The sequence below is a fragment of the Bacillus sp. CR71 genome, assembly GCF_003429245.1.
Taxonomy (GTDB): domain Bacteria; phylum Bacillota; class Bacilli; order Bacillales; family Bacillaceae_G; genus Bacillus_A; species Bacillus_A thuringiensis_S.
In genome coordinates this window covers 3871087-3928757 of the sequence record NZ_CP031748.1, presented here as the reverse complement: position 1 = coordinate 3928757, position 57671 = coordinate 3871087, and the positions used below count along the sequence as shown (strand labels likewise).

Sequence of the window (57671 nt, the reverse complement as noted above, 5' to 3'; positions counted from 1 at the left end):
TAATTTCATTCCATGTATATACTATTTTGGTATGAGTAGCAATAATATTAGAATTAAATATTTGACTGTCTTCATTTACTTCTTGTAATAATGGTGTAACAACATTGGTTTTTAATGCAACACCATCTGTAAGGCCTTCAAAATAATATAGTAAAATATTCGTGTTTGTTTTTAATTGCAAAGGATGTTCAATTAAATCTGCACTAATATCAAAGATATTATCTAGTGTATTTTTAAGTTGTTTTAAGTTACTTGTTTGAATCTTTTCAATGGTTTTATCTGTCTTAGTTTCTAAGGTCTCTTCATTTAAGGACAAAATTGACACCTCTTTAATATATAACGATTAGTTGTATTTATTATTTTTATATGATTGAATTTTATTCACTAATTTAAACTAATTGGAGATAAGAATTAATAAATTTGATGTGCTATATTATTAATTCAATAATTGAGAGCAAAAAGCAGATGTAATTTGTGTGGAAATTTAAGTATTAAGATAGAATTGAAATTTGAATGATTATAATAAAAAGAACCCTTGATAGGTTCTTTTTTAGTTGGTAAATATGTTGTCAACAATAGATGGCGATAAAGGTAGTAATTTAGATGTCTTTATGTTAATCAGCTAAATTTTGTAGGAAGAATTCATTTTTCATTTATTTGGGTGTTCTAGTGTATTTGAATTTTGCGCACTAACAAATTTTGTTTAGGGACAAAATGCATTTTCTTAATTATCAGAAAAAATAGCGCAACAAAATTCCTATTAATTATTTTGGTAGGTATCAAATATTTCTTTGGCCTTATTTTCTTGATATTACCGTACGTTTATATGTTTCTAAGGGAAAGAAATACTTTCATGTTACCATCTATTGTTTGATTAAGATGGTAACATGAAAGTGAAACGTTTACAACCAGAAAATAAAGAAAAAATATTAAAATGCGACTTTTTTCGACAATTATTCTATGTTTATATTTAATTTTATTATAGGAAAAGGCGGAGGGAAGCGGACCTTTTCCTATAAACTGTTTTGTTGGAATTAGAAATAACTAAAAAAGTAATAATAGCTTAAAATTAAAATGAAATTCAATGATAAAGTTATTATTGAATTTTTGAACCTCAGGTGTCTTGAAAGTATGGTCAAATTTTAATCCACTTTGCATTTCTTCCTTTTGTAACTAGCTTAATATGGCCAAACAGTTGCAAGGAATTTAAAGCCTTACTGATTGTACTCTCTGCAATGTCTGGATAAGTGTTACGAATACTTTCTTTAGTAAAGGGTTGTTTTTGTTTAAGTATAAAATCCTGAATTCTCTCAACTTTAGTATGTTTACATATAGAATCTAGAACTGTGTTATGAAGATCTTTGTAAGCCTCTAATATAATGGTTAAAAACGTTTTTAACCAAAAGCTATTATTATGTTCCTCGCAGTACCAATTCACCGAAGATTTATAAATCGAATTGTAATAATCAGATTCATGTTTCTTAATATATTTATCCAAACATACATATTTTACAAATGTATGTCCACTCTTAATTAACAGCAATTGCATTAACATAAATGCCAACCTGTTATTACCTTGATTGAAAGGGACTATGCAATAAAAATTTAATATAAAACGAGCTATTAATAAAAGTGAATGAAGCCCCTTACTAGTATTTAATGAGTTGTATTGATCACATAATTGCTCCATAAACTGTGGAATAAGTTCATGTGGAAGAATGCGGTAACTATTCAAGTGCATTCCATGTTCTGGAATTCCTGGAATAATAAAAGGTTTTTCACGCCATTTGGCACTGTCAGAGGTAATGTAATGTATTAGTTGAAAATGTAATTCCTGTATAGTTGCTGGATTGATTAATAAAGTACAGGAGTTTTTATGTACAAAAGAAAGTGTTTGATAATAGCAAAAAATAGCATCTTCCGAAATATTTTGAGGTACGATATCATCTAAAATAAGTTCTTTTAATCTTTTATTAGGAACTTTTATATCCTCGTAAATAGTTGTGAAATTTTTTATGTAATGTAGTGGTATAGTTTTTTCTAAGCTATTAAATATGTCCTTGTTTTGTTCCTGATAAGCAGCTAATTTTCCTTTGAATTCGCTAATTTCACTTATTAAATTTATTAACCTCCTTTTCAATTCAATATTTTTATACTTATCATCAAAAAAGTCTCTCATTTTTGTTCCCCCTGTAACCCCTTAACACGTTGTTGCATATATCTTTCCATTCTAAAGGTATTCCACGACATCATTGTAAAATAACGACATTTTCGTTCTGATTTTAAATATATATCAGAATCTATATTTTTATTTAACAATTAAAACATGGAGATTATAAAGAAGAATCGTTAGGATTCAATTTTAATAGGCATAATCCTAACATCAAATGTACAAATGTACAATAAAAAAATAAAAAATATAAAACTATCGACTCTTTTGAAAGATTATTTAAAAGGGTTTTAAGAAATTGTAGGTATAGAGTGCTTTAGTTTAGCAGTAAATATTGAAGTGGTAATAAAGTTTTCATAGGTAATCATAAAGTAGATAAACTATTAATTTGTGACAATTATGTGTCTAATCTATTATATACTTTTATGAGAATTCTAAAATTAAATCCTAAAGAGCTGGATTTTCTATATTTATCATAAAGATCAGAAGAGGTGTGTTGATGAAATGTATCATTTTATATAAAAATATGTAACGTTTAATACTCGTATTGTAAAATATTTTGACATACGTTAATTTAAATATTAGGTACAGGAACATTTAATAAAAACTCAGTACTAAAATACCCTTTAAACGTTTCACCCTAAAATCGTTCTCAAGCACACTGAAGTTCATCCTTTGTTTCTGTGCCTTATTAGCTAAAAATAACATAATAAATTGTTAAAATGTGATAATTAAAAATGGGATTTTAAATCTTTTCTCTTTTCTTAAACGTTAACAATCTCTTGATAATTTGTTTAAAGTAAGGAAATACAGGATAGAAAATAGCTATTAATAAAGAAAATACAGTTAAGCTAGATACCTTAAGCTATTTTATGAGTAATTAAGCGTTAGTTTGAATTAGTAGGGGTATTATATGTGTTTTAACCTCAAGTGTAAATGTTTAAGGTTAAAGGATTTGTGAGTGGTATAAAAGCAAAAAAGTCTGGAAGAAACGGATATAATCGGTTTCTTCCAGACTTTTTTGCTTTTTGTAATATAAAAAATTTATTTTTCCTATATGAGGAATTTTTTTGTTTTAATATTTGAATTTTTTGTGAAATTAAACGGAGTTTTTATTCTTCTTTTAATACATAATGTTACAAAATTGCGTAATTGTATTTACTTTATTTTTATAGGAGATTAAAAATAATAATAAATGCACCAATTTATGAGAGATATTAATATATTAATTGATGATTTGTTCGTTTATCCTTATATTGCTATTATATTAGCGAAAGCAATATATTGGGGGGACAAAAATGAAATTGAAATTAACATCTAAATTGGAAAGATTAAGAACAAGTAAAAAGGGGATTGGTGCTTGTGTTTTGGCTGCAGGCATGACGGCAATCACAATGGCTCCTCAAAGTGCGTATGCACATGGGTTTGTTGAAAAGCCGAGTAGTCGTGCTGCTTTATGTAGTCAGAATTATGGGGTATTAAATTTAAATTGTGGAAATGTAATGTACGAACCTCAAAGTCTAGAAGCACCTAAAGGATTTCCAGATAGTGGACCGATTGATGGGAAAATCGCTTCGGCAGGAGGGTTGTTTGGAGGTATTCTTGACCAACAAACATCAAATCGTTGGTTCAAAAACACAATTAAAGGTGGAGTAAATACATTTACATGGAAATATACAGCAGCACATTCTACAAGTAAATGGCATTATTACATTACAAAAAAGGGATGGGATCCTAACAAACCATTAACACGTGCTGAATTAGAACCAATCGGAACTGTGAAACATGACGGTTCGGCTGCATCAAATAATTTAACACATACAATTAATGTACCAACTGATCGTAATGGTTATCATGTTATTTTAGCTGTATGGGATGTAGCAGATACGTCAAATGCTTTTTATAATGTAGTTGATGTAAATTTAGTAAATAATGAAACTCCTGATACAGTAGCTCCAAGTCAACCAACTGAATTAAATGCCTCTAAAGTTTCTGCCAATAGTGTTGAAATAACATGGAAGGCTTCCACTGATAATATAGGTGTAAAAGAATATCAAGTGTTACGTAATGGAGAAGTAATTGATACGGTACCAGGTACAACTTTTATTGATAAAAAATTAAAAGCAGATACGGAATATACTTATACAATAAAGGCATTAGACTCTGCTGGAAACATATCAAAAGAAAGTGAAAAACTGAAGGTTAAGACAACACATACAATCCCCGATATGGAGGCTCCAACTCAACCAAAAGGATTACATAGTATGGGTACAACATCGACAACTGTTGATTTAATGTGGAGTCCGTCAGAAGATAATGTAGGTGTTGACCATTATATTGTATATAGAGAAAGCGCTGGGGTTATGAATAAAATTGGAACAGCGGCTAATACATCCTTTATGGATAAAGATTTGAAGGCTAATACATCGTATAATTATGTAGTGACGGCGGTTGATTTAGCTGGAAATGAATCTAGTAGAAGTGATGTTTTGAATGTAACAACAAAGTCAGAGAATTCCGCATATGAAAAATGGGATGCAAGAAAAGCATATACTAAAGGTGATAGAGTAGTACATGAGGGGAAAGTGTACGAAGCGGTTCAAAATCATCAAGGAAATGGCGACTCAAATTGGATTTTTGCTTTATCGCTTTGGAAGCCAGTTTTGAATAAATGATAAGCTGAAAAAGATAGTTTACAATTTTGGATTGCTCTTTAAAAATTAAGGGCTGTTCCAAATATAATTATCTAATGGATTAAATGATATGTTAATAAAGTGAAACTGTAATCAGTGGAGGTTTTGTTCATCCCCCACTGATTATCAGCCCTCACCAATCGGGCTTTTACGGGCGCCCGTTAACGCGGGATAAAATTTAATCGCTATCCTAATGTTTACGAAATGAAATTAAAAAAAGAATCCCAATGGAATTCCATTGGGATTCTTTTTTTCTAATTTGTAATAGCGTAAATTTTCACTGTGAATTTGCTAGTGGCACCAATTGGACTTGCAATATAATATTTAGTATTTGTGTAAGCTTCAGTCTTAGATTCATGTGAAATATTTTTCCAACGAGTGGAATCTATTCCCAGGGAAACATCAATCATTACATTGAAAGAAATAGTAGAAGGATAATCTTTTTCTGAAGGCTCAATAACCCATTTTAATTCTTTTGTACCTACAGGTAAACTATCAATTTTAAAGTTTTGGCTGGATCGATTTTGTTGCCCTGATAAAGGACTAGATTCAGATGCTATTTGCGAAATTAATATTTCTTTTTCATTTGAATGTATACCATTTAATTTAATGATACTATCAATTAAACCTGGACCAGGAAAATCAGCTGCGATGATACCAGAATGTTTAATTGCGCCTTGTTGTAAGAGTTCGGTCCCAAGTATATTCATCCCCCCATAGTATACTTGTCCGTTTCTATCGCGAGGGAAATCACTCCACGCATTAGTGGAATTCGTTTGAATCAATTTAGGACTACTGTCAGTATTTCTGCCTTCTTTTCCGCTTGCAACAAACCAAGGATATACATTATTTAAAAATGCGGCTGCGCCCCCCGTACCACTAAAATGGTTGAGGTAAATTTTTCCATTATTAAAGTTAGTATTTGTATTTTGTAGATGGTTTTTTATCGCAATCCATTTTGTGTATATTTCGTTTGGTCCGCTTCCAATTTCAAATTTATCTTGTATATTCAAACCTTCGTAATCAATTCCGTACAATTGAGTGGATGTAAAGTTTTGTAAGATTACAATTTTCCCGCGGGTATCTCCTAAAGTAGGATTATTTCTATCTGAAGTTTGTACGGAATTAGGATCCCAAAAATATGAAGCATTAACGTTTTTGTATTTTAAAAATATCTCCTCAAATGATAGAGATCCATTTTCAGGAGTAGTTTCTTCTTTTAAGCGCATTAATATTGTTTCTGTTGGATGAGCTTTTAAAAATTGAATGGTCTCTTTCAATACATCTTCAAACACAGCTTTTTGATTTACAACACCATGATACATTGCAAAAGAATCTTTTACACGTTTAACACGCATATCTACATATCGAATTCCGGAATTTAATTGTTGGGATAAACTCATAGTTTGATTTCTTGTCAAATTTTCATCAATAAAACTTGCTCCATGTAAAGCCATTGTACCGTGAGTCCCTGGAATAGATATTTCACTTATTTTTGTTGAATCTTCTATTTTCGCCATCCACGATGGATTTTGATACCCTATATTGGATTCATAGGAGTAACCTGGATGACTATTAGCTAAAATAGTAGATGGTGTACTTAAACTTGCTAGTGTAATACAAGTAAGGATACTAATTTTAAAGAAATTTCTCATTTTTATTTTGTTCATTTTTTCTCTCCTGACCTTTAAACAATTGTTAGATGATTTTTTACTATATTTATTGTTTTTCATTCTTAAGATAATAAATTTTTGTATTTGAAAATAATTAACAATAGGGGGAGTAAGTTATTTGAGACTTTAATAATTTGTTATTATAAATTGTCTCTAATAGCCAAATGGATTATTGAAAAATCGAAGTATAGCCTCCCAAAAAAACAACTGTTTATTGCATTGAATACAAACAAAACAGAAGTCCTAAAAAAGACTTCCATTTTGTGACATATAATGAATAATAAGGTGGTAAAAAAATCAAGATAATGTGATTGAGTGGTAAAAATTTATTAATAGCTGTTTTAGAATCTCTTATAACAAGGCTGATTACAAAAAGCGGATCTCTACACTGCTAATAAAAATTGAAAAATTCTACTCATTAAAACTTAGACTAACTACAGTTGCAATTGATTGGGCTGCATGTTCCCAGCTTCCATCTATAACTTTACCAATTTGCTGACCAAGTGTATTTAAATCATTTGGATTAACTGGAATTCCATTATACGCAGCAAGAATTGATAAAAGTGGAGCGGCAAATGGTGTCCAACCACCTCTATCAATATTAAATACAGGTTTATCTAGTACCTTTCCATCTTGTACTGTAAACTCATAATAAAATTGATCATCTGGACGAAAACTTAAATGATGAGAAATTTGCCCCTTAACATATTTTTTTCCTGCACCTAGGTTTACTACTTCTATTTCTTTTACATTAAATTCATGTTCAAATACTTTAATTTTTTTGACTTCTGGACCATTTAGGGCAGCTTGAACGGCTGTTTCCAAATTATTTTGTGCCAAAGGTTGAATACTCGATTGTGCCTCTTTGTGTTGAATAGGAGCCTCTTTTTCTGCAGCAAACACCGAGGTAGTAGGTAGTGCACCTGTAGCTAACGTAGCGGCAAGTGCTGTTGTCATAATGATTTTTCTTTTCATCTTCATAGTTTTTCTTCCTCTCTTAAAGTTATGATATATAATCTTTTAAAGACTGACACGGTGCAATTTTTTTCATAATGCACGTAAAAAATTAGTTTAAGAATTATGTGAAATCTTGTCAGAAAATTAAAGTTAATTATATATGTATTTAAGATGATATCTATCTACACATATTTTTTCAATTTTTAGATAAATGAAATAGTAATGACTTCTTAAGAATTAATTTAGCACCTTGTTTATCTAGAAAAGTCCTATAAACACATTTAATTCATAGTAAAAGTAATATATTTGATATTAAATGTCTTGCATAATGCGATAAAAGTTCACAATTTTTTTATCATTATATACAGAAAAAGGTAACGAAACTTAAGCGATATGTAATACTTGTCATAGTTGTGAATTATGTAAATCTATTTAGTGTAACAGCTAAGATGTTAGATCTTGTTTTTCTTAAAAACATTACTTATTCGGATTCATGAAAAGGATTTTAATGGATTAGTTTGATTTGATATAAAAAGAGGACGCATTTTTATTTGCGTCCTCTTTTTATGATAATTTATTTTACAAGTTAAGAAGAATCTTTGATCATCTAAATAAATTCTATCACCCTATTAGGAGATGCTAGTAGAACAATATGGACTTTTATTTAGTTCATTTTCTAACAGTTCGTTTAATTCAATACTATAGGCAAGCATAGTACTTAGTTCAGAACCTTCTTCTATTGTTTTATTGATAATACTCTTTCTTGGTACTATTCTAAGTATTTTTCAGCTAGGTAAGAGGGGTATGTTGAAATAGGAGGGCCCATCTTAAAGTAGGATAAATTGGTCTTTGAAATCGGTATACAGTTCTTTAATAAATATAGTTTTTGCAATACATCTTTATCTATGGGATGAAGCATATAATCTGTCATGATGAAATAATTGTGATGGTAGATAAATACTTTTCCTTCTGGTAAAACCGCGTGACGAGATAAATTTGGATAAATAGGTGGTCCATCTGAAAATTGATTTAAACTACGTTGTGAAACTTTAATAATTTCTTGAACTGAAAATTTAAATTTGCGAAATGCAATGGTGTCAATAAATGGACGTTTTTGATTATTTTCTATATAAAATAACTCTCCTTTTTCACTTTGCACAACCCGTAGATTTGGAATTGACTCTGTAAGGGTTATGGGGGGCCCTTCTGTATATTTGTAGATAAATGGATCGGGAATTAAGACAATTTCATTTTGATTATATTTGAAGTAAGAAAGCATATCTTTCGAAATAAGCCTGCGTTTAAAGTTATCAATTAAAAATACTTTACCTTGTGAATTACTAAATAAAATACCATTTAAATCTTTTGAAGGGAGGTTAGCATATAGGTTTTGGAAAGAGAATGGTGTTTTAAAAGTAATATCGAGCACTTTGTTAATGGGATAAAAAGGTTGAAATGTATTTAGGCGTTTCCAAAACATTGCATCTCCAGCAAACCAATATAAAGGATTTGTATCCCAATATCCACAGTACTTTTCATAGACTTTTAATAATATTCTTCTAGTATGCATAATTGAACAATGATCTACAACATTAGCAGCTGTATATAAAATTTCCGAAGCTTCTCTCACAAATTCATTTGTAGGTTGTAGGTTATAATCAACATATTTTACGTATTGGGAAGAGTAGACTACATCAATTTCAGGATGTTTTTCTAAGAAAGACAACATTTCAGCTAATCTGTTTGGAAGGTATATAGTATCATCTGTTAAATAGCAAATATAATCCCCACAAGTTAATGGTAGTGCCTCATTGATAAGTGTTGCATATCTTGTAGTTTTATATCGTTCATCATCTTGTATAAAACTATTCGTATAAGTAATTCGAGGATCCTCTAGATAATTTTTTATGACATTTATAGTTTCTGGACAGGAGTTATCATCCATAATAAAAAGTTCCCATTCTTTATAAGTTTGCATTAGAACACTTTCAATAACTTGATTAATTAATGATGGCTTATTATAACTAGTAAGGATAATTGATATTTGGGGTTGCAAAGTCTTCACCTCTATTGAGAATATTGAATGTGTTTTTCTAGTGAAATCTAATAATTAAAGCTTTATCGACACTTTCTTTTTTATACTTAAATAATTTATGACTTTTTCATAGATATGGTATGGACTATAGTGGAGAAAAAAGAGACATGGGTGAATATAAATACTGCTATTAATTTTTTATAGATAAAGAAACCTTTTTTTAAATTATCGGAACGGTTTGTCCTTTCTATTTATATAATAACGTAACTGTTTTTGTATTTATTGATAAGGAGGAGAGAGAGATTTGCCTAAAATTTCAGTTATAATGACAAGTTACAATAAGCCTGCGTTTGTTGAAAAATCTATATTAAGTGTATTAAACCAAACCTTTCAAGATTTCGAGCTTTTTATAATGGATGATGATTCAGATGAAATGACCCAGAAGGTGATTCAACCATTCATAAATAATGAAAATGTACATTTTTATAAAAGTAATGTAGCTCATATTTCTGAAAGGACAAAAAAAGTAAGATATGCCGCTTTAATTAATGAGGCACTTAAGCATGCTAAAGGAGAATATATAACTTATATTACAGATGATAATCAATATGAAGAAGAACGTCTTAAAAAGATGTCTAGTTATCTTGATGAGAATAAAGATGTTCAAATTATTTATTCTGCATCAAAAACGATTCATATAGATGAAACAGAGATGCCTATTAAAACGGTTGAGAGACCTGCAAAAAAAATTACGAATAATGCTCCATGTACAATTGATCATTGTTCTATTATGCATAGAGCATCTGTTTTACCAATTCTTGAAAAAAGGTGGAATTCTTATTGGGATGAAGATCCTCAGTTTTACCGGATAGGAGATGCACGCTTCTTTTGGAGATTAAATCACTATTGGGATTTTTATCCCTTAGATGAAATTTTAGATATCAATTATATTACTCCCCATTCAATACATGCGCAGTTATTTGCAGAAGAAAAAAATGAATTTGTGCAATTATTACCACCACAAAGAACATGCAAAGAATTAAGGGAAGACTTAAGAAGAAAAAGAGGGTGAAAAATTGAGTGACATTTATTTGAAAAATTACTGGCTATTAAATTTAGAGTATATAAATATTTTTTCAAGGTTAAAGCATTATAATATTCCTTTACCATTACTGAGTAATTTTTATCAATATTTAGATGAAGATATAAAAAATAAAATGAAAGATAATAATTTTTACAAGCAATTGTCAATTGAGCCAATAGCAGAAACACAGTTACAGTTAGAGTTTGAAAAAATAATGTCTGTATTTCAATCAAAAATAAAAAGAAAAAACCAAAATGGAGCAATCCTCCTAAATTCAGATTATCTCCGTTTTTCAGTAAGTAACTTTACTCACTTTAATCCAAATCAAACAAAGATATTAACTAGATCAAAAAAGACCGAACTCTATGGTCTTCCTACAGTTTGTGCACCAGATTATATAAATAAATCTGCTAATACCGCACATGTTTTTATAGAAAAAGCTAAAGAAATCTTTTTAAAGTTTAATAAGCACCCACTATTTTCAAACCTCTTTTTTCAAAAAAAATTACTAAGCGACCTTCCTATCATGATTGAGAAACTTAATATGGCTCATTTTATTTTTAAAGAACAAGATATTTCTGGTGTGATTGTCGGTACTACGGAAGATATAACAAGTAGAGCTCTTACTTTTCTTTCTAGTAGTGAGGGTATACCGAGTTATTGTCTGCAGCATGGTGCAGTAATGGGGGAAGAAGCATACTTTCCGGTTTTCGCAACAAAACAGGTCGTATATGGGAAATATGAAGAAGATTGGTACCTTCAAAAAGGGGTCAGTGAATCTCAAATCGAAATACTAGGGCACCCCAGATATGATGAGATCTTTGATAGAGTATATATGGATAAAAAGAATCTTTTTAATAAATTAAAAATAGACCCCTCTACAAAAGTGGTTTTTATTGCAACCCAGCCATTTAAAACTTCATTTTATACTGAATTGACAGAAAAGTTAGTGGAAGACAAAAATATTACGGTTATTATAAAACCACATCCTTGGGAAAAAGGGCGTAATTTAGTGGGAGAATATATTAAGTTAAGTAACTTATATCCTAATGTTAAATATATAACAAATGAAATAAACATATATGATGTTATTTTACATGCAAATCTTGTGGTTATCTCAAATTCAACAGTGGGATTAGAGGCAATGTTATTAGATATACCTGTAGTTGTTTATAAATCTTTATTAGAGGAAAGGGATTATAAATATTACGATACATTAGATTGGCTTGTAAATCATTCTATGGAGGATATGACTAGCACGATTAAAAAGGTTCTAAATAATCCTTTACAATCAAATTTAGCAAAAGAATTAAGAAGAAAATTTATTAATGAAAACTATCCGCAAGAAGCATGCACAAAAAGATTAATAAATTTAATTCAAATTGAAAAAGATTAAAATCGTCACCATTTATAAATATTTGAAGTAAAAGATTATATCCTCAGTTTTCAATGATTAATATGTATTTTAAACTTGCAATAGAAACGTATGTTTCTATATCCGGCAAACTAGTTTATCTCTCAACAAATGGATTGCCTATGGAATTACAAACAAGTTGAAGAGAGTTTTTTTGCTAAAATTATTTTTTAATATGAGGAGGTATATATTTTCATGTTTTTTAAAGATAAAAATGTTTTAATTATTGGTGGAACAGGAACAATTGGAAAAAGCATTCTTTCTAATGTTCTACAGGAAAAGCCAAAAGTGGTAAGAGTTTTTAGTAGAAGTGAATACAATCAATTTTTATTACAAGAAGAATTTAGGGATAAAAATCGAAATATTCGTTATTTAATTGGGGATATTCGTAATTATGATCGAGTATTTAGTGCGATGGAAAATATTGATTATGTATTTCATGTGGCCGCGATGAAGCATGTTTCGTTTTGTGAATATAATCCGTTTGAAGCAGTTTTGACCAATATTTTTGGAACACAAAATGTAATAAAAGCAGCAATTGCTCAGAAAGTAAAAAAGGTAGTTTTTACAAGTTCTGATAAAGCGATTTCACCAACAAATAATTACGGTGCAACAAAATTGACTGCTGAAAGATTGATTACGTCAGCGGAATATTCAAAAGGTTCAAGTGAAACGACATTTACAAGTGTTCGCTTCGGAAATGTGATGGGATCAAGAGGCTCTGTCATTCCTTTATTTGAAAATCAAATTAAAGAAAACCAAAAAATAACTGTAACGGATCTTAGTATGAGTAGATTTATGATGACACTGAACCAAGCAACTATGTTAACAATTGAAGCAATGAAAATAGCAAAGGGTGGTGAAACTTTTATATTAAAAATGCCAGTTATTTTATTAAAAGATTTAAGTGAAGTGATGATAGAAGAAGTTACAAAGTTATATGGGTTGCCCAAGGAGAATATAAAAATTGAAGAAATTGGGTTAAAACCTGGTGAAAAAATGTATGAAGAACTTATGACGCATGATGAATCTTTACAGGCTTTTGAATTACCAGATATGTTTATCATTCCTAGCCCCTTAAAAAAGGGAACTCAATATGAAAATGCAAAAAGGGCGAAGGTTGGGTTTTACCGTTCTGATCATCAAAATGCGATTTCAAAAGAAGAGCTTAGAAATTTAATATTAAACCAGCAACTATTAACAGGAGGGGAGAAACTATGAAAATATTAGTAACTGGTGGTGCAGGTTTTATTGGTAGGTGGGTTGTAAAGAGATTATTGCAGGATAAGCATGAAGTATGGATATTAGACAACTTAGCAAATTCAACTACTGCAAATATCACCGAGTTTGCACACGATCTAAATTTAAAGCAATGCATTCAAGGAGATATTAAAGATAAAAAATTAGTTGCTGAATTATTTAAAAATAATTCATTTGATCTTTGTTATCATTTAGCAGCGAGTATCAATGTTCAAGATAGTATAGATGATGCTAGATCAACTTTTGAAAATGATACAATAGGTACTTTTAATTTGTTAGAACAATGTCTTAAGTATGACGTCAAAATGGTCTTTATGAGTACTTGTATGGTATATGATAAAGCTACTAATATACAAGGAATATCAGAATTAGACCCGATTAAACCAGCTTCTCCATATGCTGGATCAAAAATTGCTGCTGAAAACATGGTTTTATCTTACTATTATGCTTATAAGCTACCTGTAGTGGTTATTCGTCCATTTAATACGTATGGTCCATTCCAGAAAACAGGTGGGGAAGGTGGGGTTGTTGCCATTTTTATAAATAATAAATTAGATAATGTACCATTGAATATATATGGGGATGGAAAACAAACGAGAGACCTTTTATACGTTGAAGATTGTGCAGATTTTGTTGTGGCAGCAGGATACTCTGTAAAAGCAAATGGTCATATTATCAACGCTGGAACAGGACAAGATATATCCATTAATAAATTAGCAGAATTGATTTCGGGAAATAAAGTAAGTATTCAACATGTAACTCATATCCATCCGCAAAGTGAAATCCAAAAATTATTATGTAACTATGAAAAAGCAAAAACAATATTAAACTGGGAACCGAAAGTTTCTTTAGAAGATGGAGTTATTAAAACAGAAGAGTGGATTAAATCTTTAAAAATTAACCCTAAGGAGAAAGAGTAATGGTAAGGGGGATTCTCGGTATTCATGGAGGAAAGCCTGTTAGAAAAACTTATTTACCATATGGTCAGCAACAAATTGATGAATATGACATTCAGGCTGTTGTAGACGTATTAAAAGGGGATTTTTTAACAACAGGACCTATGGTTCAACAATTTGAGGAGGCTATAGCGAAATATGTGGGAGCAAAATACGCTGTTTCCTTTTCAAATGGTACAGCTGCATTGCATGCTGCCTGCTATGCAGCTGGCATAACTGAGGGAGATGAAGTAATTACAACTCCAATGACATTTGTAGCAAGTGCAAATTGTATCTTATACCAGGGTGCAAAGCCGGTATTCGCCGATATTGACAATGAAACATATAACATTAGTCCTAAATCTATAGAGGAAAAGATTACAAACAAAACAAAAGCCATTATTCCCGTACACTTTACTGGACAGCCTGTAGAGTTAGAAGCAATACAAAAAATAGCAAAAAAAAATAATTTGATTATCATTGAAGATGCAGCCCACGCATTAGGAGCCACTTATAAAAATAAAAAGATTGGTTCAATTGGTGATATGACAATGTTTAGCTTTCATCCGGTGAAACATATTACTACCGGAGAGGGCGGAGTAATTACCACAAATAATCCTCTTTTTTATGAAAAACTTGTTCAATTCCGTACACATGGAATTGAAAGGAACCCCAAAAAACTTCTTGAAAATCATGGACCTTGGTATTATGAAATGCAATTCTTAGGTTACAACTATAGAATTACGGATATACAAGCTGCTCTTGGTTTATCACAGTTAAGTAAATTAGACTCTTTTATTAAGATTCGAAAGAAATATGTAGACATCTATAGTAAAGAATTTAGTTGTTTATCTGAAATCATCATACCAAAGCAATTGCCTCAAACCAGTTCGAGCTGGCACCTTTATATTATTCGTTTAAATACTAAGTTATTAAAATGTAATCGAAAAGAATTTTACGAAGCGTTACAAAGAGAAAATATCGGTGTGAATGTGCACTATATACCCGTACATTTACAACCGTTTTATCAAAAATTAGGTTATGAAAAAGGTATTTGTCCGCAAGCAGAAAACGTATATGAGGAAATTATTACGCTGCCTCTATTTCCTAAAATGACAGAAGCTGATGTGTGGGATGTAATACAAGCTGTGAGAAAAGTTCTTTTGTTTTATAGTGTTGCTAAAAATTAAATGAAAGGGGGGTTAATAAAATTGCAAAATCAGAAATTGTTAAGAGCAGTTACAAAAGTTGACATTAAAAAAGGAGAGATTATTACAGCTAATAAAGTAACAATGGAGTTAAATGTTGTAGAAAATGCGCTGAACAAGCTTGAAGCAGAGGAATTATTACCTCAGGTAGCTGTATATAATTTGTCTGCAGGTACCCCATTAACAAAAGAGGTTATTGAACCTCCTAAGGTAGTAATAATTGTACTTTGCCGCTTAAAATCTACTAGGTTACCTTTAAAAGCCATATTGCCAATACACGGAGTTTCTTCCATTGAACGATGTCTTATAAATACATTAGCTATTCCAGGAAAACATCAGGTCATACTTGCTACTTCAGATATTGCACAAGATGACCCTTTGGAAAAATTTAATTTAGATGGAAAGGTTAAGATTTTTAGAGGTGATCCAGAAAATACCGCTGATCGCATGTTCCAAGCTGCAAAACAAGAAAATGCAAACATTGTCATGCGGATTACAGGAGATTGCCCAGCTGTGTCACCAGAAATTAATAATTTTTTACTAGATGAACATTTGAAAAGTGGTGCAGATTATACACAGGCAGAGTTAAGTACGTTACCTGTCGGAACAGCAGGCGATATTTTTACATTAGAGGCAATTGAACGACTACTACAAACCCCAAAACCTTTAACCTATGCAGAATACCTTCCATTTTATTTTATTAATAATCCACATTTATTTCGTATCAATATAGTGAAACTTCCTCAACCATTTTGTTACCCTACTTGGAGGTTAACATTAGATGAACAACCGGATTTAGATATGTTCAATGAACTTTATAAAGGTCTGAATGTAAAATCTAAACCTTTATTCTTTCATCAAATAAAAGATTACATCCTTCGAAACCCTGAACTTATTGAAATTAATAGTCATGTAAAATTGAAATGGGCAAATCAACAATCATTAGTAGATGAGTTAAATAGAGAAACGATATTATAAATTAATAAATTGTAGTGCTTTTAGTGAGGAGGGAGTATCTTGCTTGAGAAAAAAATTGCCTTTCGCGCCGACGCATCTATTGAAATAGGTACCGGTCATATTATGCGTTGTTTAACACTGGCCCACGAGTTACGGAATAAAGGTGCTCAAGTATATTTCATTTGTCGTAAGCTAGAAGGTGATTTACATCAATATATTTTAAATAAGGGATTTTGTGTGTTTGTATTAGATGGAGATGGTGAAAATACAAATTTCTTAAGTTCAGAACACGGGAGTTATTTAAATTGGCTCAAATATCATTGGTTTGTTGATGCACAGCAGACCAATGATATTTTGTCGCAACTTCCCAAGTGTGATTGGTTAATCGTTGATCATTATGGATTAGATAATAGGTGGGAGTCTGCTTTAAGAAAAACTGTAAGGAAAATCATGGTAATCGATGATCTTGCAAATCGAATGCACGACTGTGATTTGTTACTAGACCAAAATTTATACGATAACCCTAATGATCGCTATAAAGATTTAATACCAGAGCACTCATTAGTAAAATTGGGGCCTAAATATGCTATATTACGGCCAGAGTTTCATGCTGCTAAGAAATTTTCACGAAAAAGAACAGGAGAAATTGAGAGGATTTTTATTTTTTTTGGTGGGCATGATGTAACAAATGAAACATTAAAAACATTAAGAGCCTTACAAAATATAAATCAAGATAACTTAAAAATAGATGTTGTGGTAGGAAGCCAAAATCCGCATAAAGAGGAGATTCAAACTTATTGTAAGAGTGTTTCTAACGCTTCATATTATTGTCAAATAGAAAATATGGAAGAGCTTCTCGTACGAGCGGATTTAGGGATAGGAGCTGGAGGAACAACCACATGGGAACGCTGCTTTCTTGGATTACCTTCTATTACAATTACAACTGCACAAAATCAAATTGAAGTAACCAAGGCTGTAGCAAAGGTTGGAGCTACATGGAATATTGGTACAGCTGAAAGTGTTTCGGATAAAGCAATTATGGAATGTCTAAACAAACTTTTATCAAATTCTAAAATAGTGAAAGAAATGTCTAATAAAGCTCTTTCTATACAGTGTGCCAGTAATTCAAATGAAATAGCAAAAAATATTTTAGGAGGATAGTATGTTAGATATTGAGGATTTTCAATTGGAAAGGTTAGAAAAGAAAGATTTAGAACTTATTTTAAATTGGCGGAATGCAAAAGAAATACGTTCAGTTATGTATGAAGATCATCAAATAACAATAGACGAACATTTAAAGTGGTATGAAAAACTCGTAATGGATGAAACAAAGGTTGCAAGAATATTAATATATAAAGAAAAACCAATTGGATTTGTTAATTTTACAAAAATAGATGAAATGAATCGAACTTGTTATTGGGGATTTTATATAGGTGAAAAACAAAGTGTAAGACGTGCCGGAACTGTATTAGGTTTATTAGCATTAAATTTTATTTTTGAAATTAAAGACATACACAAAGTATATGCAGAAATAATAGAATCAAACTGTATTAGTTTAAATTTTCATCAGAAACTTGGTTTCCAAGAAGATGGAAGATATGAAGATTATATTTATAGGGACAATGATTATATAGATGTCATTACAATGACCTTGTCCCGTGAACAATGGGAGGAAAGAAAAGAAGCTATAAAAATAGAACTTGAAGGTGAAAAAAATGAGTAATGTATATATCGGAGGTAGAGAGATTGGCAATAGTTTGCCACCATTTATTATTGCAGAAATGTCAGGAAATCATAATCAATCATTAGATAGAGCGTTGAAAATTGTAGAGGCAGCTGCGGAGGCCGGGGCACAAGGATTTAAAATTCAAACATATACACCAGATACAATGACTTTAAATATAGAAAATGGTGATTTTTCAATTCACGATACGAAAAGTTTATGGAAAGGCAAATCACTTTATCATTTATACAAAGAAGCATATACACCATGGGAGTGGCATAAACCAATTTTTGATCGCTGTATAGAGTTAGGGATGATACCATTTAGTACGCCTTTTGATGAAACAGCTGTAGACTTTCTAGAGACATTAAATGTTTCATGTTATAAAATTGCATCTTTTGAAAATACTGATATCCCCCTCATACGTAAAGTAGCCGCAACAGGAAAACCAATAATTATTTCGACAGGTATGGCTTCAATTGCCGAACTAGATGAAACAGTAAGGGCTGCGAGAGAAGAAGGGTGTAAAGAACTAATTCTATTAAAATGTACGAGTACGTATCCTGCGTCTCCAAAATCTACAAATATAGTTACCATACCTCATATGAAAGAGTTATTTAAATGTCAGGTGGGTTTATCTGATCATACACTGGGTGTAGGAGTATCTGTAGCGAGTGTTGCCTTTGGGGCCACAGTAATTGAGAAACATTTAACGCTCTCGAGGTTGGATGGAGGAGTTGACGCTAAATTTTCAATGGAACCAGCTGAATTTAAATTATTAGTAAGCGAAACTGAAAAAGCATGGGAATCTTTGGGGAATGTATATTATGGACCGACTGATATAGAAAAAGATTCTTTAAAATTTAGAAGATCATTATATGTAGTAGAAAACATAAAAGCGGGAGAATTCTTTACAAATAAAAATGTTAAAGCTATTAGACCAGGGAATGGCTTATTACCAAAACACATATCCAAAATTATTGGGAAAAAAGCGAATAAGGATATCGAAAAAGGGACGCCTGTTTCATGGGATTTAATTTGATATCGAGGAAATGAGAGTGTTTATAGAAAGATTTATAACAAAAATACTATTTAAGTAGAGAATAAATTTTAAAGGCCCTGTTTAAAAACAGGGCCTTTAAAAAGGGCATAATATTTAACAACTGAAGGTACCTTCATATTACCATTATTGGAATATCGATACCATATGTTAGGTGTTGAGAAATAAAAAGTTCATTCGGTACAACAAAGTGGCCAGCGAAGCTAGCTAAACACTTGTTGCACAAAAGAAAATTAGGCCCTGAAAGTAATAGATATGTAACCTAAAGTTACATTTATAGTGTTAACAAGCTTGCATATATTATACGAAAAGGTATCTAGTAAAAAATTTATTTTGTAGAAATAAAAAAGAAATTGTCACCGGATCACCTTTTGATAAAACAGCGTACTTTCAAACATAATATATTCAAATCCTTATGATATATGTAAATAAAAGAGCAGCTAGTGAAAGCTAGCTGCTTAATAAAGAAAAGAGAAGAACTACAGGGACGTTTAAATGAGTTCTGGCTTTCGCCTATCTTTAGTATTGACGGAATGTTTAGTTTTATGCTGAAAAACTTAAGAAGAGCATCTATAAAAAGACCTCTTTAAGGAAGAAATGAGATATTGAAAAGTGAATTAGGTTTTTAAAATTCAAGAAAATATATGACTATTTCATTATAATGTGACGATGAAACATAAAATAGTAGTTAACAAACTGGCCAGTATGGAAGCACAAACTTTGCATTTCAGCAAGGTAGGAACTATTTAATTGGTTTTGTACTGTTAATATTAGTTGCAAGTATTGAGTGGGATCAATGGCAAAATTTATCTTGTCCAATGTATATTATTGGATTTGCATCAATTGTTATATTAAAAATACTACCAGAATCAACATTTACTCCCGTTAAATTGGGAGCAAAAAGATGGTTTCAATTTCCTGTTATTGTTCAAATTCAACCATCGGAGTTTTTCAAAATTGCACTAATTATATTTGTCGCAAATTTAGTAATGAATCATAACGCTAAATATATGATTCGGACATATAAAACTGATTTCCTGTTGGTTGGAAAAATTATGTTAGTCTCAATTCCTCCTATTGCTCTGGTATATAGCCAGCCAGATACAGGGATGGTGTTCTTATACGCAGCATCTATTGTATTTATTCATATCAGGGATTCAAAAGAAATTAATTGCATTTTGTACATTCATTCCGGTAACTCTACTATCTACATTAATATTTACATACGTAAGATATCCAGATTTTTTCTTTAAAGAATTAGTTACTAGGTTAAAACCTCACCAACAATCACGCATTATAGGTTGGCTGAATCCAGCTGAAAATACAGATCAAGGGTATCAAACGCAACAATCTCTTTTAGCTGTTGGAAGTGGCGAATTACATGGAAAAGGATTTGGTCAAGGAAGTGTATATATTCCTGAAAAGCATACTGATTTTATTTTTGCTACCATCGCTGAAGAAGGTGGATTTATAATAGCGGCTCTCGTTGTATTGGTCTTGTTACTTCTTATATATCGAGTAACTATAATTGCATATTCAGCAGAGAATCTGTTTGGTACATTACTATGTGCGGGGCAATTAGTGTTCTAACACTTCGAATCTTCGAAAATATTGGTATAATGCCAGTAAAAGGAATTGCACTTCCTTTTTTATCATATGGAGGAAGTTCACTGTTTTCAAATATGATAATGATCGGGCTTATCTTATCGGTGCATAAAAATTATAAAAAATACATGTTTCAAGTGAAATAAAAGTTAAGAATATGTTATAGATTAATTTGAAGAAATCCCCTTGTGCATCTATATGCACAAGGGGATTTCTATTTTAATAAAGCTGTGACTGTAAAATAGTTGTTATAAAGTGGATTCTCTTATGAAAAGTATGCTGTGTTATCACTTTTGTATGAATTTTTTCAACCATTAATCTTTTTGAAATCGTGTCATCCAAATAAAGAGATACTTTATTTAAACAGTCTTCAAAGCTGTTATAGGATATAATTTCATCTTTATTGAAGAACGATAAAAGATCAGACTTTTCTTCAATAATTTGAAAGCCTTGGCAAGCGGCAATATCAAACGTACGATTATTAATAGTATTATTTTTTACTTTATTTTTATTTTTATTTTGTGGAAATAGATGACTACGATGAGGATTTAAAATAAGACTAGCGTTGTTATAATAGAGCGCAACTTCTTGAGGTGGAATCCATTCTTCTATAATTTTAATTCTTCGGTGATTTTTCCATTTTTTTAATAACTTATTTCTCCAATGTCGGCCAATAATAGTATAGTGATAGGGGGTATTTTCTAAAAGGAAATGTATTAATTTTACTCGGTTTGGATAAGGATAGCCAATGAATAATACTTCACTTTTATATTTTATATTTTTTAGACTAGGTTTAAATACGTCTATATTAGTTGCTAATGGTAAGTGATATACATTGGTATATCCTAAAGCTGTGTAATATTTAAGTGCTTCGCTATCAATAGTAAATATAAAATCAAAGTTATTTAATAGAAGAAGAGAAGTATCTATATAAAATGGATCCTCAGTTAACCAGACAGCTAATTTAATGTTCCATTTTTTAAAATATTGAATTGCTTTTTGTGGTAGATGATTACCTAATAAGGTGAATACAATATCGGGATGAAAAGTTGTTGTAATGAAATCCAATTGTTGTATTAATTCACTCGGTTGTATCGCTAACCATTCGAAATTTTGATCTATAAGTGTTCCTTGTATGCTTTGATCTAGATATTGATAAATTTTTGAGTAACCAGAAGTAATGTATAAGAGTTTCATATTTCAACCCCTGCTTTAGGTTTAAAATATATTATGAGATAAACGTAACACTTTCTATTTCTTTACAACTAATTTTAGTAATACTTGTAGTAGGAGGAGTAACTGAATTTTCCTCTTCTAATGTGACGATACAAGTATTAGGGTTAAAATTTGTAAAAATAGCAGGTCCAATAATATTCCCAGATTTACCAGTCACAGTAACGACTTCGCCTGGCTGTAAATTTTTAAAAATACTACATACTCCACCTGAACAACCAAATAAATTGCATAAGAACAAATTTATTCCTCCTTTAAACAATATACTATATCATATGAAGTTTTGTAGAACGATGTGTAGACAAGTAACCTTTAGAAGAGAAAAAATTTAAATTAAAGCAATTTATTGAAATAATAGGTCAATAGAATGTTACATCTCAGGGGATACTGATTAGATTTTTCATGAAAAAAGACATTCATTAGAATGTCTTAAATATGGATTAAGCTAGAAAAATATGAATCATTTTAAAGAGTGGTTAAAGTAACACTTTCTATATCTTCACAACTTATGAATGTAGTATTGGTAGATGAAGGGGTTATCACATCTTCTTCTTCCAATACTACTGCACATATATTCGGAAAGAACAGTGAAAAAGTAGCAGGTCCAATAATTTGACCTGATCTAGTAGTAATTGTAACAACTGTTCCCGTTGGCCACGAAGAGAATAGAAAACAAGCTAAACCTGTACAATCTGCCATAATAAATCCTCCTAACTTTAAATTTTAATTGAAGTAATAAAGTCCAAACATTTTATAGTGTATGTGGGAGTAACATGAAGTGCTTGGACTAATAGAAATCACTTTCTGGTTTTATCTCTTTATGATCAATGAGATAACTATTAAATCCTACAATACAAAGGTTTAATAAATACAATATGGTCAGAAGGTTTAATGAAAAAGATATTCTATGATATAGTAATTAGCTATTCCAAGGTCAAAATACTGTGAATAGGAATTATAAAGTGAGGAATTTTTCAGAGTAACAAATGGAAGTTTTAATAATGTAACAAAAATTGAACATAATCTTCATTAAAAAAAAGAACACAAATCAGTGCTCTTAGAAAGTAGACTATAGGGCTTTCGGATTAGTATATACTATCATATGCTCGTTTTTTTTAAGGGTGTAAACAAAATTAAATAAAAATAATACATATGAGGTTTTTAAAAGAGTAATAGCTCAACAGGATGGATTTGCATACATATAAACTAAATAACCATAATTTCATTTGTAAATTTATATAAACAAAAATATTTGAAAACAAACTTTTCGCGTTGCTAAATTGAATATTCCGGTTCTTATAAGTGACAAAGGATACTTTGAGAGAGTATTGAGACAAGGATAAACTGTAAGGAAAAATTATATAAGTGATTAATTAATATAAAACCATCCTATTATTGTATATGTGGACACTGGATGTTTCTATGTAGTTTGTTTCAAGTGACTTATAATCCAATGTCTATTGGCATGTGATGTAATTAAATGTAGCTAGAATACAGTATAATATTGAAAAATATAAAGTTTGTAGTGTTTGAAACAAATTAAAGAAGTAACATAAGGAATTTACGCATAAAGTAATGTTGATGGTAAAATTAACAGAATTTTCATTTTAATAAGATAAAAATGTGATGTTTTTAACGTATAATAATTTTACTACGATGAAAATACGGCCACAAATTAGTTAATTTAAAAATTAAATTTAGATAGGAAGAGGATAATGAAGACCAGAGATAGTTATAAAATTATTGTCGTTGGTGCTGGGACTGCAGGACTATCTTCTACTGCACATTTATTAAGAAATATCCCCCTATTGAAAGAAAGTATAGCGATTATTGATCCGTCAAAAAAACATTATTTTCAGCCACTATGGAGTTTAGTGGGGGGAGGAATTGTTTCAAAGGAAAGTACAATGCGTGATCAAGAATCGCTTATTCCAAAAGGGGCAACGTGGATCCCTAAAAGTGTTGTTAAGTTATTTCCGGATGAAAATAAGATACTGTTAGATGACGGACTGCTGCTTGAGTATGAAATTCTTATTGTAGCAGCTGGTATACAAATAAATTGGGAAGGTATTAAGGGCTTAAAAGAATCTATTGGGACTAATGGGGTATGTAGCAATTATTCTTATACATATGTTGATTCTACTTGGAGAGAAATCGAAAAATTTAAAGGAGGAAATGCGCTTTTTACCCACCCTAATACTCCTATTAAATGCGGTGGTGCTCCACAAAAAATTATGTATTTAGCAGAGGAGTATTTTTGTAATAGTGGTGTAAGAAACAGAAGTGAAGTAATGTTTTATTCTGCAAACACTGACATATTTCAGGTTCCACGATATGCAAATACTTTAGAACAAGTACTAGAAAGAAAGCAAATTATAACGAATTATAATAAAAACTTAGTAGAAATTATCGCCGAAAAGAGAGAAGCAATTTTTGAAGATACGCAAACGCTGAAAAGAGAAACCATACCATATAGTATGATACATGTTGTTCCACCAATGGGGCCACCAAATTTTATTAAAGAGAGTGAAATAAGTGATTATCAGGGATGGGTAGATATAAACCCTTATACTTTGCAGCATGTAAAGTATAAAAATATTTTCGGACTTGGAGATTGTACTAATTTACCTACTTCTAAAACTGGAGCGGCAATTCGAAAACAAATACCTGTCTTAAAACAAAATATTATGGACGTACTTAGTGGAAGAGATTTGCAGGCTAAATATGATGGGTATACATCTTGTCCAATTATTACAGGATATAAAAGTCTTATACTCGCTGAATTTAACTATAAACATGAGCCTCAAGAAACGTTTCCGTTTAATCAAGCGAAAGAAAGGTATAGTATGTTTTTACTTAAAAGATTTATGTTGCCATATATGTATTGGAATTTTATGTTGAAAGGGATCCTATAGGGGAAGATAGAAAGTGGTTATAAAAATTGAAAAGCAATTTGAAATACCTATTTGGAGGGAATAGCTATGCTTTTAAAATATTTTTATGATGAAAAATTAGCACATGCTTCCTATTTAGTCGGTTGTCAGAAGGAAGGCGTAGCAATTGTAATTGATCCAGGTCGCTATATAGAACAATATATAGAATTTGCTAAGAAAGAGGGAATGGAAGTAATTGCTGCGGCTGAGACTCATATTCATGCTGATTTTCTTTCTGGGTCTAGAGAACTTTCCAATCTTTATCATGCAAATTTATATGTATCTGATGAAGGAGATTGTGATTGGAAATATCAATATCTTAATGAAGGTCGATACAAATTGGTTAGAGAGGGCACAGAGTTTAAAGTAGGTCATATAAAATTTAATGTAATTCACACCCCAGGGCATACGCCTGAAAGTATTTCTTTTTTAGTGACTGATACAAGTCAAAATAATTATACGAATGATAAACCGATAGGGATATTCACAGGTGATTTTATATTTGTAGGAGATATAGGAAGACCGGATTTATTAGAAACTGCAGTCGGTATGAAAGATACTGCAAAAATAGGAGCGAAACAATTATTTGATTCTATACAAAAAATAAAAATACTTCCTGATTATTTGCAAATATGGCCATCACATGGTGCGGGAAGCGCATGTGGAAAAGCGTTAGGAGCAATTCCAACTTCTACATTAGGTTATGAAAAGATGTTCAATTGGGCATTTCAGTGTAATGAAGAAAGTGATTTTATATCAACTTTATTGACGGGACAGCCAGAGCCTCCAAAGTATTTTTCATTAATGAAGAATTTAAATAAGTATGGTCCGCCAATTCGTAAGAAGAGAAAAAGTAATGCTATTAATACAGTAGAAGAACTTCAAGAAATTTTGAAGAGCGTTCATCAAATAGTTGATATAAGGGATGTAGAGAGTTTTGCTGCAGGTCATATCGAGAAGTCAATTAACATACCTTATAACAATTCTTTCACAACTTGGTGTGGATGGTTATTAGATTATAAAACAGAAACGTTAATAATTCTAGATGAGGAAAAGATTAAAGTGGAGGCAATTATTAGAGAATTTGAATCTATTGGGTTAGATAATATTATTGCTTTTGCACCCTTAAAAGTAATACAAAGACTTGATAGATTTGAAAGTTACAAAGAAAAAACATCGATTGAATTATATCCGCATATAAAAGGTGGAAGCGTTAAGGTTATCGATGTGCGTAGTAAAAAAGAGTGGGAGGAAGGACACCTTCATGATGCAATACATATCACTTTAGGTAATCTATTTGAACAACTAGATTATATACCGAAAGATTGTCCAATAGTTTTGCAATGTCGAACCGGATTACGTTCCGCTATAGCAGCTAGTATTTTACAAAGAGCTGGTATAAAGGAAGTAGTGAATTTAAAGGGAGGATTTCTTGCATGGAAAAAAGAAAGGCTTCCTTATACAACAAGCAATCTCAATGTGTAGGAAAATATTATTACAATAGTAAAGAAGGTCGCCATTCACGGCGACCTTCTTTACTATGCGTTATACCCAAATAATTTTAAATCTTCTCCAGACCCTGAAATAATCTTCTCAAATCGTAATCCTACTTTTTCTAAAAGCTTTCCTGAGGCGATGTTATCTATAGAAGTAATTGCTACAATTCGATTCATGCCGAGCTTTTGTACACCGTATTCGATTATTGCAGAAGCTGACTCGTAGCCATATCCTTTTGAACGGAATGTTTCTAAAAAGGCAAATCCGATATCAACGTCTTCTAATGAATCTCTTTTAATAAGGCCACACATACCAAGTGGAGTGAGATCTTCTTTTCGTTCTACTAAGTAAAGGCCAAATCCGAGTTTGTTATACATATCGATGGGACCGTTTACAATATAATTTTTTGCATCTTCTAAGTTTCTAACTCCTTTGTCACCGATAAACTGAATCCATGCAGGATCGTTTACTAACTCAAGAATAAAAGGAGCGTCTTTTATATCAAACCAACGAAGGTTAAGACGTTCTGTTTTAAGAACTATCAATGATTACACCACCTTTAAAAAGTTATAACAATTAGTATGGATTGTGTAAAACAAAAGTGCAACATATTTTAATGGGGCTTTGTTTGTTCACATAAAGTTCGTTTGTTTTGTATAGAGAGATATTTTATAATTAGGATTGATTGTAAAGAGTGAGGTGCTTATACAATGACTCCTAGGTGACTAGGAGTTTTTACTATATAACTATCATTATTACTAAATATGACACACTACACATTCTACTCAAGGAGGTACATAATGAAGAAATTATATAATGCATCGTTTACGTATTTGATTATCGGTTTATTATCAGGGATTTTCGCTAGGGAGTATGGTAAGTATAAAGGGATTTTAGGATCTACTTTGTTAAATCTTTTGCATACACATACACTTGTACTTGGCTTTTTCTTCTTTTTAATTGCTTTAGGATTAGCAAAAGTATTCGCGTTTCATGAAGTGCAAGGGTTTAATAAGTGGTTTGTTTTACATAACATTGCATTAACATTAATGTTAGGTTCGCTAGCAGCGAGAGGGCTTCTTCAGTTAAATGGAGCTGACTTTAAAGGGTTAACTTATATTGTAGGATTTTCTCATTCGTTGATGGCAGTTACTTTAATTTGGTTTATGTTGTTAATAAAGAAATCGTTTAAAATGTAGTGAAAAAGAACTTGTAGCGTGTGCTGCAGGTTCTTTTTTGTATGTTCAGGTTTAATAATCTTATTTTTCTAATTATTTTGTATAAAGATGGTATACTTGTTTTAAAATTAAAAAGGAGAGTTGATTATGGAAATAACAATTGAACATGTAGTAAATGAATTAAAAGGCATACTTCCTGAAGATCGAGTAGTAATAAATATGACAGTACGAGAGTTACATAGTAAAGATGAATCTTATCATACTAGTAGTTTACCTGATGTAGTTGTTTTTCCAAAAACGACCGAAGAAGTTAGCGCGATAATGAAAATAGCGATTCAGCACGGAACAGCTGTCGTTCCATTTGGAGTAGGGTCCAGTTTAGAGGGACATGTAATTCCTTACGAAAAAGGAATTACAATGGACTTTTCTCTTATGAACAAAATACTTGAAATAAGAGAAAAGGATTTTCTTGTGAGAGTACAGCCAGGGGTGACGCGCTCTCAGCTTAATAAAGAATTGAAAAAGTATGGATTATTTTTTAGTGTAGACCCAGGAGCTGATGCAACGTTAGGAGGAATGGCTGCTACAAACGCGAGCGGAACGACAGCAGTAAAGTATGGTGTAATGCGTGATCAAGTTCGAGATTTAGAAGTCGTTCTTGCGGATGGAGGGGTAATACATACCGGGAATTTAGCGGCGAAGTCATCATCAGGTTATCATTTAAATGGTATTTTCGTAGGATCAGAAGGAACACTTGGATGTTTCACGGAGTTAACTTTAAAAGTATACGGTATACCAGAACATGTTATGGCTGCGAGGGCATCGTTTCCAACTATAAATGATGCAGTAGAAGCTGTAATTAACATATTACAAGCAGGTATTCCAATCGCGAGAATTGAACTCGTTGATGAATTATCTATGAAACAAGTAAATCATTACAATGAAACAAGTTACAGAGAAGAACCGACACTATTTTTAGAGTTTCACGGCAATGAAGCAGGGTTAAAGCAAGATATTGAATTTACGAAAGAAATCGTTCTTGATCATAAATGTAAAGAAATTGCGTTTGAGACGGAAACAGCAGCAAGAAATAAACTGTGGGATGCAAGGCATAACTTAGCGTACTCTTACGTGCATAGTTATCCTGGTAAAAAGCTAATGAGTACAGACGTATGTGTGCCAATTTCGGAATTAGCTGGCGCGATTCAACATGCGAAAGAGGTATTAGATAAAGTAGGGCTTATTGGCGGTATTCTAGGTCATGTTGGAGATGGGAATTTCCATGTACTCTTAATGATTGACACAAATGATAAAGAGGAAGTAAAGAAGGCAGACGAAATAAACGAAAGTATCGTTCTGTATGCTCTTAAACGAGGAGGAACATGTACAGGAGAACATGGCGTTGGAATCGGAAAACGAAAGTATCAAGAAGAAGAACATGGGGCGGCATTATGTGTAATGGAGAAAATAAAGAAAGCTCTTGATCTGCAAAATATTTTGAATCCGAATAAGGTGTTTCAATTAAAAGATAGGGGCTGATCGGGTGAAAGTACTAGAAGCGATAAGTAATATAGCTGGAAAGTATTTTGCATTTTGGGTTATTTGTATTGCAGCTATTGCATATTTCATTCCCGCGCCATTTCTCGGGTTAACTAGTTACATAACGATTTTACTTGGGGTTGTCATGTTTGGGATGGGATTAACATTGAAGGCTGTTGATTTCAAAATCATAGCTACAAAACCATTAGCAGTTATTATCGGTGTATGTGCTCAGTTTATTATTATGCCACTTGTCGCATACGTACTAGCCTACGTTATGAATCTGCCAGCGGAATTAGCAGCTGGGTTAGTGTTGCTCGGTTCAGTACCGGGTGGCACTGCATCAAATGTTATGGTTTATTTAGCAAAAGGGAACTTAGCGTTGTCTATTGCAATGACTTCAGTATCAACGTTACTAGCACCAATTGCTACACCGCTCATTCTACTATTACTTGCAGGGCAATGGATGCCAGTAAATGCTATGTCCATGTTTCTTTCTATCGTACAAGTCATTATTGTGCCTATTATTTTAGGACTAGTAGTGAAAAAGTTTTTCCCTCATATCGTTAATAAAGGAATGACTGTTATTCCTTTAATATCAGTTGTAGCAATTATCATAATTGTTTCTGCAGTTGTTTCAGCAAATGTAAGTAGCGTTACTTCTTCAGGACTTCTTATCTTTATTGCGGTGATGCTCCATAATGCTTTCGGTTTTTTGCTCGGATATATAACTGCGTTCGTACTTGGACTAGACGAAGGGACAAGAAGGGCTATTTCAATAGAAGTAGGAATGCAAAATTCAGGTTTAGGTGTTGCACTGGCGACAGCGCATTTTGGACCGGCGGCTGCACTCCCAAGTGTATTAGCAGCAGTATGGCATAACATTGCAGGGCCAATATTAGCAACCATCTGGTCAAAAAATGCAAAAAATGAAAAGAATACTTTTAGCGATGAAAATGTATTAATAAATATAGAAAAATAGGAATGATAAATAATGCAAAAACGTATTGTACATTTTGAAGGAATGGTTGTATTTTTAGCCGCGATTTATATGTATTCGATATATGAGTTTAGTTGGATTATATTTTTTGTATTCCTTTTAGCGCCGGATCTATCAATGTTAGCATATGGGATTAATAATCACGTTGGTGCGAAAATATATAATGTATGTCACACATATATCATATCCATATTAATTGTTCTAATAGGTGTCTATTTTAAGATAGATACCGTTATAATGATTGGCTTAATATGGACAGCACATATTGGAATGGATCGAATGTTTGGATATGGATTGAAATATGAGACGGATTTTAAGGATACTCATATTCAGAGGTTATAAGAAAAAGTATTCATATTTACAGCGGGTCTATTAAAATATTGAACAAAATTCAGTGAATGAATTTTGTTCAATTGTTGAGAAATATATATATAGATAGATACAAATAATCGAATTATGTTATTTTTATGATAATTAAAAGAAGGAGAGTGGATTTGATGAATATACAAATCACTGGCAATGAATTAATTAATAAGATGCTGAATGATTGGTATCGAGATATTAGAGCTCAACGTATAAGTGAAGCAAAAAAATTAAAAGAAGAGATCGATAAAAAGCTTTATATTATCGAATCAGATGTAAAGGTTTCATTTCACTATTATCTGTTAGAATTTCGATATAAAGTGCTAATAGATGGTTTAGGTAATTTGAAAAAAGCTTTTGATAAAATAGATGCATTGCCTAAACCGAATGATGAATATTCTAATTATTATTATTATTTATTCAAAGCCATTCATTATACAATTCTTACTAATTATAGTGAAGCTAGCAACTATTTTGAAAAAGCTGAAGGGTTATTAGAGCATATTTCAGATGAAATTGAATATGCAGAGTTTAATTATAGAGTTGCTATATTAAAATACCACTTGCATTACGCATATTCAGCTATTGAATACGCTTCAAAGGCAAGAGATATCTTTGTTAAACAAGCAGGGTATGAAGTGAACATAGCGCTGTGCGAAAATATATTAGGATTATCTTTTTCGGAATTAAAGCAGCATGATAAAGGTGAGGAATATATTGCGTCAGCAATAAACATTTTACAAAAAAATGATGCTGAAATGTTAGTATTAAGAATCAGACATAATTTAGGTTTATTGTATGCGAGTCAAAATCTTTCAGTTTTAGCAATTAGACACTTATCTGAGGTTTCTAAAAAAATGCCTACTCATTATAAGGCAATCTTTTTAGAGGCAAGAGAATATTATAAATTAGGTGAAATAGAAAAAGCGAAGGAATTAATTGAAAGTGGATTGAAGGTTTGTGAGGAATTAAAAAATGATGAATATAGATATCACTTTTTAATTCTAAAGGGATTTTGTCAGCATTTAGAGGTAGAAAAAATAGAAAAAATTATTCTTGAAGGTTTTTCTTACTTTGAAAGAAAAAATTTATCGGAGTATATTCACGAATATACCGAAAGTCTGGCATTAGAGTTTCATAAGGTAGGTAATATAGAAAAAGCAGAAAAGTATTTTTTTATGAGTTATGAAATAAAAAAGAGAATATTTGAAAAAGAAGCATTAAAATAAAGAAAAAACTTGGATTATCTATAATGGGAATAGCAGCTGGAGTTATGGGGTTTTATGGTAGAAGGTCTTTGCAATAAATTAGCTCACAGTGGATATGGTAGAACGTTTATAATTATAAAACCTAATGAAAATCCATATGCTGTCTCTGAAGATACAACGATGCCTGCAAAACAAATCTTCTATTGAACGTGGGTAATTAAACAAGTCACAAATTATAATTTGTGACTTGTTTAAGGTTGGATACTAAATGTGTTGCTTTCAATATTGAAAGCAACTTTTAAGTTTGTGATTAATAGTTAACTTAATAAATTTTGGGTTAAAATAAAAACAAATTTTTAATCAAGTCCCACAAAAAGTACGATAAGGGCGATTCGTCGGTGCAGGCGGAATGCAGTATTCTTCTTGATCTGTAGAATACGCATAAGGGTTTGATAAAGCTTCAAGAAGTTTCTCCATTACGCTATAGTCGTCATTTGTAACAGCTGCTTCTAGTGCTTCTTCTACACGGTGGTTCCTTGGGATGATTGATGGGTTATTATTTTTCATCATTTCGTAGGCGTTTTCTTTCGATTGTTCTTGTCTTTTTAATCGAGATTGCCACAGTTTGTACCAATCTTTATATTCAGGACTTTCAAATAGAGCTGTATTTTCAATAGCATCAAGAGTTAATGAACGGAATGTATTTGTATAATCTGCTTTATATTTCTCCATCATTTTTAAAAGTTGCTCAATAAGTGGTTGATCTTGTTCTTCGGTACTAAATAGTCCTAATTTCTTTTTCATTCCAAGGAACCAATGGTTTTCATACTGTACGCTAAATTTCGAAATTTCGTCTTGGGCGATCTTTAATGCTTCTTCTTCATCTTCGTGCAGAATTGGTATTAAAGATTCTGCTAATCGAGCGAGGTCCCATGCGGCCATATATGGTTGATTTCCATATGCATAACGACCTTGTGTGTCAATAGAGCTAAATACGGTTCCTTGATTGTAATTGTCCATAAATGCACAAGGACCGTAATCAATTGTTTCGCCACTAATCGTTATATTGTCAGTGTTCATTACACCGTGGATAAATCCAACAAGTTGCCATTTTGCGATAAGACTGGCTTGTCTTTTAATGACTTCTTGTAGTAATGCAGTATATCGGTTTTCATGAGCTTCAATTTCTGGGTAATGCCTTTTTATCGTATAGTCAGCTAGTGATTTCAGGTCCTCTATTGAACCACGAGCTGCAGCATATTGAAATGTACCGACGCGTATATGGCTACTAGCTACTCTAGTTAAAATTGCTCCAGGTAACTTTGTTTCACGATATGTTGCTTCACCAGTTGTGACAACTGCTAAACTGCGAGTAGTCGGAATATCAAGTGCATACATTGCCTCACTAATGATATATTCACGTAGCATCGGACCGAGTGCAGCACGGCCATCTCCTCGGCGTGAATAGGGAGTAGGGCCAGAACCTTTCAGTTGAATATCGAAACGCTCACCTGAAGGAGTAATTTGTTCGCCAATTAAAAGAGCACGACCGTCGCCTAACATATTAAAATGTCCGAATTGATGGCCAGCATATGCTTGAGCTAATGGATGAGCTCCTTCTGGGAGTGCATTACCAGCGAAAATAGCAATTTCAGCTTCCTTTTTCAGTTCTTCAGGGGTCAAGCCAAGAGATATCGCTAATGAATGGTTTAGTTTAACTAACTCCGGTGAACTTACGGGAGTAGGGGGGATTTCTGTATAAAATGATTGTGGTAAAGTCGTATAACTATTATCTAAATTCCAACCTGTTTCATTATTTTTAGTCATTGTATCTCCTCCTTTTTGTATTTTAAGTTATGTATTTGTACGTATGTATTCTTTGTAAAGTTAACTAAAAGTATAATATAATATTTCCCCTTGCAATCTATTGTAAGGACTTCATTGCACTATGTCTATTTAACAGCAAATTTAAAACCTCCATTTTAAGAAAATGGAGGTTTTATTATTATTTAATTTTTACAATTATTTTTCCTTTTGCTCTTCCAGACTCTGAATATTCCATTGCTTTTTGCGCATCTTCAAAAGGGAAGACTCGATCGATTACCGGTTTGATTTTTCCGGCTTCAATATAGTTTGCAATAGTACGTAATTGATCCCCGCTTGGCTTCATAAATAAAAATGAATATTGAGCATTATGCTTTTTTTCAAGTGCAGTAAGTTTTTTGCTGGCTAATGAAAATAAGAGAGTTTTAAAGAATCCTGAACCAAATTCTTTACCGAAGCGTGCATTCGGCATACCTGAAACGGAAACAATGTTTCCTCTGCTTTTTATAATATTGAATGATTTTTCAAGCGTTGCACCGCCGATTGTATCAAATACCGCATCATAATTTTTTAGTATATCTTCAAATTTTTCTGTTTTGTAATTAATAATTTCATCTGCGCCAAGAGACGTTACTAAATTTGCACCAGCTTCACTAGCAGTCGTTGTAACAGTAGCACCCATTATTTTTGCTAACTGAATTGCGAAAGTACCAACACCACCGGATCCAGCGTGAATTAAAATCTTTTGTCCTTTTTGTAATTGCATGATGTCATGTAATGCTTGATATGATGTTAAGCCAACAAGTGGAATCGAAGCAGCTTCCTCAAAACTTAAATTTTTCGGCTTTAAAGCTATATCATCTTCATGAATGGCTATATACTCCGCGAAAGTACCAATCTTATTTTTTCTTGGACGAGCATATATTGCATCACCAACTTTAAAACGAGTTACTTTTGATCCAACCTTCGTGATGACACCGGCAAAGTCATTACCAAGGATTAGGGGCATTTCATATTTCAGTAACATTTTTACTTTTCCGTCGCGTATTTTAAAATCAATTGGGTTAATACTAGCTGCATGAATTTCTGCGAGCACCTCATACTCTTTTATTTCAGGAGTAGGTACCTCTGCCATACGCATTGGGACTTTTCCATATCTATCAATTATCATTGCTTTCATTTCTTATACCTCCAAGTTTTAATAAAAGTTTTGCAATAGCTTCTCAATATCTAATACAAGATTTTTTAATAAACCTAATTTTGTACGTATATCAATATAATAAAAATTCTTTGTACCTTCTTTTCTCATTAAAATAATGCCAGCTTCTCGTAAAATCTTAAGGTGATGTGATACTGCTGGACGGGAAAGGTGTGTTTGCTTCGTGATTTCTCCTACACGTAATCCTGTTTGACATTCCGTTTCCATTAGCACTAATAAAATAGCTTGACGTGTTTCATCACCAATTGCCAATAATACTTTTTGAGAATCAATAAAATCTTTTTTTATAATATTTAATTGTTCTTGTTTATTCATTTCAATCACTTTGCCTCCTGCTAATTAGTCGAAAGGTTTAAGATAACGAACCATTACTTCGATACGGTAATGCTACATGATTGTTGTATGAGGTGCAATATTGGGAAAGAAAATCGAGACGAATGAATTTTTTATTTTTGAAAATTATAGGGAGATAGAAAAGGGATTGGAAGGACTACATAACACAATAGATGAAGTTTTAAAAACAAAAAATGATGTAACAATAAAATAAGCGGTCGTAACCTTGTATAATCCATAAGGTTACGACCGTTTATAATGTTTTTATTATTTTTGATTTTTACGATAGAACATAGTTCAACGTAAAGTACGTTCTTTTGTTTTACACTTTCATACAGATATAATTCAGGTGGATTATATCTGTATGAAAAGGTAAAAGGGATTTTGGGGCGTAATCTATCTATATGATAATTCAAAATGAAATATAAGTCTATATTTTAATGTTTTTTTTGATTATATTTATGTCACTGAGCTCAGAACAATGATGTGGAGGGTAAATATATGAAATCGAATTATGTACCAGTTTTAATTGTTGGAGGGGGATTATCTGGGTTAGCGTCTGCGTTATTTCTTGCAAAACATAACATTGAGTACTTACTTATTGAAAGGCATCCGTCTACTGCCATTCATCCGAAAGCAGGCGGTCTTACTTTACGTACAATGGAGTTATTTCGAGAATTAGGCTTGGAACAAAGAATTAAATTGGCAGGTAAAGCATTAGAGAACTGCCGAGGAAGAATAGCGGTTCATACAATAGCTGAGGCGAATAAAGAAGAATTGGAACAAATGAGAGCGACGCAATACAGAAACGATGAAGAGTTACTTCAAAAAATAGAAAAGATTAGTCCATCAAAACAAACTGCATGTTATCAAATTATTTTAGAAGAGATGATGTTACAAGAAGCAAAAACGCTAGGCGGGCAACTATCTTTTTATCATGAATTAGTTTCATTTGAACAAAATGAAAACGGGGCAAAAGCAAAGATTCGAAATCGTGAAACAGAAAAAGAAAGTGTCATACATTGTGACTATGTAATTGCAGCGGATGGAGCGAAAAGTAAAATACGTGAGCAGTTAGGGATTAAAACTGAGGGGCGTGGAACCATTGGTGGCTATTATATGAATATTTATTTTGAAGCTGATTTAAGAGAGTTTATACAAGGAGACGCATTCGGTTTTTCGATGGTACTTCATCCGGAGGTTCTTGGTGCACTTATCCCAGTTGATAACGTAAAAAAATGGATTTATCATGTAGCCTACGATCCATTAAAAGGAGAGGGGCTAGAGGACTTCACTATAGAACGTTGTAAACAAATTATTCAAATAGCAATTGGAAGTACAAATGTTGAATCAAAAATATTAAGTGTTTTACCGTGGGAAGCGGCCGAAAGTACAGCGGTGAAATTTCAAGGAAATCGAACCTTTTTAGTTGGAGATTCAGCACATATTATGCCGCCAACAGGAGGATTTGGTTCAAATACAGGAATACAAGATGCGCATAACTTAGCTTGGAAATTAGCGGCTGTTATAAAAGGGAAGGCAAAACCAAAATTGTTAGAAACATATCATGAAGAGAGACACTCTGTTGCAAAATTAACGACAGCTTATGCAAGTAGTTTACTGTTTCGTGCTGCGAATAGAGAGGAAGGCAGTTTGAATAATATGGATGTTTTAGCTGTTACAGTTGGATATCAGTATTGTTCAGAGGCAATTATAGATAATTCAGTCACTCCACATAGAATGGATAGCATAGAGTTGAACGGGAGACCTGGAACACGAGCACAGCATTTATGGGGAACGTATGAAGGAAAGAAAGTTTCTACATTAGACTTATTCGGTAACAGTTTTGTATTACTTACAGGAGTAGAAAATAGTTCTTGGGCTGAGGCAGCACATGCTGTTTCAGCTAAATTAGGAATAAATATAAAAGGGTATCGTGTTGGCTTAAGTGGAGACTTTGTTGTTCCAGAAGATATTTTTAGCAAATTATATGGTATAGAGAATGGAGGTGCTGTATTAATTAGACCAGATGGCTTTATCGGATGGCGTTCGGAAAAAACGGTAGTAAATCCAGATATAGTATTGGAAGAGGTAATGAGAAATTTATTATGTGATTTTTAAGTAACTACAGAAATATTGTTTTATGTGCTTCACTGTACTGAAAAAAATATTCACAAATTTCAATAGGTTTGGTATGATTAAATTCGACAAGTTAATAGAGGCCGGAGATATTTGAGAAAAGCCATAAATTTATTTAGGGATACAGGAGTGTATTCTAAATAATTTATGGCTTTTTTTATTGAATGAATCGTACAAAATAGAGAGTTACATATGAAAAGGAGGACTATAGGAATTAAATAGGATAATACTAGTTATCTATATTAATAATATAGATAAAGTATATTTGTAAGATTGGAATTTTAATATAGGTCTATAAAAATAATGAAAGTGTGTCTTCTATTTCGTGTAAATCTCATTAGCTTGTTGAAATTTGCAACGTAGGAAGGGTTAGAAGGATGAGAAAGATTATTAGCGTTTTAGTTATTTTCTTTATGACGGGAAGTATCTTTGTTGGGGGAGCTGTTCATGCGAAAGCAGAAGGGAAGCATGAATGGAATACGAATAAGTTTTTAAATATTGCACATCGCGGAGCAAGTGGACATGCACCTGAGCATACTTTTGCTTCTTATGATTTAGTGAAAAAAATGAAAGCGGATTATTTAGAGTTAGATATTCAATTAACAAAGGATGGCCAATTAATTGCAATGCATGATACAGCAGTTGATCGCACTACAAATGGAACAGGCGAAGTACGTGATAAAACGTTAAGCGAAATAAAGAGTTTAGATGCAGGAACGTGGTTTAATAAAGCGTATCCAGAAAAGGCTAAGCAAGAGTATGTTGGGCAAAAAGTTCCGACTCTTGAAGAAATCTTCCAAAAGTATGGAAGAAGCATGAAGTATTACATTGAAACAAAATCACCAGATGTGTATCCAGGAATGGAAGAGAAATTGTTAGCATTGTTAAATAAATATAATTTAGTAGGTCAAAACATGTCATCTAGCCGTGTTATGATTCAATCATTTAGTAAAGATAGTTTGAAAAAGATTCATAGTATGAATGAAAATATTCCGTTAGTTCAATTGCTTTGGTATTATCCAAATGAAAACAATGAAATTGTTGAATGGTCTGGCATTACACATGAACCGAAAAGTGTAACGAATGATGATTTTCAAGAAATTAAAAAGTATGCAGCTGGTATTGGACCAAACTTACGTAATGATAACGGAGAACTAATTATTGATGAATCATATATGAAAATAGCTAGGAAAAATGGACTGTTAATTCATCCTTATACAATTAATGAGAAACCAGAGATGAGACTGTTAATCAAATGGGGTGCTACAGGAATCTTTACAAATTATCCGGATCGATTACATAGTGTATTGAAGGGGAAATAAGTGAAAAAGGGTATACCAGTGTTTTAGGTACACCCTTTTTAATTTAACTCCCCGATAAACAGAATCTCTTTTTCGTAGCATTCATCTTCATCATAAATAATTTCTTGAAAGCGAAGCGTTTCGAAGGAATGACAAACTGGAATTTCTAATTTCTCCCAAAAATCAATTTCATTTGAAAGAAGAATCCATTTTTGAAATTCACTATTTCTATTAAAAAAATTATGAAAGTAGTCCTCATTTTTAAATATAATGATTTGCGAACCCCACAAATTATTTATAGAAATTAAAACAACAACTCGATATGTATGTGTATCGCTCGGTTTCATATTTATTAAATGATTTGCTTGATTTAATAAGGTTTGAATACATAATCGCTTTACTTTTCTAGGTGTTTTACGAGAGTCGATAAAAGTTTGCGAAACTGGCAATAGCATATTCCAATATTCATCGTTATAGAAAATAGAAGGGAACGTTTTTGTATGTTCCTCAATTCGCTTTATTAAAGTGTTTGTTTTTCGTTTCATACCACGTATTTTCTTTTCACGCATTGTGAGTCATCTCCATAAATTTTTGTAATGCAGCAGAGTGATATATATCTTTTCTAGTAATAAAAGTAGTAGGAACTTTTTTGAAGCTATTTGGTAAAGGGTTGAATGATATGTCATGTTTATGATCATTTAAAATAGACTTCATCATAATTGCTATGCCCATACCTGATTTTACACATGCGAGTATCGCCTCAATTGTTCCGAACTCTAATACTCGCTTAGGTGAAATTCCTTCTTCTTGAAGCCAATCTTCTAATAAATTTCTATAATAGCACCCGCGACTAAATGCAAGTAAATTCATGTCTCCGATGTCTTTAAAGGAAGATAAAGGATTTTTGCTAATGAGAACTAATTCTTCTTCACGAAATATATTTGTATGAAGTTCAGTATGCTGAGTAGAGCCAGCTATAAACGCTCCGTCCAGTTTTCGTTCTAATACAAGCCTAATCAATTGTTCCGTCGTATTTGATTCTAAAATCAATTCGACTTTTGGGTATTTCTCATAATAGGCTGTTAATATAGATGGAAGTCTTACAGCGGTTGTAGATTCTGTACATCCAATTTTTAAAGTGCCTCTTGGTTCGATCCCATTACTTTGAACTGCTTTAACAGATTGATCTATTAAGTGGATAATTTGTTTGGCGTATGTTAATAAAATCTCACCGTTAGAAGTTAAAGTTACACCTTTTCCGTTTCGGTAAAATAAAGGCACACCTAATTCGTTTTCTAGTTGTTTCATACGCATTGTTACGCCAGACTGTACATAGTTTAAATTTTTCGCTGCGTGAGATATGTTTTTTTCTTTCGCAACTTCGTAAAATACAGTTAAATCTTTTATATCCAAGTATCATCCCTCCATAAAAGGTATCATTTTTTTTGATGGATTACATAATAAATCTTTATTTTATATGATATCAGAACTTTCATACAATGAAAGGGGGATGGAGGGATTATTGTGTTAATGGAAGAAAGGGTGAATAGTACTTATAAGTGGGTTATGTTAATTTTTGCGACAGTTGCTCAAACAACAGCGACACTTATAACGTATGGTGTTGGAGCGTTTGCATTATTTTGGAAAGAAGAATATGCACTTACGAATACGGAGAGTGGATTGCTAGTAAGTGTTGTAAATATAGGACCGCTATTTTGTATGCTTTTTGTCGGGCGGCTACTTGATCAATACAATGAAAAGTTGTTAATTTCGATAAGCTCATTTTTACTAGGAGGTTCATTTTTACTGACTAATATGGTCAATGAATTTAATGGGTTACTCTTTGTACTTTTATTAGTAGGAACGTTTTATAGTGTTTCGCAGCCAGGAGGAAGTAAGGTGATAATAAAGTGGTTCCCAAAAGAAAATCGCGGGTTAGCAATGGGGATTAGACAAGCTGGTATACCGATTGGTGGCACGTTAGCGGGAGTATTGATCCCGTTTCTTACAATAAAATATAATATGGCTTATGCGGTAAATAGTATTGCATGCATTTGTATAATTGGAGGGTTTTTATTTTTTATATTTTATAAGGAACCATATATTCAAGAGAAAGTTAAACAAGAACGTATTAAACTTTCTTTTTGGATGCAGTTAAAAGAAGTGATGTGTAAAAAAGAGTTGTATGCAATTTATATAACTGGCATTTGTATGATTTCATTGCAAATGGTGTTAGTTGCACACTTTATAAAATTTTTAGTATTGGAACAATCAATCACGCCAATTTTAGCTGGAAAAGTATTTTCCGTTATGTTCTTTTCTGGAATGGTTGGTAGGGTTATATTAGCAGCTACTAGTGATTTGTTTTATAAGGGAAATCGGCGCACCCCTTTATTTATAACTGTTTGTATTTCTATTCTCTTCATTCTAATATTAGTAATGAGCATACATACAATAACGAATGTATTGTATGGTGTAAGTGCATTGTTAGGGTTCTTTTCGATTGGATGGTTTAGTCTTTTTATAACTGAAGTTGCAGAATCAGCAAGTGAAGAATCGGTAGGGATGACAGTGAGTTTTGCACTTACATTAAATCAAATTTCCATTATTGTTGCACCTGCTTTATTTGGTTATATTGTAGATAAGAAGGGATATACGTATGCGTGGTTATGCATAGTTGTATTACTAACTATTTCAGCGGTTAGCTTATATAGGAATTATAGAAAATAAAGGAATGTTAGCAATGTAAATTTTTTGTGAAGAAAGTCTAAAGAAATGTTGAATGAGCGACATTTCTTTTTTTATTTGTTGTATAATCAAAATGTAAATGAGATTCGTTTTCAATTTCGTTCATTACCTCTTTTGAAATTACCTGTAATTTTAGCCATAATTAGCTGTTTTTCTTTATCGTTATTTGCATGATTTATTTTATTTAAAAATTTTTCAGCATCATTTCCTTTTAATATCATAATTTGTTTTCCGTAATATTCAATTAATACCATGTTGTTTTTTGTTATCCGATAATGAAACATCTTATCATCTAAACGGTTGCGTTTATCGGTGTTTTTCATATTACATCTCCATTCTTTTTAGTATGTAACAAATGTTACAAAAGAATTTGAAATTATAGTGTAATGCATCCGATTGTATGTTGGAAATTTTGCTAGAAAGAAATACAATAGAGAGTAGTCAAAATTGAAAATGAGAAAAAGGAATCTAGTTTTAACATAGTGAATATTAAATAATATTATAATATACTTGATAATTAAAAGATATAAAATAGAATGGATGTACGTTAAGTGAAACTAGATAAAAGAGGGTTCCTAGTATGTTAAAGAAATGGTTAATCGTTTTCTTTATTTTTGCTGTTTTTTGTGGAAGTGTTGTTACACTAATACATGCAAATAAAGGAAAAAAATATGATGTAAAGGCATTTTTAAATGTAAATAGTAAGCAAAAAGATGTTAAGCAGGAAGTTGATGCGAATGCGAAAAAGCGTTATGAAATTGCAGCTGGAAAACTAGATCAGTACTTAAAAGATAAAGGATTTAATGGGAGTGTTCTTGTAGCAAGTAAAGATCATGTCATTTTACGAAAAGGGTACGGTTATGCGAATGTGAAAGATCAAGTATTAACAACTCCAAGAACGAAATATCGCATTGGGTCTATTACGAAAACAGTTGTTGCAATATCTATTATGCAACTAAAAGAAAAAGGGAAGTTGAACATTGAAGACAATGTAAATAAATATATCCCATCGTTTCCGGCAGATAAAAACATTACGTTACGAAATTTGTTAACACATACGTCTGGATTACCAGAACAGGGACAAGGTAGTGTTGACGCAGCATCACGGTTAAAATTAGTAACGTGGATTGGGGCACAAACGTTACAATTTCCAGCAGGGACAGGATGGAAATATACAGATTATAATTATATGGTGCTTGCATATATTGTAGAAAAAATATCGAATAAACCACTTGCTGAATATGTGAAAGAAAATATTTTGACTCCTGTTGAAATGCATGAATCTGGAATGGGCGCAACACTTCCAGAGGATATTTTCTTAGCAGAAGGGTATACGAAAAAAGATAATAAGTTAATAGCCACGCCTCGCTTAAAAATGAACTGGCTGTATGGTTGTGGTGAAATGTATACGACTGTTGAAGATATGAAAAAGTTAGATGAAGCTATTATGGATGGTAAACTACTTTCTAAACAAAGTGTATCAGATATGTTTTCTGCATCACCTGCAAGAAAATATGGATTTAGTTTCTATATTTACCCAGATTATTATCATAACCACGGTGTATTAGCTGGCTGGAACACTTTTAATAATTTTAACTGGGATAAACGAACGTTTGTCATATTATTTTCTAACGTCCAAAATGGTATGAATGATGCATTTAATCAAGAATTTAGGAAAATGGCGAATGATTTAATAGAAGGAAAATAATTATAAAAAATCGGTATTGATATGTAATTATCAATACCGATTTTTTTATTTTGTAAAGTTTTACTTACTGCCCACAAATAGCGGGATAAATAGGTAAGAAAGGTGATTGGCATTTGAATAAACCAAAATAGGTAGTTAAATGCTAAGTAATGTAAAGAATAATTGGTAATTTTTACATTGATAAAAAAGCTTGAGCTTCACACTATGTGAAGCTTTACATTATTGGAGACAAGAACAGGAGGTTGAAAAAATGAAAAAAGTAATAAAGTTTTGTTTAATAGCTACATTATCTACAACGATTATTAGTGGATGCTCTTTTGAGGGTAACAATGAAAATGTTAAAGGGGAAGAAGGAGAAAAAGTAGAGGTACAGAAAAATGCTGGGAAATATACGATGCCAGATGAAAAAGATAAACATGAAGGTACATGGCTGCAATGGCCACATGAATACACATATGGTGAAGAGTATAAGCAGGAAGTTGAACCTATTTGGGTTAAGATGGCAAGTGCTTTAACTGAGGGAGAGAAAGTCCACATTGTTGCATATGACCAGGAAGAAAAGAAGAGAATCAATAAGCTTTTAACAGATGAAGGGTTAAATATGGAGAAGATTGATTTCTTTATCGCGCCTACTGATGATGTATGGGCAAGAGATAGTGGACCGATTTTTGTTTATGACAATAATAAAAATTTAAAAATATTAGACCCGGCATTTAATGGATGGGGAAAGAAAACGCCTTACAAAAATGATGCTCGAATACGAGAGAATGTCAGTAAACAATCAGGAATTGAAAGAATTGATTGGGGGAAATTTGTCCTTGAAGGTGGTGCAATTGAGTTAGACAGCAATGGAACTGCTTTATTAACTCGAAGTGCAGTAACGAATAAAAATAGAAATCCTAATTTATCAGAAAAGGAAATTGAAAAATATATAAGTGACCTTGGGGTATCAAACTTTATTTGGTTAGACGGAGTACCTAATTTAGATATTACGGACTTTCATATTGATGGATTTGCTAAATTCCATAATAACTCTACCATTGTAACGATGAAAGAAGATGACCTAGCCGAATGGGGTTTATCTAATAAAGATATGAATACATTGTTAGATGCCAAAAATGCTTCAGGACAGAAATATAAGTATGAATACTTGCCGCTTAGTAAAGAAAAAGTTGCTTTAGAAAATGGAAAAACTCTCGATTATAAGGGATCGTATATCAATTATTATATTGGGAATACAGTTGTATTAGTGCCTAATTATAATGATCCGAATGATAAAATCGCAAACGATACGATTCAGAAGTTATACCCGGATCGTAAAGTAGTTGGCATTGATGTGAGAGAGCTTTATAAAAATGGTGGCATGATTCATTGTGTGACACAACAACAACCAATTGCATTGAAGTAATTAATTGTAATTTCGTTGTGCTGCTATATAGACAAAATAGGTGAAATCTTATCTTTACCTATTTTGTCGTTCCTTATTATTTGTAAAAATAAAAATTAAATATAATGATAATTGAATTGTAGTGTATGTTCGCTTTTCGTTTTATATGGTAAAGGAGAAAAATGTTTGTGTTAAAGAATTTTAAAATAGTGTTTTCGTATTTCCCTATCGTTTTACAGTACATTTTAAATGTAGCTTTAATTTGCTTAGGGGTTGTTCTAAGTGTATTTCTTATGAAAGAAGTCATTCAGTTTATACAAGAACTGAAATTGGATGGTAATGAATCTAGTTATCATTTAATTGATAGTATCGTCGTATTCTTTTTGTACTTTGAATTCATCGTAATGATTATAAAGTATTTTCAAATGAATTTTCATTTTCCATTACGATATTTTATATATATAGGTATAACAGCTATTGTGCGTCTCATCATTATAGATCACGATAGTCCGTTAGATTTATTGTTATATGCCTGTGCAATCTTTGTATTAATTAGTGCGTTGTTCATTGCGAATTCTAAAATGATGCGTCGGGATTTAGAATAGTGAACATTTGTTGTTGAATTAAATAAGATATTTTATCTTTTTGCAAAAAAGGAGTAACGGTATTGAAAGAAATAATCTTAACCAGCCTCATAATGATAGGGTTTATGATTCTATTATTTAATTGTATACTTTCGTGATTTAAAAGAATAAAAGGTTAATAGAGAAAGAGGTTTTTGTAAATATGGTTCATTACAATAATCAAAATAGTTTACATTTATAAGTTTTGCATTCATAGGTATTGAAGCAATAGGGGTTGAAATTGAAGATCCCTTTGGTCAGGATCCAAATGATCTTCCGCTAGAAGGAATTTGTATAGGAGTAGAAGCGCATTTAGTGAATTTATATAATCAAAACGATCTATTAGAAGTAATGGGTTTGAATCGTGATAAAAAAATCATTTAATCATTTATTGTTGTTTTAAAATAGGTTATTTAAAAAACTTGTCAAGAGTCAATTTAAGGCTTAACGTCAGCTTTATATTTTTTATATAAATATATAATATTTCTCCATGCTATAATCCATTCATGAAATATACGCGGTTCATGAGTTGTAATGAAAAGAGAAATGAATTGAGGAATAGTTGGCTTTGTGAAATCAGTTATGTAACTACTATTAAAAAGCGAGGTAAATAATATGGAACAAAAACATAATGGGATTATTTTTACTGCAATACCAGACGAATCGAATGAATATTATCAACCATTTTATGAAGACTTGATTTACTTTAATGAATGTTTAAATGAAAAGAAATCAATGGCAGATCAACTTATATCTTTATCTGTTGAAGAACAAGACTTTCATACGAGCTGTTTTGAGTATGATGATATTTGGCTAAGAGATGTTGCACCGGTTGCCACAAATCATCTAGTTAAATTTAAATATCGACCAAATTATTTGCCAGATGATCAAGGGCGATATTTAGATCAACAATTTAATAAATGGTTGAAAAAGAATGACTTTGAATATGTAAAATCTCCATTAATATTAGATGGTGGTAATCTTATTTGGAATAAAAAAGATACTGTAATATTAACAGAACGCATATTTGATGATAACGATGATTGGACAGAAGAGGAAATTATTGAGCAGTTAGAATGGGATTTAGATGTGAGCCGAGTTATTATTATTCCTGCTGAAGAAGGGGATGTACTAGCACACGCAGACGGAATGGTTAAATTTATTGATGAACATACAATGTTTATTAGTGATTTTTTAGGGGATCATGAATTTAGATATAGTGTTCAAGAGATTATTCAAGAACAAATGCCAGAAGCTGCATTTATAGTTGTTCCTTCATCGTATACAGAGAAAGGACAATATGATCAAGAGATAGCATCGGCAAAAGGATTGTATATAAATATGTTAGAATCATGTGATGCTCTGTATGTTCCTAAGTTTGGACTAGCTAAAGACGAGGAAGTTTTACGATATATTCAACAGTATACGGAGAAACAAGTTATTCAAATTCATGTAGGAGAAATATCAACAATGGGAGGCGCGATGAATTGTTTAACGTGGTATTGTCCAAGTCATTTGTTACCTTCGAAAATAAGAAGATTGAAAAATCAGAATGAAGATTTTTCAATGAAGAAGATTTTTGATTGGTTTTAATAAATAAGTAATGAAAAGAAAATGTATTCAAGGAGTATTGATATGTATACCATCGCTGAGTTTTCTCGGATTTGTAAAATGAGTACGCGGATGTTAAGACATTATGACAAAGAGGAGATATTAAAACCGGCATATGTGAATCCGGTTAATGGGTATAGGTATTATGAACAAGGACAGCTGGAAGTAGCGTTGAAAATCAAAAAGCTAAGGGAGTATAAATTTCCTCTTCCAAAAATTAAAATTGTTTTGCAGTCATCGGATCAAGATTCGTTTGTTCAACATATACAATCACAAATTATCGAGTTGTCTCAGGAAGTGAAGCAAAATTTACAGGTTATTTCAGAAATGAATGAAATGGTAAAGGTGAATAGTAGTCTAAATACTGCTCGTCATAGAAATTACGATATATTAATGGGAATGAGGAATGAAGTAACGATAATTATTCAAAGAGTAAAAATAGATATGGATGATATGGATGATTATTTTTATGACTTATATGAAGAGGTACAAAAAAATAATTTTCAAATAGTCGGTTCACCATCTGCAGTCTTTTATGATGAAGAATATATTCCAAGTAACAGTGATATTGAATTAAGAATCCCGGTTATGCAGGGGAATGATGAAGACGTAGCACAAGAGTATGAAATGAAAAAACTAAGTCCACATCAAATCGTTACTACTATGCATTATGGAAGTTACGACTATATTGGTTACGCTTATATAGCGTTAGAAGAATGGGTTGAAAAAAATGGGTGTGTAATAGTTAATTCGCCATATGAGGTTTATATAAAGGGGCCTGAATGTGATTGTTTAGCAGAAGAGTATGTGACACAAATTTGTTTTTTAGTTACGAAAATAGAATGAGAATAAGGATTGACATTAACATTATGTCAATCCTTATTCTATGTACGAAAGCAATTTATCATAATAAAAAGGCGAAATAAAGAGTCACCTTATAAAGTTGCTACAAGTAAATGAAGATATTCCTGTTGACCTTAACACGATGTCAAAGTATAGACTGTACGTACATTCATATAAGGGGTGAACACGTATGAGAAATATAGAAAATAGTTTGTTTTATATGCCTGCGGAATGGGAGAAACATGAAGGTACATGGCTGCAATGGCCTCATGATAAAGCTAATAGAGGTGAAGGTTACAGAGCTAAGCTAGATGATATTTGGGTAACGATGGCAAAGGAGCTTCATTACGGAGAAATTGTCCATATTGTTGTATATGATGAGGAAGAAAAAGTACATGTCCAATCGAAGTTAATGGAAGCGAAAGTGGATATGGATAAAATTGATTTCTTAGTTCAAGAGACGGATGATGTGTGGATAAGAGATAATGGACCGATCTTTGTAAAAGATAAGGAAGGCAATCTCTGCTTAACACACTGGGTTTTTAATGGTTGGGGAGATAAATATCCGTATGAAAATGATGCTGTTATTCCGGCAAAAATAAGTGAGATGTATAGTATTCCAAAAGTTAAATCTAGTGTCTGTCTAGAAGGTGGAGGAATAGAGATAAACGGAAATGGAACCTTAATGGCGGCAAAAACTTCTATTATAAATGAAAATCGAAACCCTACACTAAGTCAGGAAGAGATTGAAATGGAGTTAACGAAGTATTTGGGGGTAACGAATTTTATATGGATAACTGGTATTCGTGGTGAGGATAATTATGATGAAGATACGGATTACCATATTGATGGCGCAGCACGTTTTGTAAATGAAAATACAATTCTTTATGAATATGATCCTTTCGGGGAGAGTGAATCCTACCTTTTGGAGGCGTACGAAAAGCATTATCAAGAATTGAGACAAGCAAGAAATATAGATGGAAAACCATTTCAGCTTATACCAGTACCGGTGACAAGAAAAGCTGTAAAAGAAGCAGATTGTAAGGGCTCATATTTAAACTTTTATATTGGAAATGAGGTTGTATTGGTTCCTATATATGGCGATGAGCATGACAAGTTGGCGCTTCAAATTATTGAAGGGCAGTTTCCGGGAAGAAGAATTGTCGGCATTTATGTAAATGAGCTGTTTGCGTATGGTGGCATGATTCACTGTGTGACGCAGCAACATTTAGCATAAAGTAACCGAAATGAAAAAAGCATGCAGAGTATATACTCTGCATGCTTTTTATAATGCTGAAAACTCCTCAACAAGTTGAGTGAATTGTTTCAATGCACTTTCAATCGGTTCTGGCGTAGTTAAATCAACACCAGCTTTTTTCAATAAGTTTAGTGGATAGTCAGAACTTCCGCCTTTAAGGAATTCAATATAATGTTTTTGAGCATTTGGATCGCCGCTTAATAGTTTATCAGCGATTTGAATGGCAGATGCGAATCCAGTTGCATATTTGTATACGTAAAACGGGCGATAGAAATGAGGGATTCTAGCCCATCCGTATTTTACTTCTTCATCAAATACAAGTGAATCACCGTTATATTCTTTAAATAGCTTTTCATAAATTTCACTGAAGACTTGGGCATTTAATGGTTTACCTTGCTCAGCCATTTCATGTGTGATTTTTTCAAATTCTGCAAACATGATTTGTGTAAAGAAAGTACCTTTAAATTTCTCAATAAAATGGTTAACTAAATGGTTACGCACGTTCGTTTCTTTTGCTTCTTTTAATAAATAGTGAATTAATAACACTTCATTTACTGTAGAAGCGACTTCTGCCACAAAGATAGAATAATGTGCAGAAATTCTTGGTTGGTATCCATGTGAATAGTGCGTATGCATACCGTGCCCGCATTCATGAGTAAGAGTGAACAGGCTATTTAAATCATCGTGATGATTTAAAAGAATGAAAGGATGAACACCGTATACACCAAAGTTATAAGCACCAGAACGTTTTCCTGGTGTTTCTCTTACGTCTATATATCGTTTATCTTTAAAACTTTTTAATGTCTCAATATATTCTTCTCCTAAAGGAGCTAGTGATGCAATCATAATGTCAAATGCTTCACTATATGGGATGTCTTGTTTTGCACCTTCTACTAAATCGATGCCTAAGTCGTATTGTCTTAGTTCATCTACGTTTAATTTTTCTTTTCGAATTTCATTGTATGTATGTAATGTTTGAATGTTTTTTTTCGTTGTATCAATAAGGTTTTCATATACTTCTTTCGGAACCATATCGCCAAATAATGATTTCTCTAGCGCTGATGGATAGTTTCTTAGCTTCGAAACGGTAACATTATTTTTAATAGCAGCGGATAAAGTAGATGCGATGGAATTCTTTAACTGAACATATGGTTTGTAATATGCTTTATAAGCTTCTTTACGCTTTTCACGATTCGTATCTTCTATTAACTTTGCATACATTCCGCGTGTTAAGTTCACTTTTTCTCCATCGTCAGTCGTCACTTCACCAAATAATATATCTGCATTGTTTAACATACCAAATGTGTGCTGTGGAGAAGAAAGAGCTTCACCCATCTGTGATAAAATTGCTTCTTGGTCCTTATTCAATACGTGTTTTTTATAACGATATAATTCAAATAAGTCTTCTTTATAATATTGTAAGCCTTCTGTTTCTTCTATGTAAGAATGTAATGTGCTTTCGTCTATGCTAAGTAAGAAGGGGGAAAAGAAAGATTTAGCTGCACTTACTTTCACGTGTAATTGTGATACTTTATCGACAAGAGATTGCGCGTCAGTATCGCGTGTATCAAGGTCAGATTGTAATCGTGCATAAGCGAACATTAAAGATATTATGCTAGAAATTTCTTCACTCTTCGTTAAATAAGCTAATAAACTATTGCCATCGTGAATATTGCCATTAAACTCGTGTAATTCCTTCGTTAATACTTCAATTTTATGAAAATCACTTTCCCAATCTTCAATTGTATGGTAAATGTCTGTTAAATCCCATTTTTCTATATCAGCTACTTGTAATCGATCTTTAAGTTCTGTCATAATCATTTCCTTTCTAAACATGTAGTTATATTTCTATATAACTATGAAATACAACAAATTGCAAAAAATCCCTGCTGAAAATTGAAAAGCCTTGCTAAAATAACAAGGCTTACATACTTATAGTGTAATTCCAAATTTTGAATGTAAAAGGTTTGTAAATTGCATGTCTGTAACGGTTTCTTTCGTTTTTTTACCATTTTTCGCTACTGTAAGGCTATCTTTCGTTAAAGAGGCATGCCCATCTTCAGTTAGTTTTACAATAAGAGGTAGTTTATTAAAGGGTGATCCTTCATGTTCAACGATAATTTTTTGTGCTGTATTTGCTTTTTCTTCATCCACTTCTTCTATATAAAATGCATAGCCTAACGTCCAATCATCAGCAGAAGATTGATCCAAGAACTCATTGTTTTTCCGCATCTCTAAAATGTAGTTTCCCTTTTCGGTCATTTCTTTACGAATACGATAATCTCCTGTAACAGAGTGAATGACTTCACCTGAGAAAGGGACAGGGGCAAGAGGTAAGTATGATCCGAATCCTACTTCAATTAAATAAAGTTCATTATGATGTGTTAAAACGGTTGCAATATGGCCAGAATCAACAGCCCATATGGAGTTTGTAGCGTTATAAACTGTTCCTGAAACGAGATGAACATCGAATCCAGAATCTTTCAAGAAGTAATACATAGTAGGATTGAGTTCATAACAAAGACCGCCACGGTTATTTACTAAAATTTTCTCTTTCAAATTTTCTTTTGATATTTCTTTAAAATTCTTTTCGAGAATATTTAAGTTTTCAAAAGGAACAGTTTGTGCCATTGCGTACATAATGTTAGATAAATCTTCAAATGAAACTGTGTCTTTTTCTTCTATATATAATCGTACGAAAAATTGTTTTTGAAAGTCTGTCATAGAAATCCCTCCGTTATGTTTTTATAGGTAAATTGTAAACAATCTTGAATAGGATGTGAAATTAAAACTACGTTGAATATTTGAAGTGAGATTAAAAATAATGTGGGAGAGTGAGAGATTGCTACTTTACTAACGGTGGAACGAATATTATAATAATTCTGATAAACTATGCAAACGCTTTCTTAGAAGGGGATGGTGTACAGATGTTTAAAAGAGTAACAATAGTCGGATTGTCAGTTGTTATGTTTTTACCTAGTATATATGAGGGGAGTAAAGCATATGCAGATACAGTTAACAATGGAACGTTAATGCAGTATTTTGAGTGGTATGCTCCGAATGATGGGGATCATTGGAATCGTTTGCGTACTGATGCTGAAAATTTAGCGCAAAAAGGAATTACATCTGTTTGGATACCACCTGCATATAAAGGAACTACGCAAAATGACGTAGGATATGGAGCGTATGATTTATATGATTTGGGGGAATTCAATCAAAAGGGAACAGTGCGGACGAAATATGGGACGAAAGCACAATTGAAGTCTGCAATTGACGCTTTACATAAGAAAAACATCGATGTATACGGTGATGTAGTTATGAATCATAAAGGTGGGGCTGATTATACAGAAACTGTCACAGCAGTTGAGGTAGACCCAAGCAATCGAAATGTTGAAGTATCAGGTGATTATGAAATTAGTGCTTGGACAGGATTTAACTTTCCAGGGCGTGGAGATTCTTATTCTAATTTCAAATGGAAATGGTATCATTTTGACGGAACAGATTGGGATGAAGGAAAGAAATTAAACCGAATTTATAAATTTAGGGGCATAGGTAAAACGTGGGACTGGGAAGTGTCTAGCGAGAATGGGAATTATGATTATTTGATGTACGCGGATCTTGATTTTGATCATCCAGATGTTGCGAATGAAATGAAAAAATGGGGAACGTGGTATGCGAAGGAATTAAATTTAGATGGCTTTCGTTTAGATGCTGTTAAACATATTGATCATGAATATTTGCGCGATTGGGTAAATCATGTTAGACAGCAAACGGGGAAAGAAATGTTTACAGTAGCTGAATATTGGCAAAATGATATCCAGACTTTAAATAATTATTTAGCGAAGGTCAATTATAATCAATCTGTGTTCGATGCACCACTGCATTATAATTTTCATTATGCTTCAACAGGAAATGGGAATTATGATATGAGAAATATTTTAAAAGGAACGGTAGTTGCGAATCATCCTACACTTGCGGTTACTCTAGTTGAAAATCATGATTCACAGCCTGGTCAGTCATTGGAATCTGTAGTGAGCCCTTGGTTCAAACCGTTGGCATATGCATTTATTTTAACGCGTGCAGAGGGATATCCTTCTGTTTTCTATGGTGATTACTATGGTACAAAAGGAAATAGTAACTATGAAATTCCAGCGTTAAAGGAAAAAATTGATCCGATTTTGACGGCACGAAAAAACTTTGCATATGGTACGCAGCGGGATTATTTTGATCATCCAGATGTAATTGGCTGGACAAGAGAAGGTGATAGTGTACATGCTAATTCTGGTTTAGCAACGTTAATCTCTGATGGACCAGGAGGGTCAAAGTGGATGGATGTTGGGAAGAATAACGCAGGGGAAGTATGGTACGATATTACGGGTAATCAAACAAATACTGTAACAATTAATAAGGACGGGGGGGGGCAGTTCCAAGTAAGTGGAGGATCAGTTTCCATATATGTTCAGCAGTAATTTTGTGATGAAAAAGGAGAGGTAGACTGAAATATAAGTTTTCCTCTCCTTTTTATATGGTGCATATTTATTTTTCCTGAATCTTTATTGTAATAAAAGAACTAGTCGACCTTTATAACAACAAGAGATGCATTGGAATAAATAATGTCACCCGTGGCTTCTCTTATTCGTAATCGAAGAACATCTCCTTGGTTTAAAGGTAATAGATCAGTTCTGGCGGATGTGGCTCTTACCCCAGAAGCACCACCAACTCGTGTTTCAATTGCGAATTGAATGGAATCGTTTATTGTAAGATTTAATATGCTAGACGAAATAGCTTGTATTACAAATACGATTGAAAAGGATACAGAGTATACACCAGTGGTATCAATTGTAATGGAGTTGTCTACTGGATTTAGAGTAGTTCCACTAACAGGTCCTGGAATGGTAAAGTTGACATTTGTATTAACTACTGCTGAAAAACCGATTCCTACTTCAGAAGTTATTGTTCCAAATACGGGAAGAATCCCTAAACCAGTTGCGCCAGTGGGACCAGTTATTCCAATTCCGGTAGGGCCTGTAACCCCAGTGGGACCAGTTATTCCGATACCGGCAGGACCTGTAACCCCAGTGGGGCCAGTTATTCCGATTCCGGTAGGACCTGTAACCCCGGTGGGACCAGTTATTCCGATTCCAGTAAAACCTGTCGCACCGGTAGGGCCTGTGATTCCAGTAGGTCCAGTAGGGAAAGTAAATGGTGGAATTGATGGTAGTGTGGGACCGATTAAATTTGGTTCCAGAGCAGGTCCATGTAAAGTATTATATTCTTCATTCATATAGTAAACCTCCTATCATTGCTTGTCATAATTATTAAATGTATTAGAGGAAGTAAATGACATTCGCAATAGCGGAGCCGCTTCTATAATTTTTCCTCAGCAAATATAGGTCTAGTTTAAGTGATATTGAAGCGTACAGTTACGTACTACTTAAGTATGACACCTTTACTTCTCACGTAACATATAGTATGATGATTTCAATAAATTAGATTTCAATGACTATAATATAAATTAATGAGAGGTGCTTTTTGTGAGTGCGGTAGGTACTAAATAGGAAAAATTTAATGAAATAAGTCAGATAAGAACAGGGGATTTTTATGTATACCATACCCCTAACTTTGTCATGGATTTATTTCGATACCTATGAAGATACCTACAATACTTTATAAAGCGTGTAATAAGGGACTGCCATCTATTTTTTTATGGCTTATTTCCTCATATGTTATTACACATGCCTTGTAAATGTAAAAGCTGCGGTATCCCCGCAGCTTTTTTGTATATATTTTTAATGTATAAAAATGGTAATTGAATAATGTAGAACTCATTGGAATCTAATGAGTAGGTATCTTCATTTATGATAAAAATCAATCATAGTGAGGAGAAACAAAATGAATACGATGACTTTTGAAAAGTTACAATATAACGAATTAAAGGATATAGTGAAATCTTATTGTGTAAGTGGATTAGGTAAGGAATTATTAAACAAATTAGAGCCGAGTACGAGTCTAAAAGTAGTGAGAAATCGCTTGAATGAAACGACAGAAGCACGAGCTATATTAGATGCAGAGGGGCATGTTCCTTTCTTCGGCATTTCTAATATTGCTAGTACAATTCAAAAATTAGAAAAAGGGATGATTTTAGATCCAGAAGAATTAGTAAGTGTTTCAGACTTTTTACGTGGATGTAGAAAGATTAAAAAGTTTATGTTAGATAAAGAATTTTTTGCACCAGTATTAGCTTCTTATGCAAATTCAATGACTGAATATAAAAGTATTGAAGAGGAAATTAACTTTTCAATTAAAGGAAATAGTATTGATGTAGCTGCAAGTAAAGAGTTAAAGCGAATTCGAAATAATATTGATTCTGTAGATGGGAAAATAAAAGAACGTTTAATGAAATTTTTAAATAGTAGTGCAAATAAGAAATTCATTCAGGAATTCTTTATTAGTAAAAAGGATGACCGTTATACGATTCCAATTAAATCTTCCTATAAAAATCAAGTTGCTGGAAGTATTATTGAAGCCTCGGCAAAAGGCTCTACTGTATTTATAGAACCGCATACGGTTACGAAATTGAATGCAGAATTAGCAGGTTTGAAAGCAGAAGAAGCGGTTGAAGAGTATCAGATTTTAGCGACTTTATCAGGAATGGTGTTAGAAAACATTTATAGTATAAAGATTAACATGGAGCTAATTAGTCAGTATGATATGGTATTTGCGAAGGCAAAGTTTAGTAAATCGATTGATGGAATAGAGCCGAAGTTAAATGATCATGGCTACATTCATTTAGTGAATTGTAAGCATCCGCTTTTAACAGGGCAAGTTGTACCGTTACATTTTAAAATTGGTCAAGAGTATCGTAGTTTAATTATTACAGGGCCGAATGCGGGCGGAAAGACAATTGTGTTAAAAACGATTGGATTGTTAACATTAGCTACAATGTCAGGCCTTCATATTGCAGGAGATAGAGGTACAGAAATCGCTATTTTCGAAAATGTATTCGTAGATATTGGTGATAATCAAAGTATTGAAAATGCATTAAGTACATTTTCGTCTCATATGAAAAATCTTTCTGAGATTATGAGGATGTCAAATAATAATACGTTGCTATTATTTGATGAAATAGGGAGCGGTACAGAACCGAATGAAGGTGCAGCACTTGCAATTTCTATTTTAGAAGAATTGTACCTTGCGGGATGTATTACCGTTGCGAGTACGCATTACGGAGAAATTAAACGCTTCTCAGAAATGCACGATGACTTTATGAATGCAGCGATGCAATTTAATAGTGAAACGTTAGAGCCGCTTTATAAATTAGTTATCGGAAAATCAGGGGAAAGTAATGCACTTTGGATTGCGAATAAAATGAGCGTAAAAGAACATGTACTGAAAAGAGCGAAAGAGTACATGGGAAATAAAGAGTACGCTTTAGAAAAAGTGAATGAAAGTAAAATTAGAAAACCGAAATTTGTACAAGAAAAAAGAGAATCTCATTATGAGTACAAAATCGGCGATCGTGTGAATTTATTGGATTATGATGATTTAGGTATCATCTATAAGGAAAAAGATAATTTTTATAACGTTGTTGTATATTATAACGGTGAATTCGTTGAAGTAAATGTAAAACGTATTACTTTAGAAGTAGCAGCGAAGGAGTTATATCCAGAAGGGTACGATTTAAATACACTATTTGTTGATTATAAAGAAAGAAAAATGCAACACGATATTGAGCGCGGATCGAAAAAAGCACTGCGTAAAATTCAAAAAGAAATAAGAAAGAATAGAGGATAAGTTAAAATGGTAACGATTAGACAAGAACAAAAAAATGATTATAGAAAAACAGAAGAAGTCGTAAAAGAAGCATTTTTACTTGAAGAATTTAGTGATAAAACAGAACATGAACTTGTAAAACGTATTAGAGAATGTGACGCGTTTGTTCCGGAGTTATCAATTGTTGCGGTAGATGAAGATATAGTTGGTCACATTATGTTATCAAAAATTACAATAGAACAAGATAGAACTTCTGTAGAATCGTTAGCACTTGCGCCAGTTTCAGTTGCTAGGGGCCATCAGAAGAAAGGAATTGGCGGAAAACTGATTACGGCTGCTTTAGAAAAAGCGAAAGAACTTGGATACGGATCAGTTGTAGTATTAGGACATCCAGAGTACTACCCGAAATTTGGTTTTAAGAAAGCAAGTGAGTGGAATGTAAAAGCACCGTTTGAAGTGCCTGAAGAAGTGTTTATGGCGATGGAGCTAAGAGAGAACGCTCTCCAAGGTGTAGAAGGAGTTGTTCAGTATTCGAGTGCTTTTGCTGAGTAGGAGTAACGGTTAAGAAATGTAATCATAAAAGATGCTATCTTTTTGTATGGATATACAGAAAGATAGCTTTTTTTATTAAGCGGATCTACTGACGTATATTTTGCTCAATGAATAATTGAGGTGGTAAAATTGAGATAGAAACGTAAAGGGAGAGAATAGAATGAATAAGCGAGAAACAGATAGCAATGAGAATGCAGTTACGTTATATGTTACAAGACACGGTAAAACAATATTAAATACGAATCATCGCGCGCAAGGTTGGGCTGATTCTCCATTAGTAGAAAAAGGTGTTGAAGTTGCCACAAATTTAGGAACAGGATTAAAAGATATTCATTTTATGAATGCGTATAGTAGTGATAGTGGCCGAGCGATTGAAACTGCTAATTTAGTATTAAAATATAGTGAGCAATCAAAATTAAAACTTGAGCAAAGAAAAGATTTGCGAGAATTAAATTTCGGTATTTTTGAAGGTGAAAAACTTGAGAATATGTGGGATGTGGTTGGAAAAGCTGCAGGCGTTCCATCACCAGAAGAACTTATGAAGTTTTCTATTCAAGAAGTGATTAATCTTATTAGAGTAGCAGATCCTACAAAACAGGCGGAAGATTGGGAATTATTTTCTACTCG

At 32.4% G+C, this 57671-nt stretch carries 50 protein-coding genes and 2 pseudogenes (2 of these 52 only partly in view); 34 read left to right on the top strand and 18 right to left on the bottom strand.

The genetic code is table 11. The features are described 5' to 3' along the window. A protein-coding gene (locus DOS87_RS19695) for a spore germination protein (RefSeq protein WP_000055704.1) crosses the window boundary here: on the bottom strand, positions 1-316 show its 5' end (the start). It extends 1178 nt beyond the left edge of the window; the window shows 316 of its 1494 coding nt (coding positions 1-316); the start codon lies at positions 314-316; its stop codon lies beyond the left edge, outside the window. 819 nt (positions 317-1135) lie between these two features. Continuing rightward, entirely contained in the window at positions 1136-2179 is a 1044-nt protein-coding gene (locus DOS87_RS19690) for a Fic family protein (protein WP_001204206.1), read from the bottom strand. A gap of 1289 nt (positions 2180-3468) precedes the next feature. On the opposite strand from DOS87_RS19690, the gene DOS87_RS19685 reads away from it, so the two are divergent. Then, positions 3469-4845 carry a lytic polysaccharide monooxygenase gene (locus DOS87_RS19685; RefSeq protein ID WP_000769024.1) on the top strand — a complete coding sequence of 459 codons (1377 nt, stop codon included), beginning with the start codon at positions 3469-3471 and terminating at the stop codon, positions 4843-4845. A 272-nt stretch (positions 4846-5117) separates the two neighbouring features. Here the strand turns inward: DOS87_RS19685 and DOS87_RS19680 are convergent, their stop codons facing one another. The 3 genes from DOS87_RS19680 to DOS87_RS19670 form a co-directional block, all read right to left on the bottom strand. Then, positions 5118-6533: a phosphatidylinositol-specific phospholipase C gene (locus tag DOS87_RS19680; protein WP_016098781.1), complete on the bottom strand. Its 1416-nt coding sequence runs from the start codon at positions 6531-6533 to the stop codon at positions 5118-5120. Positions 6534-6947: 414 nt separating this feature from the next. Continuing rightward, positions 6948-7517: a hypothetical protein gene (locus tag DOS87_RS19675; RefSeq protein WP_000782791.1), complete on the bottom strand. Its 570-nt coding sequence runs from the start codon at positions 7515-7517 to the stop codon at positions 6948-6950. 745 nt (positions 7518-8262) lie between these two features. Then, positions 8263-9549: a glycosyltransferase family 2 protein gene (locus DOS87_RS19670; RefSeq protein WP_098578617.1), complete on the bottom strand. Its 1287-nt coding sequence runs from the start codon at positions 9547-9549 to the stop codon at positions 8263-8265. Positions 9550-9832: 283 nt separating this feature from the next. Here DOS87_RS19670 and DOS87_RS19665 point away from each other — a divergent pair, with 283 nt between their 5' ends. The 11 genes and pseudogenes from DOS87_RS19665 to DOS87_RS30655 all read left to right on the top strand — a co-directional run bounded on the left by DOS87_RS19665 (position 9833) and on the right by DOS87_RS30655 (position 20920). Beyond that, positions 9833-10600 carry a glycosyltransferase family 2 protein gene (locus DOS87_RS19665; protein ID WP_001124407.1) on the top strand — a complete coding sequence of 256 codons (768 nt, stop codon included), beginning with the start codon at positions 9833-9835 and terminating at the stop codon, positions 10598-10600. 4 nt (positions 10601-10604) lie between these two features. Beyond that, complete coding sequence (locus tag DOS87_RS19660) at positions 10605-12008, top strand: CDP-glycerol glycerophosphotransferase family protein (protein WP_001280558.1); 1404 nt, start codon at positions 10605-10607, stop codon at positions 12006-12008. A 213-nt stretch (positions 12009-12221) separates the two neighbouring features. Then, on the top strand, positions 12222-13247 hold the full coding sequence (locus DOS87_RS19655; protein WP_000465153.1) for an SDR family NAD(P)-dependent oxidoreductase: 1026 nt from the start codon (positions 12222-12224) through the stop codon (positions 13245-13247). Continuing rightward, a complete protein-coding gene (locus tag DOS87_RS19650) occupies positions 13244-14206 on the top strand; it encodes a dTDP-glucose 4,6-dehydratase (RefSeq protein ID WP_000699375.1) in 963 nt (320 codons plus the stop codon). Before DOS87_RS19655 ends, DOS87_RS19650 begins: the two co-directional genes overlap by 4 nt. Further along, positions 14206-15411 carry a UDP-4-amino-4,6-dideoxy-N-acetyl-beta-L-altrosamine transaminase gene (gene pseC, locus DOS87_RS19645; RefSeq protein WP_000251478.1) on the top strand — a complete coding sequence of 402 codons (1206 nt, stop codon included), beginning with the start codon at positions 14206-14208 and terminating at the stop codon, positions 15409-15411. The genes DOS87_RS19650 and pseC overlap by 1 nt, the downstream gene beginning before the upstream one ends. Beyond that, positions 15412-16407: a cytidylyltransferase domain-containing protein gene (locus DOS87_RS19640; RefSeq protein ID WP_043311326.1), complete on the top strand. Its 996-nt coding sequence runs from the start codon at positions 15412-15414 to the stop codon at positions 16405-16407. A gap of 39 nt (positions 16408-16446) precedes the next feature. Next, positions 16447-17547, top strand: coding sequence for a UDP-2,4-diacetamido-2,4,6-trideoxy-beta-L-altropyranose hydrolase (gene pseG / locus DOS87_RS19635; RefSeq protein WP_000890380.1), 1101 nt, complete (start codon positions 16447-16449; stop codon positions 17545-17547). A gap of 1 nt (position 17548) precedes the next feature. Continuing rightward, positions 17549-18109 (top strand): UDP-4-amino-4,6-dideoxy-N-acetyl-beta-L-altrosamine N-acetyltransferase, encoded by a 561-nt coding sequence (gene pseH / locus DOS87_RS19630; protein ID WP_000884084.1) that lies wholly within the window; start codon positions 17549-17551, stop codon positions 18107-18109. Continuing rightward, positions 18102-19151, top strand: a complete 1050-nt coding sequence (gene pseI / locus DOS87_RS19625; RefSeq protein ID WP_000073382.1) for a pseudaminic acid synthase — start codon at positions 18102-18104, stop codon at positions 19149-19151. Before pseH ends, pseI begins: the two co-directional genes overlap by 8 nt. A 767-nt stretch (positions 19152-19918) precedes the next feature. Continuing rightward, positions 19919-20759: pseudogene (locus DOS87_RS19620) on the top strand (FtsW/RodA/SpoVE family cell cycle protein). Continuing rightward, on the top strand, positions 20735-20920 hold the full coding sequence (locus tag DOS87_RS30655; protein ID WP_367399326.1) for an FtsW/RodA/SpoVE family cell cycle protein: 186 nt from the start codon (positions 20735-20737) through the stop codon (positions 20918-20920). The pseudogene DOS87_RS19620 and the gene DOS87_RS30655 overlap by 25 nt, the downstream one beginning before the upstream one ends. Positions 20921-20993: 73 nt before the next feature. On the opposite strand, the gene DOS87_RS19615 is transcribed toward DOS87_RS30655, so the two are convergent. The 3 genes from DOS87_RS19615 to DOS87_RS19605 all read right to left on the bottom strand — a co-directional run bounded on the left by DOS87_RS19615 (position 20994) and on the right by DOS87_RS19605 (position 22706). Then, positions 20994-21971, bottom strand: coding sequence for a CgeB family protein (locus DOS87_RS19615; RefSeq protein ID WP_000772272.1), 978 nt, complete (start codon positions 21969-21971; stop codon positions 20994-20996). 31 nt (positions 21972-22002) lie between these two features. Continuing rightward, positions 22003-22248: a hypothetical protein gene (locus DOS87_RS19610; RefSeq protein WP_000477970.1), complete on the bottom strand. Its 246-nt coding sequence runs from the start codon at positions 22246-22248 to the stop codon at positions 22003-22005. Between the two features lie 224 nt (positions 22249-22472). Then, positions 22473-22706 carry a hypothetical protein gene (locus DOS87_RS19605; RefSeq protein WP_000752669.1) on the bottom strand — a complete coding sequence of 78 codons (234 nt, stop codon included), beginning with the start codon at positions 22704-22706 and terminating at the stop codon, positions 22473-22475. A 1016-nt stretch (positions 22707-23722) separates the two neighbouring features. Between DOS87_RS19605 and DOS87_RS19600 the strand changes: the two genes are divergently transcribed. After that, positions 23723-24922, top strand: coding sequence for an FAD/NAD(P)-binding oxidoreductase (locus DOS87_RS19600; protein WP_000857326.1), 1200 nt, complete (start codon positions 23723-23725; stop codon positions 24920-24922). Positions 24923-24988: 66 nt separating this feature from the next. Beyond that, positions 24989-26425: an MBL fold metallo-hydrolase gene (locus tag DOS87_RS19595; protein ID WP_000925300.1), complete on the top strand. Its 1437-nt coding sequence runs from the start codon at positions 24989-24991 to the stop codon at positions 26423-26425. 53 nt (positions 26426-26478) lie between these two features. Here DOS87_RS19595 and DOS87_RS19590 read toward each other — a convergent pair whose 3' ends face one another. Beyond that, a complete protein-coding gene (locus DOS87_RS19590; protein ID WP_000636433.1) occupies positions 26479-26982 on the bottom strand; it encodes a GNAT family N-acetyltransferase in 504 nt (167 codons plus the stop codon). A 255-nt stretch (positions 26983-27237) separates the two neighbouring features. On the opposite strand from DOS87_RS19590, the gene DOS87_RS19585 reads away from it, so the two are divergent. The 6 genes from DOS87_RS19585 (at position 27238) to DOS87_RS30325 (ending at position 31932) form a co-directional block, all read left to right on the top strand. Continuing rightward, entirely contained in the window at positions 27238-27636 is a 399-nt protein-coding gene (locus DOS87_RS19585; protein WP_000737896.1) for a DUF2871 family protein, read from the top strand. 126 nt (positions 27637-27762) lie between these two features. After that, a complete protein-coding gene (locus DOS87_RS19580) occupies positions 27763-29154 on the top strand; it encodes an FAD-binding oxidoreductase (RefSeq protein ID WP_000406575.1) in 1392 nt (463 codons plus the stop codon). Between the two features lie 4 nt (positions 29155-29158). After that, a complete protein-coding gene (locus DOS87_RS19575) occupies positions 29159-30136 on the top strand; it encodes a bile acid:sodium symporter family protein (protein WP_000865817.1) in 978 nt (325 codons plus the stop codon). Positions 30137-30148: 12 nt separating this feature from the next. After that, entirely contained in the window at positions 30149-30496 is a 348-nt protein-coding gene (locus tag DOS87_RS19570) for a DUF4260 domain-containing protein (protein WP_001172057.1), read from the top strand. A 155-nt stretch (positions 30497-30651) separates the two neighbouring features. Next, positions 30652-31746 carry a response regulator aspartate phosphatase gene (locus tag DOS87_RS19565; protein ID WP_001025501.1) on the top strand — a complete coding sequence of 365 codons (1095 nt, stop codon included), beginning with the start codon at positions 30652-30654 and terminating at the stop codon, positions 31744-31746. Between the two features lie 54 nt (positions 31747-31800). Further along, positions 31801-31932, top strand: a complete 132-nt coding sequence (locus tag DOS87_RS30325; protein WP_000229166.1) for a hypothetical protein — start codon at positions 31801-31803, stop codon at positions 31930-31932. A gap of 153 nt (positions 31933-32085) precedes the next feature. On the opposite strand, the gene DOS87_RS19560 is transcribed toward DOS87_RS30325, so the two are convergent. From DOS87_RS19560 to DOS87_RS19550, 3 genes are all read right to left on the bottom strand, one after another. Further along, the gene (locus DOS87_RS19560; protein WP_000164912.1) at positions 32086-33552 is read right to left on the bottom strand and encodes a protein adenylyltransferase SelO; all 1467 of its coding nucleotides are present in this window, start codon (positions 33550-33552) and stop codon (positions 32086-32088) included. 178 nt (positions 33553-33730) lie between these two features. Beyond that, positions 33731-34729 (bottom strand): NADP-dependent oxidoreductase, encoded by a 999-nt coding sequence (locus DOS87_RS19555; RefSeq protein ID WP_000646432.1) that lies wholly within the window; start codon positions 34727-34729, stop codon positions 33731-33733. A gap of 18 nt (positions 34730-34747) precedes the next feature. Then, complete coding sequence (locus tag DOS87_RS19550; protein WP_000571870.1) at positions 34748-35092, bottom strand: ArsR/SmtB family transcription factor; 345 nt, start codon at positions 35090-35092, stop codon at positions 34748-34750. A 510-nt stretch (positions 35093-35602) separates the two neighbouring features. Here DOS87_RS19550 and DOS87_RS19545 point away from each other — a divergent pair. Together DOS87_RS19545 and DOS87_RS19540 are read left to right on the top strand one after the other, a co-directional pair. After that, entirely contained in the window at positions 35603-37222 is a 1620-nt protein-coding gene (locus tag DOS87_RS19545; protein ID WP_044784019.1) for an FAD-dependent oxidoreductase, read from the top strand. A gap of 395 nt (positions 37223-37617) precedes the next feature. Continuing rightward, positions 37618-38562, top strand: coding sequence for a glycerophosphodiester phosphodiesterase (locus DOS87_RS19540; RefSeq protein WP_208730114.1), 945 nt, complete (start codon positions 37618-37620; stop codon positions 38560-38562). Between the two features lie 38 nt (positions 38563-38600). Here DOS87_RS19540 and DOS87_RS19535 read toward each other — a convergent pair whose 3' ends face one another. Both DOS87_RS19535 and DOS87_RS19530 read right to left on the bottom strand, forming a co-directional pair. Beyond that, positions 38601-39110 carry a DUF3916 domain-containing protein gene (locus DOS87_RS19535; protein ID WP_001208325.1) on the bottom strand — a complete coding sequence of 170 codons (510 nt, stop codon included), beginning with the start codon at positions 39108-39110 and terminating at the stop codon, positions 38601-38603. Further along, positions 39103-39954 carry a LysR family transcriptional regulator gene (locus DOS87_RS19530; protein ID WP_000351677.1) on the bottom strand — a complete coding sequence of 284 codons (852 nt, stop codon included), beginning with the start codon at positions 39952-39954 and terminating at the stop codon, positions 39103-39105. The genes DOS87_RS19535 and DOS87_RS19530 overlap by 8 nt, the downstream gene beginning before the upstream one ends. 117 nt (positions 39955-40071) lie before the next feature. Here DOS87_RS19530 and DOS87_RS19525 point away from each other — a divergent pair, with 117 nt between their 5' ends. After that, positions 40072-41271, top strand: coding sequence for an MFS transporter (locus tag DOS87_RS19525; RefSeq protein ID WP_015945864.1), 1200 nt, complete (start codon positions 40072-40074; stop codon positions 41269-41271). A 110-nt stretch (positions 41272-41381) separates the two neighbouring features. Here the strand turns inward: DOS87_RS19525 and DOS87_RS19520 are convergent, their stop codons facing one another. Next, positions 41382-41612 carry a hypothetical protein gene (locus tag DOS87_RS19520; RefSeq protein ID WP_000798793.1) on the bottom strand — a complete coding sequence of 77 codons (231 nt, stop codon included), beginning with the start codon at positions 41610-41612 and terminating at the stop codon, positions 41382-41384. 257 nt (positions 41613-41869) lie between these two features. Between DOS87_RS19520 and DOS87_RS19515 the strand changes: the two genes are divergently transcribed. The 7 genes and pseudogenes from DOS87_RS19515 to DOS87_RS19485 all read left to right on the top strand — a co-directional run bounded on the left by DOS87_RS19515 (position 41870) and on the right by DOS87_RS19485 (position 48698). Then, positions 41870-42997, top strand: coding sequence for a serine hydrolase domain-containing protein (locus DOS87_RS19515; RefSeq protein ID WP_000915206.1), 1128 nt, complete (start codon positions 41870-41872; stop codon positions 42995-42997). A gap of 250 nt (positions 42998-43247) precedes the next feature. Then, on the top strand, positions 43248-44405 hold the full coding sequence (locus DOS87_RS19510) for an agmatine deiminase family protein (RefSeq protein ID WP_074789808.1): 1158 nt from the start codon (positions 43248-43250) through the stop codon (positions 44403-44405). A gap of 167 nt (positions 44406-44572) precedes the next feature. Next, the gene (gene psiE, locus DOS87_RS19505; RefSeq protein ID WP_000916570.1) at positions 44573-44989 is read left to right on the top strand and encodes a phosphate-starvation-inducible protein PsiE; all 417 of its coding nucleotides are present in this window, start codon (positions 44573-44575) and stop codon (positions 44987-44989) included. 210 nt (positions 44990-45199) lie between these two features. Then, positions 45200-45391, top strand: a pseudogene (locus DOS87_RS19500) (bestrophin family ion channel); the annotation flags it as partial. A 231-nt stretch (positions 45392-45622) separates the two neighbouring features. Further along, positions 45623-46600, top strand: a complete 978-nt coding sequence (locus DOS87_RS19495) for an agmatine deiminase family protein (protein ID WP_000435525.1) — start codon at positions 45623-45625, stop codon at positions 46598-46600. A gap of 42 nt (positions 46601-46642) precedes the next feature. Further along, on the top strand, positions 46643-47464 hold the full coding sequence (locus DOS87_RS19490) for a MerR family transcriptional regulator (RefSeq protein WP_000287988.1): 822 nt from the start codon (positions 46643-46645) through the stop codon (positions 47462-47464). Positions 47465-47651: 187 nt separating this feature from the next. Next, positions 47652-48698, top strand: coding sequence for an agmatine deiminase family protein (locus tag DOS87_RS19485; RefSeq protein WP_001244192.1), 1047 nt, complete (start codon positions 47652-47654; stop codon positions 48696-48698). A gap of 48 nt (positions 48699-48746) precedes the next feature. Here DOS87_RS19485 and pepF read toward each other — a convergent pair whose 3' ends face one another. Continuing rightward, on the bottom strand, positions 48747-50534 hold the full coding sequence (gene pepF, locus DOS87_RS19480; RefSeq protein ID WP_000137532.1) for an oligoendopeptidase F: 1788 nt from the start codon (positions 50532-50534) through the stop codon (positions 48747-48749). A gap of 117 nt (positions 50535-50651) precedes the next feature. Next, a complete protein-coding gene (locus DOS87_RS19475; RefSeq protein WP_000129232.1) occupies positions 50652-51443 on the bottom strand; it encodes an arylamine N-acetyltransferase family protein in 792 nt (263 codons plus the stop codon). Between the two features lie 203 nt (positions 51444-51646). On the opposite strand from DOS87_RS19475, the gene amyS reads away from it, so the two are divergent. Next, entirely contained in the window at positions 51647-53188 is a 1542-nt protein-coding gene (amyS, locus tag DOS87_RS19470) for an alpha-amylase (protein ID WP_208730113.1), read from the top strand. 101 nt (positions 53189-53289) lie between these two features. Here amyS and DOS87_RS19465 read toward each other — a convergent pair whose 3' ends face one another. Continuing rightward, positions 53290-54003, bottom strand: a complete 714-nt coding sequence (locus DOS87_RS19465; RefSeq protein ID WP_001001586.1) for an exosporium leader peptide-containing protein — start codon at positions 54001-54003, stop codon at positions 53290-53292. 608 nt (positions 54004-54611) lie between these two features. Here DOS87_RS19465 and DOS87_RS19460 point away from each other — a divergent pair. The 3 genes from DOS87_RS19460 to DOS87_RS19450 all read left to right on the top strand — a co-directional run. Next, positions 54612-56513: an endonuclease MutS2 gene (locus DOS87_RS19460; RefSeq protein WP_208730112.1), complete on the top strand. Its 1902-nt coding sequence runs from the start codon at positions 54612-54614 to the stop codon at positions 56511-56513. A 6-nt stretch (positions 56514-56519) separates the two neighbouring features. Further along, entirely contained in the window at positions 56520-57044 is a 525-nt protein-coding gene (locus DOS87_RS19455; protein WP_000256475.1) for a GNAT family N-acetyltransferase, read from the top strand. 160 nt (positions 57045-57204) lie between these two features. Further along, on the top strand, positions 57205-57671 hold the 5' portion of the coding sequence (locus tag DOS87_RS19450; RefSeq protein ID WP_001042048.1) for a histidine phosphatase family protein. It continues 244 nt past the right edge of the window; the window shows 467 of its 711 coding nt (coding positions 1-467); it begins with the start codon at positions 57205-57207; its stop codon lies off the right edge, out of view.

What these genes read in the sequence shown, in the direction of transcription:
- DOS87_RS19460 (WP_208730112.1), top strand. Translation starts at nt 54,612, where the DNA reads ATGAATACGATGACTTTTGAAAAGTTACAATATAACGAATTAAAGGAT.
- pseI (WP_000073382.1), top strand. Translation starts at nt 18,102, where the DNA reads ATGAGTAATGTATATATCGGAGGTAGAGAGATTGGCAATAGTTTGCCA.
- DOS87_RS30655 (WP_367399326.1), top strand. Translation starts at nt 20,735, where the DNA reads ATGTGCGGGGCAATTAGTGTTCTAACACTTCGAATCTTCGAAAATATT.
- DOS87_RS19495 (WP_000435525.1), top strand. Translation starts at nt 45,623, where the DNA reads ATGGAACAAAAACATAATGGGATTATTTTTACTGCAATACCAGACGAA.
- DOS87_RS19570 (WP_001172057.1), top strand. Translation starts at nt 30,149, where the DNA reads ATGCAAAAACGTATTGTACATTTTGAAGGAATGGTTGTATTTTTAGCC.
- DOS87_RS19685 (WP_000769024.1), top strand. Translation starts at nt 3,469, where the DNA reads ATGAAATTGAAATTAACATCTAAATTGGAAAGATTAAGAACAAGTAAA.
- amyS (WP_208730113.1), top strand. Translation starts at nt 51,647, where the DNA reads ATGTTTAAAAGAGTAACAATAGTCGGATTGTCAGTTGTTATGTTTTTA.
- DOS87_RS19545 (WP_044784019.1), top strand. Translation starts at nt 35,603, where the DNA reads ATGAAATCGAATTATGTACCAGTTTTAATTGTTGGAGGGGGATTATCT.
- DOS87_RS19580 (WP_000406575.1), top strand. Translation starts at nt 27,763, where the DNA reads ATGGAAATAACAATTGAACATGTAGTAAATGAATTAAAAGGCATACTT.
- DOS87_RS19675 (WP_000782791.1), bottom strand. Translation starts at nt 7,517, where the DNA reads ATGAAGATGAAAAGAAAAATCATTATGACAACAGCACTTGCCGCTACG.
- DOS87_RS19640 (WP_043311326.1), top strand. Translation starts at nt 15,412, where the DNA reads ATGAAAGGGGGGTTAATAAAATTGCAAAATCAGAAATTGTTAAGAGCA.
- DOS87_RS19525 (WP_015945864.1), top strand. Translation starts at nt 40,072, where the DNA reads ATGGAAGAAAGGGTGAATAGTACTTATAAGTGGGTTATGTTAATTTTT.
- DOS87_RS19565 (WP_001025501.1), top strand. Translation starts at nt 30,652, where the DNA reads ATGAATATACAAATCACTGGCAATGAATTAATTAATAAGATGCTGAAT.
- DOS87_RS19690 (WP_001204206.1), bottom strand. Translation starts at nt 2,179, where the DNA reads ATGAGAGACTTTTTTGATGATAAGTATAAAAATATTGAATTGAAAAGG.
- DOS87_RS19475 (WP_000129232.1), bottom strand. Translation starts at nt 51,443, where the DNA reads ATGACAGACTTTCAAAAACAATTTTTCGTACGATTATATATAGAAGAA.
- DOS87_RS19655 (WP_000465153.1), top strand. Translation starts at nt 12,222, where the DNA reads ATGTTTTTTAAAGATAAAAATGTTTTAATTATTGGTGGAACAGGAACA.
- DOS87_RS19585 (WP_000737896.1), top strand. Translation starts at nt 27,238, where the DNA reads ATGAAGAAATTATATAATGCATCGTTTACGTATTTGATTATCGGTTTA.
- pseC (WP_000251478.1), top strand. Translation starts at nt 14,206, where the DNA reads ATGGTAAGGGGGATTCTCGGTATTCATGGAGGAAAGCCTGTTAGAAAA.
- pseH (WP_000884084.1), top strand. Translation starts at nt 17,549, where the DNA reads ATGTTAGATATTGAGGATTTTCAATTGGAAAGGTTAGAAAAGAAAGAT.
- DOS87_RS19560 (WP_000164912.1), bottom strand. Translation starts at nt 33,552, where the DNA reads ATGACTAAAAATAATGAAACAGGTTGGAATTTAGATAATAGTTATACG.
- DOS87_RS19600 (WP_000857326.1), top strand. Translation starts at nt 23,723, where the DNA reads ATGAAGACCAGAGATAGTTATAAAATTATTGTCGTTGGTGCTGGGACT.
- DOS87_RS19680 (WP_016098781.1), bottom strand. Translation starts at nt 6,533, where the DNA reads ATGAACAAAATAAAAATGAGAAATTTCTTTAAAATTAGTATCCTTACT.
- DOS87_RS19595 (WP_000925300.1), top strand. Translation starts at nt 24,989, where the DNA reads ATGCTTTTAAAATATTTTTATGATGAAAAATTAGCACATGCTTCCTAT.
- DOS87_RS19485 (WP_001244192.1), top strand. Translation starts at nt 47,652, where the DNA reads ATGAGAAATATAGAAAATAGTTTGTTTTATATGCCTGCGGAATGGGAG.
- DOS87_RS19520 (WP_000798793.1), bottom strand. Translation starts at nt 41,612, where the DNA reads ATGAAAAACACCGATAAACGCAACCGTTTAGATGATAAGATGTTTCAT.
- DOS87_RS19615 (WP_000772272.1), bottom strand. Translation starts at nt 21,971, where the DNA reads ATGAAACTCTTATACATTACTTCTGGTTACTCAAAAATTTATCAATAT.
- DOS87_RS19555 (WP_000646432.1), bottom strand. Translation starts at nt 34,729, where the DNA reads ATGAAAGCAATGATAATTGATAGATATGGAAAAGTCCCAATGCGTATG.
- pepF (WP_000137532.1), bottom strand. Translation starts at nt 50,534, where the DNA reads ATGACAGAACTTAAAGATCGATTACAAGTAGCTGATATAGAAAAATGG.
- DOS87_RS19535 (WP_001208325.1), bottom strand. Translation starts at nt 39,110, where the DNA reads ATGCGTGAAAAGAAAATACGTGGTATGAAACGAAAAACAAACACTTTA.
- DOS87_RS19540 (WP_208730114.1), top strand. Translation starts at nt 37,618, where the DNA reads ATGAGAAAGATTATTAGCGTTTTAGTTATTTTCTTTATGACGGGAAGT.
- DOS87_RS19465 (WP_001001586.1), bottom strand. Translation starts at nt 54,003, where the DNA reads ATGAATGAAGAATATAATACTTTACATGGACCTGCTCTGGAACCAAAT.
- DOS87_RS19490 (WP_000287988.1), top strand. Translation starts at nt 46,643, where the DNA reads ATGTATACCATCGCTGAGTTTTCTCGGATTTGTAAAATGAGTACGCGG.
- DOS87_RS19510 (WP_074789808.1), top strand. Translation starts at nt 43,248, where the DNA reads ATGAAAAAAGTAATAAAGTTTTGTTTAATAGCTACATTATCTACAACG.
- DOS87_RS19515 (WP_000915206.1), top strand. Translation starts at nt 41,870, where the DNA reads ATGTTAAAGAAATGGTTAATCGTTTTCTTTATTTTTGCTGTTTTTTGT.
- DOS87_RS30325 (WP_000229166.1), top strand. Translation starts at nt 31,801, where the DNA reads ATGGTAGAAGGTCTTTGCAATAAATTAGCTCACAGTGGATATGGTAGA.
- DOS87_RS19650 (WP_000699375.1), top strand. Translation starts at nt 13,244, where the DNA reads ATGAAAATATTAGTAACTGGTGGTGCAGGTTTTATTGGTAGGTGGGTT.
- DOS87_RS19455 (WP_000256475.1), top strand. Translation starts at nt 56,520, where the DNA reads ATGGTAACGATTAGACAAGAACAAAAAAATGATTATAGAAAAACAGAA.
- DOS87_RS19605 (WP_000752669.1), bottom strand. Translation starts at nt 22,706, where the DNA reads ATGGCAGATTGTACAGGTTTAGCTTGTTTTCTATTCTCTTCGTGGCCA.